The following is a 57,671-nucleotide window of genomic DNA, read 5'->3' as shown; positions in this document are numbered from 1 at the left end:
CAATGTAAAATTTATTGTTTTGCTGCAATAAATCACCAATCCGATTCAAGGCAACAGCTAGGGTAAAAGTTTTTATTTTAATGTCTTGCCGCTCTTTTTTAAAATCTTCAGAAAGATGCAAGTAAGCCATTGTAAAAGCTTGTTGTATTTCTATGAGTTCTGCTATCAATCCCTTTGGTTTGTAGGAGCTTAGCTGAATACACCCGTTTACAATAACCGTATTATATTTTCGCAAGGTTTGATTATAAGTGATTAAAGCGTCTAGCTTGTGCATCATGCTTTGCCATGCCATCTCGTCATTTCCTTGCTCAAATAGTTTTTGATAAATTGCTTTTGCATATAATTGTCCGTGAAAAGCTTGTTCATTTAATTTTTTATAAAAATTAATCAGGGAAGAGCGGTGTGATTCCAGAAACGGATTAAGCTGCAGTAGATACGTTTTTTCATAGAAATTGATAATTTCCCCATGTCGTTTTTCCAGGTTATGGATCATTAAATCAATCGATTTAAATGCCAGTTTTAATGCATTGCCATGGCGATAATCCGCTCCCATTTGCCCAGTACCGGCAATCAATACAGTGGGGAAATTCATATCTTGAAAAACAAATTTGTTTAACTCATCAGGCTCGACTTTGAATAAGCATAAGCGTGGTTTTTTTAGATATTTTTGGGGCGGCGGTAGTTCCTCATAAAAAATATCCTTATCTCCTATGCAGAAAAGAACAGTTTGTAGCCATTTTTGTGCTTTTTCTCTGAATAAATCATTTGGGCACTCCACATACATTGCAAATTTATTTTTACCAAAAGTATGGACGCGTAGTTGCGGGTAAATAAATTCTCTCCAGCCTTCCTGCTGCAAGCGTTGCATAGCCAGCACGTATTTTTTCGGTGCAATTGCCATGGGATCAAATTCCTTGATTCGCAAAGCATCTTCTTCACTCATTCTTACATAGGCAAGGAAATGTTGTTTGATGGTTACATCGGTAATGATAGTGATTTGGAAAGGGGAGGGGTGCACCAGACTATTAATTTTATGGGCCAGAATTCTTTTATAGCCTGTACAATCAAAGACATGGCTACAAGGTAAAAATTCTTGGGTTTTTTCCTCGTTTACAACACAAATTCCTTTGTTATTTCCGGTTGCAAAATCCACAAATTCTTTATTTTCGAAACGAATATTAAGCTTGAGTGCATAAGCATATAATGCCCGTTCCACATCTTTCAAATGAACATTTTTTTCAGCATTAGGTAAAACTTCCAAATTTAAACGTTCTTTTATGAGGGTTAAAATTCTACGATCAATGAGCCCTGGCCGTGTATAAATTCCGGCGCGGGGATCAAAGACAAGCACTGAAATTCCTTGCCGGGCTAATAATATGGACGTGTATAAGCCACTTATTCCAGCTCCAATAACCACTGTATCCATGTTGACTGCATCAGGTAGCGTGAAGGTAACTTAAATTCTTGATCATCTGCACTGGATTATCTATGGCTCATTCCGCTTAATTTCAGGATGAAGCTATAAACCCTGATGAATGCGTTGCATCATCAGGGTTTATACAGCGCAATTTTAAATTGCATTAGTCAGGTTGTTTGTAACGAGGCAATGACAGCGCCTAAAAAGCGCGTAGCTTCACCACCCGTTACAGCACGGTGATCAAAGCTTAACGACAGCGGCAGCAGGCGGTGGGCTGCAATTTTTCCATCCACGCATACAGCGCCCTCATATAACCGTCCCACGGCAAGGATAGCTACCATCGGCGGTACAATGATGGGGCTTGCAAAACGTCCGGCAAATTTGCCGAAATTTGACAAGGTGATGGTTGCACCTTTTAATTTATCTGCGGGTACACTGCGTTCACGTACGGATGTTTTGAAATCATTAATGATTTGACGTAATTCTTCTGCAGAATGTTTACCGGCGTCATGAATAACGGGTACAAAAAGCCCATCTTCTGTATCCATAGCCAAGCCCAAATGCACTTCTTTAAAACAACGGCGCGCACCCTGTTCTTTGTCAAACCAGGCATTTAAAGCAGGCTCTTGTTCGCTTGCATCGACAATAGCCTTAATCAAGCGCGCCGTAATGTCGGTTTGCGTTTTCCAGCACTCGATGTCAGCTTCATCAAAAATACTGACCGGCACCACTTCCTGATGGGATTGCACCATGCTATTGAGCATGGCACGCCGTACGCCGCGCAATGGTTCATAGCCATCCTTGGGTTTGGATTTTTGCTCGGCAGCGCGTTGTACATCTTCCCTGGTGATCACCCCATGTTCACCCGTTGCCGTTAAAGTGCTTAAATCAATGCCAAGTTTCTTGGCCAGCATGCGTACAGCTGGCGTGGTTTTGATGCGTTGCCTGGCAGTCTGGGAAGTGCCTATGGTGAAGTGATCTTCACTGATTTCATGGCTCTCTTCAAGATTACCGACGACAGTACCTTTATCTTTAACGACATGATCTTCCGCAGAAGCGAAAGCGACTAACGGTTCACCTGTTTTAATGACATCACCCGGTTTACCAAAAAATTTGACAATGGTTCCATCCTGGGGGCAGGGCACATCAACCACCGCTTTAGCGGTTTCCATTGAAACCAAGGGTTGATCAGCTTTTACAGTATCGCCTTCTTTTACAAACCACTCATGAATTTCAGCATCCGGTAAACCTTCACCCAAATCAGGCAAGTTAAAAATTTTCATGATGACTCCATTATGCTTAAAACACTATCCTTGATGCGGTTGACGCTTGGAATATAGTGTTTTTCCAATTGAAAGTAGGGCATGACGACATCATACCCGGTAACCCGTTGCACCGGTACCAGTAAATCAGCCAGGCAATTTTCCATAATCTGCGCAGAAATTTCTGCACCTACGCCACCTGTTTTTGCCCCTTCATGCACAATAACGCAACGACCGGTTTTTTCTACGGAAAGTAAAATGGTTTCAATATCCAAAGGTTTGAGAGAAGCCACATCAATCACTTCACAAGAGATCCCTTCTTCGCCCAATTGCTTGGCGGCTTGCAATGTTTCATGCATGCTGGCACCCCAACTGATGAGAGTGACATCTTCCCCTTCCTGTAAAGTAAAACATTTACCCAAGGGTAAAGCTTGCCCATCATCAGCTACGGGTTGTTTTACCAGGCGGTAAATACGTTTAGGCTCAAGAAAAATGACGGGATCAGGATTGCGGATTGCTGCAAGCAGCAAACCATAAGCGCGCTTGGGCGAGGAAGGGATGACTACTTGCAAGCCAGGAATATGGGCAAACAAAGCTTCTGTGCTTTCTGAGTGATGTTCAGGCGCACGAATTCCGCCGCCAAAAGGTGCACGGAATACAATAGGACAATGCAAGCGGCCGCGCGTGCGGTTGCGCATCCGCGCCGCATGAGAAATAATTTGATTCATGGCAGGATAAATAAAACCCATGAATTGAAATTCAGCTACGGGTTTTAAGCCTTGCACAGACATGCCAACTGCCAAACCCGCAATCATGGATTCTGCCAGAGGGGAGTCAAACACGCGTTTCTCGCCAAAGCGTTCTTGCAAACCAACGGTTGCTCTAAAAACACCACCGTTTTTGCCAACATCTTCACCAAATACCACAACATTTTCATCATGTGCCAGTTCATAGGCTAAAGCCTGAGTGACAGCTTCGACCAAGGTAATATCAGCCATGAGCGAATTCCTCCATTGCAATTGCTCTTTGCTCAATCAAATAATCAGGCAATTCGGCATAATGATAATCAAAAATACTGGTTATAGGTTGAGGGGGGCGATGCAAATACTCTTCAACCGCCTGTTGCACATCTTGAGCGCATTGGTTTAATAATTCTTCTTCCTGCTTTTCATCCCATAAATTTTGCGCCAGCAAAAATTGTTTAAAGCGGCGTATTGGCTCATTCAACTCAGCTTCTTTGACCTGGGTCTGTGGTTGATAGCGGGTTGCATCATCAGCTGTGGTGTGATCGCAAAGGCGATACGTGATGGCTTCAATTAAGGTTGGTCCCCCGCCGCGGCGTGCTTGTTCAATGGCATCGCCCACGGCAGTGCGCACGGCGAGCACATCGTTGCCATCCACTTGTTTTCCTGCAAATCCTCCGGCAATAGCTTTTTGGGCAATGGTCTGCGTATGAGTTTGTTTTTCAATAGGAACAGAAATGGCCCAACGATTGTTATTGACTACAAATACCACCGGTAAGTTCCATACCCCGGCTACGTTAATGGCTTCGTAAAAATCCCCTTCAGAAGTCCCGCCCTCGCCAATGCAAACGACAGCAACCCGAGGCTGCTTACGGTATTTAAATGCGAAAGCGATTCCACAGGCATGCAAGCATTGTGATGCGATGGGGACACAGATAGGCAAGTCTTCAGAATTGCACGAAAATTGGCTGCCGCGCTCGTCTCCTCCCCAATAGGCTAAAATTTCGGACATTTTTACGCCACGCTGAAATTGCGCGGCATAATCACGATAATAAGGAACTAATACATCTTCTGGTTGCATGGCGTTGCCAATAGCTGTGGAAATGGCTTCTTGCCCATTGATCGGGGCATAAGTACCCATCTTGCCGGTACGTTGCAAAGCAATGGCTTTCCTATCAAAAGTACGCGTTAAAACCATATGACGATAGAGAGCAAGCAAGGTTGATTTATCTTGCGCAAAAGAGGGCAGGGTGCCGCAAATTTCTCCTTTGGCATCGAGAATTTGCGTATAGGGTATTTCAAAGCGGGCAACAATTGTTGTCAAGGCTTATCTCCTTTAAGCTACACGTCGCCATAGAATACTCATATTTCCAGGCAAAAACCAGCGCTGCTCTAATGCAGCAATGGGCAGCTATTTTCTGTTTTAAAAGATATGTTAGCATCTGCAGGCGCTCTGACGACAAATGAATTTAGGGAAAAATATGCAACAGGAACATAAAAGTGATCTCCATTGTCATTTGAATGGAAGTTTTAGCGATGAATTCTTAGAGAAAACAGCGGTTAAAAACGGATGTTTGCAAGTATTTGCGGAGTTAATGGAAGTGAAGGAAAAATATTTTCAACTTACCAAGCAACAGCCGCAAGAGGGTTTTTCTCTCGACTCCATTAATTTAATTTGGAAACAATTTGCCCTGGTTCACAAAATTGTGCGGGATTTGGAAGACATAAAAAACGGCGTCGTCGATGTGGTTTCGCATTCAGTTAAGTATCTGGAAATTCGCACGACTCCTAAGGAAATGGGCAATGGAACCATTGAGCAGTACATTGAATCATTTGAACAAGGGTTAATTGAGGCGAACCAAGTCCATAAAAATAAAAAAGCCGTGGGTTTATTAAGTTTGGATAGAACGATACACACGGTGGAAGATGCCAGGCGCTACATTCATTATATAAAGAAAAGCCCGCATGGCGTCCTGGTCGGCCTCGATATTTCCGGTAACCCAATTGCCAAGCGTACGTTAAGCGGTAAAGACTTGGAAAAAGTGATTCAATTGGCTTTTGCCAATCAACTTCCCATTGCAATCCATATGGGGGAGTGTGATAGCGGTATTGAACGTCAGGATACAGACATTGTTTTGGCTGCCATTGAGCAATTTGCCATAAGCGAAGCGCGCTTTAAACAAGGTAATCCCTTGCATGGCAAAGTGCGCTTAGGTCACTGCATTTTTCTTTCAAAAGAACAGAAAGAGAAAATCAGGGAATTGCAAGCACCAATAGAGGTTTGCCCAACGTGCCACAGCAAATTAAATTGGCATCTTGAAAAATCAGTGCATCCGGTAACCGAGATTTATAATGACATCAGCGCTCCCATTATTCCTGGCACGGATGATGCCGGTATCTTTGGTTCTTCAGGAAAAAAAGAATTTGCAAAATGCAAATCACTTTTTTTTAACAAACATCAACTGGAAGACGATGACATCAAAAATCATCAGGCGAAGTTTCGCTTTTCCAATCCATGATAATTTAATAGATAAGCTAAATATTAAGGCTATGTATTTTATGGCATTATTGCCGCTTTACATATTAGAAATTACATGAAATCAATAACAAAAGATGAGATAAATCCTGATGCCTCGATGGGCCTTCCACTAGCGCCTTTACCTTTTTACAGGATTATAAGAAAGGAAAAGCATTCTGAGTTTCATATAACTTCTCGGGGAGAAATTTTCGCATCAGGATATAACTTATTTGGACAATTGGGAGCAGGTAGTCAAGGTAGGATAAATGGACTGCAAGAAATCAAAACAACTGCTGCAATATGCAATGTTGCCCTAGGCGCTCACCACACGATTATTTTATCCTGCAAGGGTAAATTATACGCTGCAGGAAGCAATCATTTTCATCAGCTTGGGATAGCTGGAATTGATAAAACTGGTATTTTTAAGGAAATAAAATTTTTAGCAGGCAAAAATCCAGGCGTCAAATTGATTGCAGCAGGAGTTTTCCACAATCTTGCTTTAACCATTCATAATGAATTATATGTTTGGGGCAACAATAGTCGTGGCCAATTAGGATTGGGGAATGAACAAACAATTACCACTCCTAAAAAAATATCAGCAGAAAATTTTGCTGGCGAAGAAATTGTTTCCATGGCTGCCGGACTTTCCTTTAGCGTCATACTCACCAACGCAGGTAACGTTTATACCTGTGGTGATAATAGTTCCGGGCAATTAGGACGCCCAGGAGAACCGGGTAAATTTATGCCGGTTGCGGGTTTAGACAATATCAAAGCGATTGTGACCGGTGACTATCATGTATTGGCTTTAACTCGTCATGGAGAACTTTTTGGCTGGGGATACAATGGTTTGCATCAGATTGATAATAGTGCAACGAAAGAATTCCTCTCACCTAAACTCATATGTAATTCGGTGGCTGCTATCTTTTGTGTGGCGGATCTATCCTTGATTTTAACTGAGAATTCACCACAAGCCTGCTTCATTAAATTGGAAAACAATCCATTTTCCATTGAATGCCGTGGAAAAATTGCAGACTTTACGAGCCAACAACTTCATGACTTAAAAGAAACTATGATTCAGCAATATGTTTATGATAAACAACAGAAATTAAACCAATTAGCAGGTGTTGAACAAAGTTCTTCATACACGGATATCAAGTTTTTCTTTGGCTATCGAAAAAAAGGCAAAATTTCCTTGGATGAAGAAAAATCTTCTACCTACAGCCAATTGATCCCTAAGGGCTTCTAATTCACAGGGTAGCGCAGGTGTTTAATACTGTCGCCCTGATTTATTTGGAGTTCTTTCCATTTATTGCAAATTTGTGCCAGTCAATGGCACTTACGCGAATCAAAGTAAGTTTATCTATTTGTTGCAGTGCTCAGGGAAATTCCAAGGGGCAGGAGGTGCATAAAACTCAGCCCTAAAAAGGTTGGAAATTTGAAAATAGCTCATTATCTTTTTCTGCCGCATTATCCAAACTCCTTTCAGGAAGAGGCAGCTTCTCGCAAGCGGTTTTAAGGGCCTTTATTTGTTCCTCTAGACGCTTTAATTTTTTGATTTGTACTGGAGCTGCTTTTATCTGCTTTTCAGCAGTGCCCATTGCCTGCGAAAGATGGTCGAATTGTTTTTTTTGGGTTACCAATTTTTCCTGCAGTGATTTTATCGAGTGTTCAAAGGAAATTTTGGTTGACTCATAGACTTCCTCAGCAACACATTTTGCCTGTGCGGCAGTAATAAATTTTTGCGGAATAAAGAAAAGTACAAGCGACTTTAGAAAACCTGGATTTTTATCGGCTATAAATTTTTCAAAAGAAGTGGGTACAGCAGGAGACACCAGGTTCTTTAGTTCGCTCTTTACTAATGATATTTCTTTCTCAATTGCCGTGAACGATTGTTGTTTTTTATTTTTTTTAAGTTCTAGCTGACGTTTATTGTTTTCATTTTCAGGAATAGCGTTGTTAATTTTCTCTATTTCTTCGGGGATAATTGCCAGTGCTTCCCCTGCGGCTGCCATAAGCTGACTGATGTCGTCATCATTTTCCGCTTTATGATGCGAAACTTTTTCTGCCTGACTCATTAACGGATTTAGCGTTTCTGGAAAATGACTTTTCCCCTCCAGCTCTAATATGGCATTTACTGCGCTTTTGATTTCATTTCTGATTAATTTTATTTCTTGTTGTTTTTGAGCATATCTTAATTGTATGTCATGCAATGAAAACATTATCATCTCACAAAATAATCCTATTATTTAATTTTAGATCATTTTGTTTCTTTATTTTGCTCTCAAATAAATACGATGTAGTTGCACAGCGGTTACTGCATGATTGCCATAGCGTTTGCCTATTTTCGTTTTATTTAAACAGGACGAATGCATGCATTAAAGACATTGGGCTTTAGATGGCCTAGCGATGTTGTTTCAACAGTTTCTTGAGTTCCGGCCAGGAGCGGGTGTTGAGTACATTTTCCTTTTCTAACCAGCCTCGCCGTGCTTGATCAATTCCAAGCTGCATAAAATTAAGTTCCCGCGTACTGTGCGCATCACTGGAAATAGCTAGTTTCACTCCTTTTTCTTTTGCTTTTTTACAATATTCATCATGAATATCCAAACGAAAAGGCTGTGCATTTAACTCGATAAAACAATGGTTATCAAGGGCTGCCTGTAATATGCGATCCATATCTATGGCATAAGGCGGGCGTGAGCGGATTAGCCTTCCCGTTGCATGCCCCAAAATATTAAAATAAGGATTTTCCATAGCTCGTAAAATGCGCTCAGTTTGTTTTTTTTCATCAATTCTGAATTTAGAATGAATGGAACAGACAATGATATCCAATTCTTTTAAAATATCATTGGATAAGTCCAGGGTGCCATCTTCCAGAATATCCACCTCAATGGATTTTAAAACCAAAAAACCATTTAATTTTGCGTTTAATTTATCAATTTGCTTTATTTGTTCTAGCAAACGTTTTTCATCCATGCCATTGGTAATGGCTAATCGTTTGGAGTGATCAGTGATAGCCAGGTATTCATATCCCTGCGCTAAAGCGGCATTTACCATGGTTTCCAAGGTATTCCGACCGTCTGTTTCAGTGGTATGGGAATGTAAATCGCCTTTAATATCCTGTAATTCAATTAATTCAGGCAAGCGGTTTTGTTGCGCCGCTTTAATCTCGCCCCTGTCTTCACGTAACTCTGGTTCAATGAATGCCAACCCGAGCCTGGCATACAGTTCATGTTCGGATGATAGGGGGATAAATTCCTCATTCCGATATAATCCCGCCTCCTTAATTTCCTCATTTTTTTCACAGGCAATTTTTTGTAATTGCTTTAGATGTTTTTCAGTGCCGGTATGCCAGAGAAGGGAAGCAGCAAAGCATGAGTGATGGATAAAATAAATATCAACCGGGACGCCATTCCACAAGCTTGCCCGCACATGGTTTTCGTCCATGGAAAATACAGAATTAAGCATGGGTAATTCATGACAGAGTGTGCTTGCCAGAGCTTCGTTTTCTGTTTGTACCAAAACAATTAAATGCTCAATTAATTCACGTTTTCGGCGAAATTCTCCGCTGCATTCTACGCGTTGTATGCCATCCGCCTGTTGCAGTTTGTTAATGAGTTCTTTAACAATTGGCAGTGCATGATATAAGCGAATGAACTTACCCTTAGGTTTGCATGCCAAAATGGCTTCTTTAATTTGTTCTGTGAAAGCCGGTGTAAATTCAGTAATGACATGAGACTTGAGAGCTTCCAATAATGTTTTTCTAGTATGAATGCCATATTTTTCGGTGAGCAGCTTTATTTTGTTCGTGCCTAGTCCCTGGATGTTTGCTAATTCATTGATTTTCCTTTGGGGAGTTTGCATCCAAGCAGGAAGTTTATTGGTTTTTACAATTTCTTCGATGGCTGCAGCAATACTTTTGCCAATAGAAGGAAGGGTGGTTAAATCAAAATTTTCCTCAAGTAACAAATAAATATTCCTATCTAGATTCTCAATTACACGCGCCGCACGGGAAAAGGCACGAGCGCGGTAGGGATTGTCACCATAAGCTCGCAATTTTTCTGCTTGCTCATAAAGCAAAGCGGCGATGGCATGGTTATTTTTTTCCATAAGCGAGTCAATAAAATTAACTTCTTTTTTAGCATAGACCAATTTTTTCTTGCTGTTTTTGTGAAGAATGCGGACAAAATTGCAGCAGCCGGTTGCTGTTAACTTAAAAATTTTATGCTCATATTTAAGCCACTGAATTATTTTGTATTTTTTTAAAAAAAAGAAAAATTGAATAAAAAAGCAGCTAAATACTTGCAAGGTATAAAATTTAAATGATCAAAAAGATCATATAAAGATCACAAAAGACTTTAAATAGTCAATCGATCAATTATAATGCAGGTTAAAAAATTATAATTGTGAGTCTTTATTATGCATATGCCGCCTGCAAAAAAACAACGCAGAGAGGCGCCTCAAATCCAAGTATCTCCACAAGAGATATGGGCTTCGCCACAAGTACCAGATTTTATTTTTGATTCCGAATCCGTTCCTGCATCAAACGCAACTCCTGGTTCTGAGCATGAGCCTCGTGGCCATAAAAGAGGGCGCGCTGAAAGAGATTTGTTTGTTGACACGGATTTAGAGATGGAACATGCAACTTATCCTGCAGCATGTTCTACACCACCTCAGTTAGTTGCCAATACTACACCTCACCCTCCACAACGGATGGATGAGACTTTGGCAATAGAAGCTGAAAAAAAGAGGGCTAAACACTCCGCCAGACTTATCTTTCGAAGAAGGAAAGGGAATTTTTTCACTGAACAAGAAATTGAAGCTTTTACAAAGCAACTTACCAGTCCTTTATTTGCAAAAGAGTGGGAAGCTTCCTATCGCAAGCTAATTTCTAATCACACTGGAAGCTTTGCAGACGTGCCCCAAAAAGTTAATAAAAATAGTGCCCTTCGTCAAAAGGGTTATCGTTCAGGAAGAGATGGAAAAAACAGGGGGGTAAAGGAGAAGACTGCAGCACAGTTAGAAACATTAAAAAAGACAAAAGGTGAGGACTGGGTTTTAGGATATATTGACGGTTGGAACAGCATAAAATTGGCAAAGAAAGATGCTGACTACAGGCGAGGGAAGAAAGCTGGTAGAGGTGCTGGCTTGGTCCACACTAAATTTGATAGAGAAAAGTTGCTGGAAAAGCATAAGGAGTACTGGTTAAAAGGCTATCTTGAAGGTTATAAAGAAACGAGTAGCAAGACGACTTCTAAAGAGGCCCACTACAACCGGGGCAAAAGAGCAGGGGCTTTGGCAGCCAATTATGAATGGGCGTTTTCGGAAAAAAATTTGGTTGATAAATATGGCCGGGATTTTTTTGATGGTTTTCGTGCCAGCTATGCGGCAAAGTTGCCCTTATCTAGTGAAAGCAGGGAATATAACCGAGGCTTTAAATCAGGTTATATTGCAAGCCGTCTGGGGTGTGGAATTTCTGAAAAGCGATTGGCCAAACGAGATGCTAAGTATGGCGAAGGATACAAAGAGGGATATAAATTGGGTGAGCAAAATTTTGCCGGACAGCAATCTGTTAATTTGGCAAAATATAATGGCGTACGCGCCGCATTAGCAGGATTTAAACGCCCGAATGAAGCTCATTTTAAAGCCCAAAAGAAAGATGCCGATTATCAAAAGCATTATTTAGAAAGTTATGATGAGGCAATAAAACGTTTTGGGGTTGTCGATCATAAAACTCTTACTTATTACCGGGTGGAAGATTGTGTAGTCGTTTCGTTTTATAGTTCTCAATTAGAGCAAGACAGTGAGGAAAAAAAACTTGCCTGCAAAAAGGCAGAATTTCTCCATAAAAATTTAAAAAAACTTTATGAAAAAACCATTCTCAAGGAAGAAGCTGATGAGTTGCAAATGCGGGTGCGAGGGGCTTTGCTTGTCATCGACAATTATCAAGTGCTTGAAGAGGAATTAGGATTTATCTCTTTGGAACAGTTAGCAGATTTACCCGCAGAAGATATGGCATATTACAGACAAATAATAAAAGAGCCCATTGCTGCCTTGATGGAGGATAATGTCGAAGCCGCGAATAATGACAGCGCTATCTTTTTGGAAATAGAGGAGAGTAGCGTTGCTTCCTTAAACTTGGAAGATGGAATAATTGATATTTTTGAAACGGATGAATTTTTTGAGAATGACGATCAGCCAGAAGCCCTCGAAACTACAAATTTTGCGCCTGAAGAGTCGGACGAAGAAAACATTTCGAATGAAGATGATTTATTTGCTGCTGCAAATGTCTCCAGCATGGGGTTTTTTTCTCAAAAACAACAGCCAAAAGATGTGGGGTTTAGTAGCAATTTAGGTCACGTCTCTAATCAGTACTAAATTAAAAAGCAGACATTTCGGCAGGAGCTAATTTGTAGTTGATGGAAGAGGCGCTCACATTCGTGAGTGCCTCTCTAAACGTTAGATTTATTCAGCCACGTCTCGTTTTTTCTGCCCGGTATAAAGCTGACGAGGTCTGCCAATTTTAGATTTATTTGCAGCCATTTCCATCCAATGAGACATCCAGCCCACGGTACGGGCTAATGCAAAAATTACCGTGAACATATTGGTGGGGATGCCGATGGCACTTAAGGTAATGCCTGAATAAAAATCCACATTGGGGTAGAGTTTTTTCTCGATAAAATAATCGTCTTCAAGAGCGATGCGTTCCAATTCCATAGCCAGCTTGAATAATGGTTCATTATGCGCGTCTACTGCTTCCAACACTTTATGGCAGGTTTCACGCATTACCTTAGCGCGCGGATCATAACTCTTGTACACGCGATGTCCAAAGCCCATCAAGCGGAATGGATCATCTTTGTCTTTGGCGCGCTTAATGTATTCATTAATGCGTTTTACATCACCAATTTCCTTTAGCATGTTAAGGCAAGCTTCATTGGCTCCGCCATGCGCAGGCCCCCACAATGCCCCAATGCCAGCAGAGATACAGGCAAATGGGTTGGCACCGGTAGAGCCGGCCAAGCGCACGGTAGACGTGGACGCATTTTGTTCATGGTCAGCATGTAAAGTGAAAATGGTGTCCATCGCTTTAACCAGGACAGGATTGGGGATAATTTCCTCGCTGGGGACACCGAACATCATATGTAAAAAATTCTCTGCATAAGACATCTTGTTCTGCGGGTACATATAAGGCTGGCCAATTGAGTATTTGTAACTCATGGCGGCCATCGTAGGAACTTTTGCGATTAAACGTACAGCGGCGATATAGCGATCGTTTTGATTATTCAAATCCATTGATTCATGGTAAAAAGCAGACAAAGCGCCAACCATGCCTACCATGATTGCCATGGGGTGGGCATCGCGGCGGAAGCCGTTTAAAAATTGATACATTTGCTGATGCACCATGGTGTGATTATTCACCAGATTATTAAATTTTGTTTTTTCTTCAGCGCCAGGAAGCTCACCATTTAACAATAAATAACAAACATCCAGAAAATCTTTTTTCTCGGCTAATTGTTCAATCGGATAACCACGGTATAAAAGAACACCCTTGTCACCATCGATGTAGGTAATTTTTGATTCACAAGATGCCGTGGACATAAAGCCCTGGTCATAAGTAAAAACACCGTGGGAGCCAAGCGTGTTAATGTCAATCACATCGTTGCCTAATGTAGGGCTGTAAATGGGCAACTCGATTGGTTCTTGCCCTGGTAACGTTAATTGGGCAGTTTTTTTTGTCATATGGACTCCTGTTGGTTAAGAGCTTGTTAACAAGTGTAGCCACTGTACGCAAAAAGTAGTTAACAAGTGCTATAGGCTCAATGTGTTCTACGGCAAGTTCGGAGCGTTCAGCATGAGCATGCATGCTTTGAAATCACCTTGGCAAGAATACATTTTTATAATAGCGTATACGGTCTCTTGCGTTTGTGCGCAGAACTATATAAAAATGACAAGCCTCAGTCAAATTTAAGGTTTCAAAAAAACTACAACCTTTACATTTCTTGCCGGATAGATAGGGATTTTATGATTAAAGCTGCTGAATTACCGTTAAACAAGCGCGGCGCTGTTTACCATTTGGATTTGTTGCCGGAAGAAATTGGCGACTTGATCATTACTGTAGGCGACCCTGCTCGGGTAGAAGAAATCAGCCGCCATTTTGACCGCGTGGAGGTGAAGCGCGCTCATCGAGAATTTGTCACGCATACGGGCACCATCGGCCCGCAGCGGTTGAGTGTTATTTCTACAGGAATCGGCATTCCTAACATCGACATTGTCATGAATGAGCTCGATGCGCTTGTCAATGTGGATTTAACAAATCGCATGCCATGCGCGGAAGCAAAATCATTAACCATCATCCGCTTGGGTACTACTGGGGGCTTGCAAGAAACCTGCAAGCCTGGTGATGTAATTTTAAGCCGGTTTGCCATCGGCTTTGATACGTTGCTTAATTATTATCAGGGCGAATTGAGCGAACATTCCAAAATTGAAAAAGCGTTGAAGCTTCATATGGAGGGAGAAAGCGGGCCTTTTTATTTGGTTGAAGCAGACACGTCTTTGCTACACCATTTTAAGAATATGGGAAGTGTAGGCATTACAGCGACCTGCGGCGGATTTTATGGGCCACAAGGGCGAAGGCTGCGTATTCCCTTATTTTACCCGGCTTTTTTAGATAAGCTCGCAGCATTTGCTTATTCTAATTATCAAGTACTTAATTTTGAGATGGAAACGGCTGGAATTTTAGGTTTGGGACGTTTGCTGGGACATCATTGTTTATCCATCAGTGTAATTATTGCCAATCGTGTGACCGGTGTATTTGCGAGTGACATTAAAGCAACCGTAGAAGAATTTATTGAAAAGGCTTTGAGCCATTTCGAAGGTCTATCTCGCAATGAAGTTTTAGGCGTCCGGCAAGAGGTACTATAAATTTAACCATTGGTAGAGGAGCCTTTGAGGGAGTTGTTTGCCAACTGCGGCTGAGCTAATTCAGCCACTTTAGGCGCAAGGTCTTGTTTAAAGTCATTGAGCTTAAGCTTGGGCGTACTGAAGAAGGTACCAGTAAATCCACGTTGGCTGCCTACCTCGATTACAATGGCAGGAAGAACAAGGATGGCCGCTAAAATTCCAAGAATGCCTCTTAGGATTGGATTCAGTGCAAACCAACCGCTATGCTTTTCTTTAAATGATCGGGCGGTTAGTTTACATTGGTTCACGAATTCAACAACCGATATAGTGCGTTTTTTAAAAAAATCATCAGCTGCCGTAGATAGCTGCTTCGTAAAATTCTCTACGATTTGCGCACCATGTTGGTTCCCATCCTGAATTAAAAGATTTTTATACTCATTTAACTGCAAAAACAACTCATTGAATTCTTTTTCAATGTCTCTGGGCCTTCGATTTTGCTGTTGAACCAGGGATGGTTTTTTCACAACCAGAAGTTTTCCTTGAAAGCCACTGCCAGCTTCTGGATGCAGGGATTTTTTAATTTGGCCCGAAGCATTTTGGGGATTTGTGTAAATTTTTTCATATTTTATCTGCTTTAGCTGCGGGTTTTTTTTAACCGAAACATAGTATTCAGGCTCTCTTTCCGGTAGCAATTGCATGGTGGAGGCATAAAATTCTTCTATCTTGCAAGTGTGCTGTTTTCCCCAGTGAATAAAGTAAAGTTCTTGCTTATCAAGATTAATTCCATTAATCACCGCTGCATGTTCATATTCTCCGCCAAATTGACCCGGTTTACTGGTGTACCGATTCACGTCAAAAAACGCAATGACAAGATTGCCGCTGCTTAAGTTTGCAGCGATGCGTTGCTTGAATAAATTAATATTATTTTTAAAATTAATTACTTCGGCATCATATCCCAAATAATGGCCACAAATTTTCTGCAGTTGCTTGATTTCCAGTAATTCGCCTTGTACTGAGCCCACAGTTTTTGCAAGCTTTCGTACAGAATGGTTGTATTTTTTTATCCCAAATACAGGCACAGGCGTATAGCCGAATAAATCGCCATAATATTTGTCCACTGTGGCAATGGCTGTGGGCTTGCACGTGTGGCCATGCTGTTCGATAGGATTTACTGGAATAAATAGCTTTGTCATGACAATAAAAAGGACATCTTGATCATTTGTTTATTATATTGCAGAAATATTAAGAAATAATTAAGAAGACTGTTAACTAGGAGAAAGAAGACTTTGGGAGTAGCCGGTGAGGGTCATCTTTAGGCAATTCACTGTCCTCTCGTATACTATCGTGATATTCTATTCCGCTATATCAATTAAATTGATTGTATGAGGATAAGTCTTAATTATGGTTTCCGCCAAAGAAGTCACACCGGTCAATATTGAAGATGAATTAAAGCAATCTTATCTTGATTATGCAATGAGTGTTATTGTTGGGCGTGCTCTGCCTGATGTGCGTGATGGGTTAAAGCCGGTACATCGGCGTGTGCTCTTTGCCATGAGCGAATTGGGGAATGATTGGAATAAGCCTTACAAAAAATCCGCAAGGGTAGTAGGGGATGTGATCGGTAAATACCACCCGCATGGCGACACAGCAGTCTACGACACCATCGTGCGTATGGCGCAGCCTTTTTCCATGCGCTACATGTTAGTGGATGGTCAGGGTAACTTCGGCTCGGTGGATGGTGATGCACCAGCAGCCATGCGATATACCGAAGTCAGGATGTCTAAGCTGGCTCATGCTCTTTTGGCTGATCTTGATAAAGAAACCGTTGATTTTAGTCCCAACTATGACGAAACTGAATTTGCGCCGGTAGTATTGCCGGCCCGTATCCCTAATTTATTGGTAAATGGTTCATCCGGGATTGCGGTAGGAATGGCGACCAATATCCCCCCCCATAACCTCACTGAAATTTTGGATGCGTGTGTGGCCTTGGTGGATAGACCTGAAACCGACATCGATGAATTAATGACAATCGTCCCAGGGCCGGATTTCCCAACGGCTGCCATCATCAATGGCCGGGCAGGCATTGTGCAAGCTTATCGTACAGGGCGGGGCCGCATCTTAATCCGCGCTCGTACCGAAATTGAAACGGATGCGCAGACGGGACGGCAAGCCATCATCATCACGGAATTGCCTTATCAAGTGAATAAGGCACGGCTGGTTGAGCGTATTGCCGAACTGGTACGGGAAAAACGATTGGAAGGCATTTCAGGTCTGCGTGATGAGTCTGATAAGCAAGGCATGCGGGTAGTGATTGAGCTCAAGCGCGGCGAAATTGCAGAAGTCATGATCAACAATTTATATGCGCATACTCAAATGCAGAATGTGTATGGCATTAACATGGTGGCACTGGTTGATGGACAACCTAAGACGCTTAATCTTAAACAAATCCTTGAGTATTTTATCAAACATCGCCGTGAAGTAGTCACGCGCCGTTCATTATTTGAATTAAAGAAAGCACGCAACCGGGCGCATTTATTGGAAGGATTGGGGATTGCTTTAGCGAATATTGACGAGATGATTGATTTAATTAAAAAATCACCCACCCCGCAAGATGCCAAAGAAGCCTTGTTGGGCAGAGCATGGCAGCCTGGCATGGTAACCGCGATGCTTGAAAAAACAGGAACCTTTGGTTCGCGTCCTGACGATTTACCGGCGCATTTTGGCCTTACGCAAGAGGGATATTACCTATCACCACAACAAGCACAAGCTATTTTGGAACTTAGGTTACATCGCCTGACTGCTCTTGAACAAGACAAAATTCTAAAGGAATTTGAAGAATTATTAGAAGTCATTAGAGAATTGCTGGAAATCCTTTCTTCGCCGGAACGCTTGATGCAGGTCATTCGCGATGAATTACTCGAAATGAAAGCTCAATTTGGTGATGCAAGGCGTACGGAAATTATTGCTTCTCAGGAAGATATCACCATAGAAGATTTGATTACGGAAGAAGATGTAGTCGTGACTCTTTCTCACCAGGGATACGTCAAATATCAGCCTCTTTCCGCATATCAAGCGCAACGGCGCGGCGGCAAAGGCAAATCAGCTACCAACGTGAAAGAAGAAGATTTTGTTGAACGTTTAGTCATTGCCAATACGCATGACACCTTATTATGTTTTTCCAATCATGGGAAATTGTATTGGTTAAAAGCTTATGAACTACCTTTAGCCAGCCGTATTTCGCGTGGCAAACCTATTATTAACATTTTGCCTTTGGCTGAAAATGAAGCCATTAATGCCATTCTGCCAGTACGTGAATATAAAGAAGAATATTATGTATTCATGGCGACTAAAAATGGAACGGTGAAAAAAGTGCCGTTAAACGCATTTAGCCGTCCGCGTACCAATGGAATCATTGCAGTTGATTTGGATGAAGACGACCGTTTGATAGGCGTTGATATTACCGATGGTCATAAAGAAATCATGTTGTTTAGCGATGCAGGTAAGGTCATCCGTTTTGATGAAAATCTGGTACGGCCAATGGGGAGAACAGCACGCGGCGTTCGCGGTATCCGCATGGGAGAGGAGCAATCTTTAATTTCCCTGGTCGTAGTAAATCCTGAGGGTGGCACCATTCTAACGGCAACGGAATTCGGTTACGGTAAACGTACCGAAATAGCGGAATATCGGATAACCGGCCGCGGTGGACAAGGAGTTATTTCCATTCAAGTGAATGAGCGAAATGGCAAGGTCGTGCGTGCCTTACAAGTTGCTGAAAATGATGAAGCCATGTTAATCACCGATAAAGGTACTTTGGTACGATTTAAAGTGAATGAGCTTTCTATTATCGGTCGTAATACTCAGGGCGTTCGCTTAATTAATCTCTCCGCAGGTGAGCGCGTCGTAGGCATGCAGCGCATAGAAGAAATAGAAGAAATTGACGAGGCTCTAGATGAAGGACATGAAAACGAGAGCCTATAATTTTGGGGCAGGTCCTGCCACACTCCCGGAATCCATTCTTGCCGAGGCTCAGGCTGAGCTTTTAAATTGGCAAGATTTGGGTTTGTCCATTCTGGAGATTGGACACCGGACACCTGAATTTATCTCACTGCTGGAGCAGGCGGAAGCGGACTTGCGCTTGTTGCTGGCAATACCGAAACATTATCATGTTTTATTTTTAAGCGGGGCTGCCCGTACCCAATTTGCCATGATTCCTATGAATTTTTTGGCAAAAGGGGAGCGCGCGGGTTACCTGGTTTCCGGTATTTGGTCTGAATTGGCATTTAAAGAAGCGCAAAAACTGGCGGATGTTTACTGCCTTGCGAGCTCCAAAGACCAGGAATATAAAACGGTGCCGAATGCAGTGGATTACCCGGTAGATGCCAATACCCGCTATATATATTACACACCCAATGAAACCATCAATGGTGTGCGTTATCCGCAAGTGCCGCAAGTGTCGGTGCCGCTAATTGCGGATATGACTTCCTGCTTATTAAGCGAACCGATTAATGTAACTGATTTTGGCTTAATTTTTGCAGGGGCGCAGAAAAATATCTCCATTGCAGGATTAACGGTAGTGATAGTGCGCCATGATTTATTGAATTTAATAAGTCATGCGTCCATTCCCACCATGTTGGATTATCGCACACATGCACAGTATAAATCCTTATATGCTACCCCGCCTGTGTTTAATTGTTATATTGCAGCAAAAATGTTTGCGTGGGTTAAAAAGCAAGGTGGGGTTAGTACGCTTTATCAACAAAATTGCCAAAAAGCTGCAAAACTATACACTTACATCGATCACTCTGAATTTTATAATTGTCCAGTGGCCAAGGAAGCCCGTTCGCTGATGAATGTTTGCTTTTCATTGCCCACACAGGAATTGGAAGAAAAATTCATTATGCGTGCGGCCGAGCAAGGTTTGCTTGCACTGCGGGGACATCGGGCGGTCGGCGGCTTACGCGCTAGTTTGTATAATGCAATGCCGATGGATGGGGTGGAGGCGCTGATTGGTTTTATGCAAGATTTCGCAGAGGAATATCATTCATGAATGGGTATCATTTTATTAGTCATCCGGTCTCATCCCTGAAAGGTGATATCACGATTCCGGGGGATAAATCCATTTCCCATCGCGCCATCATGTTGGGCGCTATTGCCAAAGGCATTACTACCATAAGTGGTTTTCTGGAAAGTGGAGATTGCCTGGCAACGCTCCGCGCGTTTCAAGCGATGGGCGTGAGGATAGAAGGCCCAGTATCCCAACGCGTGGTGATCCATGGTGTAGGAAAGTATGGCTTGCGCAAACCGGCAGCCGTGATCGATTGCGGAAATTCAGGGACGACGATGCGGCTTTTAGCAGGAATACTCGCCGCACAGCCATTTGACAGCGAATTAACCGGCGATGAAAGTTTACTAAAACGCCCGATGGAGCGAATTGCCCGCCCATTGATTAAAATGGGGGCTGTCATCAATACTACGAGTGGTCGCCCGCCCATCTCAATTCAGGGGGGACAAACCCTGCAAGGTATCAACTATGAAATGCCTGAGGCAAGTGCGCAAGTTAAATCATGCCTACTATTAGCAGGAATGTATGCACAGGGCGAAACGCAAGTGATAGAACCTGGGTTAACCCGTGATCATACGGAGCGTATGCTGACGGCTTTTTCTTATCCTATTCAAAAACAAGATAATGCAATCATCATTAATTCAGCCAGTGAATGCCAGGGCACTGACGTCATGGTGCCTGGAGATATTTCATCGGCTGCTTTTTTCATTGTTGCTGCCACGCTTATTCCTGGGGCTGAATTATTCATCCGCAATGTGGGCATTAACCCGACCAGGACAGGTATTATGCAAATCTTACAATTAATGGGCGCTGACATCAGCCTCAGTAATAAACGTTTATGCGGTGAAGAATTGGTCGCAGATCTTTATGTAAGGCACGCGCCTTTGGAAGGAATTGATATTCCTGCCGCCATGGTTCCCATAGCAATTGATGAATTCCCAGTTATTTTCATAGCCGCGGCTTGTGCAAAAGGGCAGACTTTGTTGCACGGTGCCCGTGAGTTGCGGTGCAAGGAAAGCGATCGCATTGCTGCAATGGCCAATGGTTTGCAACAGCTAGGAATTGAAGCGCAACCTCTGGAGGATGGCATATTTATTAAAGGTGGTCATTTGCAAGGTGGCGAAGTCGACAGCTGCCATGATCATCGTATTGCCATGGCATTTGCCATTGCTGGCGCAATAGCCAATGCCCCGGTTAAGATTTTAAATTGTGCAAATGTAGCTACTTCTTTCCCAACTTTCGTATCGATTGCCAATAAAACAAACATGCAAATAGAAGAAACGACTATATAGGGGATTTATATGTCAGTGAGCCATGTGCCTGTTATTACACTGGATGGCCCAAGCGGCACCGGAAAGGGCACAATCAGTTTGATGCTGGCCAAACATTTGGGTTGGCACTTTTTAGACAGCGGTGCACTTTACCGGGTACTTGCCTACGCTGCCATGAAAAAAAATATTGATTTAACGGATATTGCTGTTTTAGTCAAGTTGGCGCATGAGCTTGATTTTTGCTTTAAGGTGCATGAAAAAAACGATTGCCGTGTCGTTTTGGATGGTGCAGATGTGAGTCGAGACATCAGAACCGAACAATGTGGTCAAAGCGCTTCTCAAATTGCAGCAGCCCCTGAAATACGAGAGGCTTTGCTAGCCCGGCAGCGTTCTTTCGCACAACCTCCAGGTTTGGTTACTGATGGCCGGGACATGGGTACCGTGGTTTTTCCGCATGCTGATTTAAAATTTTATTTATACGCGACAGCGGAAGAAAGGGCACGCAGGCGATATTTACAGTTGAAAGAAAAGCAAAATGATGTTAGCCTCGCGCAGGTTGTAGATGAATTGGCTAAACGTGATGCAAGGGATACCGCACGCACGCATTCGCCATTAAAGCCAGCACCTGATGCTGTGCAGATAGATACAACCAGGTTAACAATTGTACAAGTATTTGATTGTGTATTACAATTGGTTAATGAGCGATTAACAGTCGCTAAAAAGTTGTAATTTGGAACACTTATTCTAAACTTTCTGTTCTTGCATAAAAGCAGGAAGGTTCAGGAGCAGTATTCTTTTGTTTTTGGGGGAAGTTGAGAGGATCTTCACTTCTATTTTTATACTAAAGAGTTTATTAACATGTCCGAAAGTTTTAAAGAGTTATTCGAGAAAAGTATTGCTGGCGCCCAATTTTATCCCGGTGCAATTATTTCTGCCAAAGTAATTAATATTGACGACGATTACGTCACATTAAATGCGGGATTAAAATCAGAAGGCATTGTTGCCATTGAAGAATTTCAAGATAAAAATGGCGATTTAGAAGTTAATGTCGGCGATACGGTCGAAGTAGCTTTAGACTCCGTAGAAGATGGCCACGGCGAAACTATCCTGTCCAGGGAAAAAGCCAAACGCCAGGAAGCTTGGCGTAAGCTATCTAAATCGTATGAGAACAATGAAACAGTAACTGGATTGATCTCAGGCAAAGTCAAAGGCGGTTTCACTGTTGAAATCGGTTCAATCCGTGCATTTTTGCCGGGTTCTTTGGTTGATGTAAGACCTGTACGCGATCCTTCCTACCTGGAAGGCAAAGAGCTTGAGTTTAAAGTGATTAAAATGGATCTCAAGCGCAATAACATCGTTGTTTCTCGCCGTGCTGTGGTGGAAGAAGAAAGCAGTGCCGATCGACAAGCCTTATTGGATTCATTGCATGAAGGACAAGTGCTGCAGGGAATCGTTAAAAATCTTACCGATTATGGTGCATTTATTGATTTGGGCGGCATAGACGGCTTGCTGCACATCACTGACATTTCCTGGAAACGCGTCAAGCATCCAAGCGAAGTACTGACTGTAGGCCAAGACGTTAAAGTTAAAGTTTTAAGTTTTGACAGCGAACGCAACCGCGTATCCCTAGGCATGAAGCAATTGGGCAATGATCCTTGGGTTGACTTGGTCGAGCGTTACCCGATAGGCAGACGCATGCAAGGTAAAGTCACTAACATCACTGACTATGGCTGCTTCGTTGAAATCGAAGAAGGTGTGGAAGGTTTGGTGCATATGTCTGAAATGGATTGGACCAACAAAAATATTCATCCAAGCAAAGTCGTTTCTTTGGGTGATCTAGTAGAAGTCATGGTTCTTGAAATTGATGAAGATCGCCGTCGCATTTCATTAGGTATGAAGCAATGCGTGGGTAACCCATGGCAAAAATTTGCTCAAACCCATAACAAAGGCGAAAAAGTCCGCGGTAAGATCCGTTCTATTACTGATTTTGGCATATTCATCGGTCTGGAAGGTGAAATCGACGGTTTGGTTCACTTGTCTGATATTTCTTGGGACATCCCAGGAGAAGAAGCGGTGAAGCAATATAAGAAAGGTCAAGAACTGGAAGCTGTAATTCTGGCCATTGATGCAGAACGTGAGCGGATTTCCTTAGGCTTAAAGCAACTGGAAAGCGACAATTTCACCAGCTATGTTGAAGAACACAGCAAAGGCACTATTGTCAAAGGCAAAGTGACTTCGGTCGATGCCAAAGCAGTTGTAGTCGAATTGGCTGAAGACGTGTTTGGCACCATTCGCGCCAATGAGCTTTCAGATGATAAGGTAGATGATGCTTCTACTCTTGTAAAAGAAGGTGATGAGCTTGAAGCGAAAATTACCAATATTGATCGGAAAAATCGCTCAATTACGCTTTCTGTGAAAGCAAAAGATGCTCAGGATCAGGCAGAAGCCATCAAAAAATATTCACGCACTGGGGAAGCTACTACCACGTTGGGTGATTTATTAAAAGAAAAAATGGCTTCGAAAGAAGGTGAGTAACTGCTTCAATTTAAAAAAAGCGTAGATATCTACGCTTTTTTTTTATAATTTTTTTATTGCAGCGCCTATCTCTAAGCTTTGTTGAAGTTTAAAATATCGCAATTGGTTTCTTTGTTTGTTGTCAGTACTTGTGGAAACTAAACTGCAACTAAAATAAGGATGATTTGATGCGGATAGTGATCATAATTTTTTATTTATTACTGATTTTAGCCGGCGTGAGCTTTGCGGTTCTGAATGCTGCTTCAGTCCAGGTCAATTTTTATTTTAATACCTTAACCATGCCCATTTCAGTGCTCATTATCTTGGTGCTTGGGGTAGGTGTGATTTTTGGATATGGTTTGTTTCTATATAAATATTGGCGGCTCAAGATTGAGAACCATAAAATTAAAAGTCAATTAAAGCTCACGGAAAGGGAAATTAAAAATTTACGCGCCATACCTTTGCAAGATCAACACTAGTTTCGTAAATGTTGTCCTAATAGATTACGAATTGAAGATACAGGGTTTTAGACTTAAATCTCGCATGTTCTTTTGTAATGGATGTGCTGTTAAAGTTTCATGGGGGATCTTTGATGATTAATTTATGGCCACTATTATTACCTGCCGCTGCATGGTCAGGTTGGTGGGTTGCTAAACGCAATTACACTACCAGAGGAAGACGAACTGATAATCATTTATCTCATGAATACGTTGTGGGATTGAATTATTTATTAAATGAACAACCTGATAAAGCGGTGGATGTATTCATAAAATTGTTAGAAGTTGATAGCGATACAGTGGAAACTCATCTTGCATTGGGCAGTTTATTCCGCAGGCGCGGTGAAGTAGATCGTGCCATCCGCATTCACCAAAATTTAATCGCAAGACCCCAGTTAAGCATGTTACAGCGTAAAGAAGCGCTCATGGCTCTTGGCCAAGATTATATGAGTGCGGGTGTGTTTGATCGAGCCGAGCGTATTTTTACTGAAGTCGTTGATCTGGGTGGAAATCGTGAAGTTAGCAGCTTGCACGGTTTACTGGCAATTTATCAGCAAGAAAAAGCTTGGGAAAAAGCTTTGGAAATCACCCGCAAGATTGAGGATTCAACGGGTACCAGCATGCATGCGCAGGCGGCGCATTATTATTGTGAAATGGCCAATCAAGCCATCAAGGAAAAAACGTACGATAAAGCTTATTATGCAATTAAACAAGCGCTTGCCATCGATAAACAATCTGTGCGTGCCAGCCTCATGCAAGCTGATTTGGAAATCAAAAATAACCGTTATAGACAAGCCATTCGTGCATTAAAACGGGTTCCGGAACAAGATCCTGAATTTCTTACGGAAATTATTGAGCCCTTGGTGCATGCTCATAAAGAATTGGATGTTATGGAAGAATGCATTGATTACTTCGAGCAAACTTTATCTGAACATCCCCGTGCTTCCGTAATTTTTGTAATTGGCGAATATTTACGGCAGGAGAAAAATATAGATTTTGCCATCGATTTTGTCTCTTCACAATTAAGCCGACATCCCTCCATTCGTGGATTAAACCGCCTGATTTGCTGGCATTTGGAATCTGCAAATGGCAAAGTACGCGAAAAATTGCAAATGCTATACGATATCACCAGTAAATTTTTAGATAATAAACCGGTTTATCGTTGCGGCCAGTGTGGTTTCTCAGGCAAGCTGTTGCACTGGCATTGTCCCAGTTGCAAGCAATGGGGTAGAATGAAACCTATTCATGGTTTGGAAGGTGATTAGTACTTCCACGTCCGAAAAGTAATCAATTGTGGTAGAAAATGTCGGTAAAACTCATCATTGCTCTTGATTTTGATAATCTGCACGAGGCCTTTAAACTTGTTGACCAATTAAACCCCAATGAATGTGCTCTTAAAGTAGGCAATGAAATGTTTACTTTATTTGGACCTGAGTTGATTAAGGCTTTGGTTGCCAAGAAATTTAAAGTCTTTCTTGATTTAAAATTTCACGATATTCCAAACACAGTGGCGCATGCGTGCAAGGCTGCAGCTGAATTAGGCGTTTGGATGACAAATGTTCACGCTGCAGGCGGTTTGGCTATGTTGCAGGCAGCGCGGGAGGCTTTGCATGCATATGATAGTCGGCCATTACTCATAGCAGTTACCTTGCTGACCAGCATGAGCGAAAATGAGGCCGCGCAGACCGGTTTGACTGCACCTCTTCAGGAGCATGTGCAAAAGCTTGCATTGCTGGCTCAAAAAGCAGGTCTGGATGGGGTAGTTTCTTCGGCCCTTGAAGTTCCGACAATCAAAAAAAATTGCGGCCATAAATTTTTAACGGTCACACCAGGGATCCGCTTACCATCCCATGCAAAAGATGATCAAACTCGAATTGTCACACCGGAAAATGCTTGGCAATTGGGCAGTGATTATTTAGTAATAGGCCGCCCCGTTACGCGTGCACCGAACCCTCGGAAGGTAATCGATGAGCTGCTGCTAACTTGTACGTATAGTCATGGATAAGCCTCTGCATCCCTATTATCTGCAAGCCATGGGCATTGAAGTTTGGGAATCGCGCCAACAACTCCCTATGACTTCATCTTGCTCGCTGTCTTCGCTTGCAAAAGAAGTTTCTGCGTGCAAACGTTGTGTATTACATCAAACACGTACTCAAACAGTTTTTGCCCGCGGCAATCCACAAGCTCAATTAATGATTGTCGGAGAGGCACCTGGTTTCTTTGAGGATAAACAGGGGCTGCCCTTTGTAGGTAAAGCCGGTATTTTATTAAACAAGATGCTAAACAGCATTGGTTTAACAGAAAATGATGTTTATATTGCCAACGTGCTTAAATGCCGCCCGCCGGATAACCGCGATCCGAAAATTGAAGAAATTGCCGCCTGTTCTAGTCATTTAACGCAACAAATCCAATTGGTAAACCCTAAACTTATCATGGCTGTAGGACGTTTTGCCGGTCAATTCTTACTAAATGAAGCCCGGCCCCTAAATAAGATGCGCAACACGCTTCATTCATATGAAGGCAAACCGTTTATTGTCAGTTACCACCCTGCATATTTGTTGCGAAGACCAATAGACAAAGGAAAAGCTTACCAGGATTTATTGCGGATCAAACAATTATTAGAGCAATAATGCTATAAACCTTCATTAAGGAAGAAAATTGTTTTGTAAGGACATACATGGAGTTAGCGCAACCATCTAATCGCAAGCCAATAATTTATGGTGGCTTTACCTGGATAGAATTGCTGATGGCACTTGTCATTATGGCAACAGGATTTTTGCTTGCCTTACCTTCCCTGCAGGCAAGTTATGAGAGAAACCATATGGAAACAAGGCTTGGGGAAATTGAAACCATCCTGCGCTTTGCCCGAAGTCAATCTTTAATACAAAATCAACCTCTGGCTTTAACTCCTCTGCCTGCTGCAAATGATTGGGCAAAAGGCATGATTTTATTCACTGACAATGCCAAGCATACTTACCAACCTGATAGCAAAATTTTTCATGAATGGCGCTGGCGTGCTTCTGATCTACAAATAACCTGGCATGGTTTTTATGCAAAACATTACCTGATTTTTGCAGATAACCTTTGTGAAAGCGCAATGAATGGCTATTTTTTAATAAAAAATAAAACACAGCAGTACAAGTTAATTGTTAACCGTTTGGGCCGTGTCCGTAGAACGTTAATTTCCTAATACTCTATACTTTAAAGATGAGATGCAAGAGTCTTACGTTATGATAGAACTTGGCCAAGCGGGTTTAAGTAATATTCCGCAAAAAGCATTTACTTTGGTTGAGTTTCTTACTGTTTTGGCCATGGCTGCCATTTTCATAGCGCTCGCCGTTCCTGGTTACTATGGTCTAATTCAAAACAATAAAGTAGTTAGTGTAGCCAATAAATTATCAGCAAGTCTTGGCTTGGCCCGCATGGAAGCAGTCAAAAGGGGTGTGCGGGTGTCGGTATGTCCTGCTGCCAATGCGGCATTTAGTGCTTGCGGTAGCAATGCTCAATGGTCACAGGGATGGATTGTTTTCATAGATGCAGATAATAATAATGCCATTGAATCCAGTAATGATTTAGTAAAAGTTGCCGAAGCCTTGCCAGGTGGCACGCAAATTTCTACATCTGCCCGCATCATCAGTTTTGATAGTACTGGATTTTTAACCACGGGATCCACGTCGTTAACGCTTAGGGCAAGCGGATGCACAGGGAATAATGCACGTGTTATCAGTATCGCGACGAGTGGGCGTTTAAGTGTTGCTACTGCTGCTTGTAATTAGTTATCATCTAGGCAAACTTTGTTTCACGAATAACGCATGTTAATCACGCCTTTCGGATTTCCATCCTCAGCTGTTGAACCGCCTGCAAAACTTTTACCTTGGCTTACGCACCGGCAATCCTTAACGGAAAAATTAAAAGCCATAACTTCAGGGGTCCGCCTGCAAGTTTTAATGCAGCAATGGGGTTGGCGTGGTTGGTGGGATAATTACATACTGCATTTAAATAGCGGCCGGGTTTTACACCGCGAGATTGTAATGAAAGTTGGGGAGGAAGCTTGCTGGTACGGTCGCACCATCCTCCCCGAAAAGACTTATCAACATAACGCGGCCTTATTCAAGCGTTTGCAAAATGAATCATTAGGGCAATTGATTTTTGGGGCAAATAACATTGAGCGGATTTCTTTAGTTTATTATCCAATCACCCCCAAAGTCATTGAGTATCATTGGCTGGACGCAGCCTTGCATCACGGCGCGCCGGCTTTGTGGGGAAGGCTTGCGGAATTTATAGTATGCGATCATTTTCCTTTTTATCTGCTGGAAATTTTATTGCCAGGCTTAAATCAATATCTTGAGTAAAAACATGCGCTTAGGTAGTTATTTCAGATTAATGCGTTTTCATAAACCCGTGGGTATTTTATTGCTTTGGTTTCCGACAGCATGGGCTTTATGGATTGCCAATAACAATAATCCACCCGTACAACTCATTGCCTATTTCCTGTTAGGTACGGTGTTTATGAGGGCGGCAGGATGTGTGGTTAATGACATCGCCGATAGGAATATCGACAAGCACGTGAAACGGACTAAAGAAAGACCTTTGACTTGCGGTGAAGTTAATCTAGCAGAAGCTTTAATTTTGTTATTAATTCTGCTTTTTGCAGCTTTGCTTATTGTCATGCAGTTGCCGGCTGCCTGCTTTTATTATGCTTTGTTTGCTGTGGTCATCACGGTGTTATACCCATTTTGCAAGCGTTTTTTACAAGCGCCGCAATTGGTCTTAGGGCTTGCCTTTTCCATGGGGATCCCCATGGCTTTCTCTGCTTCGCATGCCTTGTTCGATTACCGGTTCGTCCTTCTTTTAGCAATTAATTTTGCCTGGATAATAGCGTATGACACCATGTATGCCATGGTTGACAGAGCGGATGATTTGCGTATTGGGGTTAAATCCACGGCAATTTTTTTTGCAGATTATGATCGCATGGCCATCTTATTTTTACAGATTTCATTTCATTCCTCATGGCTTGTTCTGGCTTATTTCATGCATCTTTCTTCATTGTTTTATGCAGGGTGGGGATTGGCTGCACTGGTTTTACTTTACCAGCAGCAACTGGTAAACAGCCGTATTGAAAAAGCCTGTTTCAAAGCATTTTCTTGTAACAATTGGTATGGTCTCATCATGTGGCTAGGAATAATCGCCCATTGACGAGCAGTAATCAAATACGCTGACAACTATATTAATGTACTTCCAGAGGGATTGCTGCTCATATTTAAAGGGTACAGGCTAACTGTTTCTTTCTATGCTAATCTCGAAAATTAATTCTATTATTAAAAAGTATATTTTAATTAGAAAATAATAATTAATCAAAAGGTTATATGATAATCATCATACCATTCGCGTAAACTATATCCAAAAAGATCATTTGTTGCTGTGTTTTTTTCTGTCATCTGCTGTAGAATTGCCCACTCAAGCAATTATTTCACCAATAATCCTATGTATAATCCTAATAAGAAACGAAGAATTGATGCAGGGTATCAAGGCAGTTTTTCTACACCACCACTAGATTCATATTTTTCGGCTGGGTTTTTATCTGTTTTAGCATCTGAATGGCAGAAACCTGCTGCTGAATTAAATGCTGCAGAGATATTGGGACCTTTATACCAGGCGCCTTTTTACCCTGCTGCTACATCATCAGTGCAGCAACCGCTGATAACAGGTGGGGCGTTGGATTATTCACCGTCCACCCCATTCTCGGAAGCTTCTGCAGCAGCTTCCTTGCCGGAACCTGCATTCATTTTGAATGGGGGCATAAACGTCTTTGACAATGAAGAATACGATATTGCAATTGCCGATGAGATAAAAAATGCCACCACAAAGGCAAACCATAATTGGCTAAACAGAGTGTGGAGAGCCAACAGTATTGCTGAGAGAGCTTTGAAAAATATCTCGCAAATTAATCAAGAAAAACATACTCAATCACTAAGAGTAGAAGGGGAGAATGATGGAACGCTTCATGCCATAAAAGAACTTCCCAAACTTCCCAGAGCCCAATTAATGGGCAAAGGCCAAGGGTATGCTGATGCCTATGAACAAGCCTATTCATTAGCGCAAGCTGCAAAAAATCAAAATTTCATGCAAATCGATTCCGATGAAGCAAGAAAAGCCGGAATACATTATGCGGTAAAAAAGATCCCCCCACTTCCCAGAGCTATGCTAATGCAAAAAGGCCAGGAATATGCAGATGCATATCAGGCGGGCTATGATCAAGTACAGGCTCAAAGAGGTAAAAAACGCGCACGTGCCGATAGGCTAAAGAATTCAACGCCAGTTAACTATGAAGTACTTTTGCAAGAACAAGGAAAAGCATACGCAGATGCCTATGCGGGTTATTTAGGGATACGTCCCATCAGCGAAAAACCTCCGTTGTTGGCAAAACGAACGCTGCAAGAAATTGACCCACTATCAAAGAATTTACAGGGTTCTGCTCCAGGTAGATCAGACAGTACGACATCTGATTTTGTAAAGCAAAGTCCCCAGCCTGACTTTAGACCTGGTTCTGTGTCCCCATACAGTTTTTTTGTAAGGTTGCCCGCCCAGTTTGAAAGTAGCCTGATATCGCTGGATGATGATGCAGCAGGGTTAAATTCTAATATTTGCCTAGAATAATGAGGTGTTGTTGTCTGGCTTTACCTTGTAATCCTATACAAGGTAAAGCTTGAATTTGAAGCGAAGTACAGGGAGTGTTTGCAAGTTGGGTCATATCTTTGCGGCAACAACAACCATTTATTCAGTTAAAATTTTGAAAATACAAAAAATACAATCACTTAACTGCATGAGATCAAAAAAAAGCCACCAAGCTCATATTTTGCTGTATTATTTTGTTGCAAATGGAGTATAATCGCTCACTCAATTAATTATTTAGCCAATTCGTATGTATAATAACTCTAAAAGACGAAGAACCAATTCAGGATATGAAGGGCAATTTGACCCGCAATCAATAACACCATTGAGTAATTACTTTCCACAAGGAATCTCTTCCCTGGTTCTGGCGGAATGGGAGAAGCCTGTACCCAAACCGGATGCAAAAGAAATATTAGGGCCATTTTACCAGGAACCTGTTCAGAATTTTTATTACACTCCGTTTTTAGCACAGCCTGCACCGATGCCCTCTCAGCAACGGATATTTACTTGTTCAACACCTGCCTTGTCCATGCCGCAAGCCGCACCAGTAAGTTTGCCAATACTTGCAACCACTACTGTTACCAATGAAAGCATAGAAATTTCCGATGATGAAGCAGAGGTAATTGAAATTTCCGATGATGAGGTAGAAAATGCATCTGCAAAGAGGAGTGGCAAGGTTGGGAAAAAAAGAAAAGCTTGGCTACCTCCCAGTTTATGTGATGAAATTCTTAAGAATATGGAACGGGATCAACAGGACAGGAATCCACCACTTGCAGTGCAAAGTGCAGGGGGAGGAAGTGATGTAACAGAACATTCTTTCGAATCTGCCAGAATAGAACCTGTGCAGAGGAAAAAAAGAAATGATAGCGATGAGGGGCGCAAGCGTAAAAGAGGTCATGATGCCGGACGCTATGCCGCATTAAATCCACCATACAAGCCGATGCGTAACCGTGAGCAACTCTTGCAAAGAGGAGGTCAGGTGTACGCTGATGCTTATGAAAAAGCCTATCGGTTTTATTCATCTGCGGAGCAACGTTTGTTGCATGAAGCAAGGACACTGGGAAAAAAGGTTGCAGAGAAAGAAATAGAGCCGCTTTCAAATGAGGAAATGCAGGAGAAAGGTTGGGGAACATCGCAGGTCGATGCGTATAAGCTTAGTTCGTTAAAGACTAGAAAAGGGCCGATTAAATTTATTAATTGGCAGCCTAGAGCAAGTGTTTCGGCTCTTAGAGAGGAGCATGTTCCAGCTCAAGCCAGCAGTTCTTCCAATTCCGGATTGATGAATGAGGATAAAGCTCGGCAAGTGCCTATGGGTTTGCAAAATAAAGAACAATTTGCCTTAAGTAGCTCAGCCAATGCATCGAGCAGCAGCGCATCGGATTTTGTAGAGCCAAGTGCTCAGCCTATCTTTAGCCCTGTTCCTCTGTCCCCATACAGTTTTTTTGCAACTCCGACTCAATCTCCAAGCAGACCGCAATCCCAGGCAAACCCAACAGCGGGGATGTAGTTTAACTTTCGTGTAGAGTAATTACCCTTTATTCTGCCTTGTGGGCTTAAATCAACAAGGCAGAATATTGGCTAAAATCCGCATGAAGAATGCAGAACACTCTATTTGTCCAGTGAATGTGGGCGGCCATTATTTAGGCAGGAATTATTTAGTGCGAGATAACGGCAATAATCGGGCTGCTAGCTGCTTGTAGGTGCAGCAAGCAATTCATCCAGTAGCCGGCTTGCCCCTAGACGAAACCACGTTTTATTTACAGGCAAACCGATCATGAATTCTGCCAAAGCTGCATACTGCAGCGCTTGTTCTTTGGTTTTTACCCCACCGGAAAGCTTGATGCCGCATGGTTTTCCACTTTCCTTAATTGCAGAAAGAATGGTAAATGCTGCCGACAAAGTAGCGCCTTGTGCGGTTTTTCCAGTAGACGTTTTTAAAAAATCGCAACCTTGGGCGAGGATATCTAAACAAGCTTCATAAATCAGGGCCATGGACGGAAAAGCTCCGGTTTCCAGAATGACCTTGAAAATGACTTGATGGCGCTTACACAATTCATAATTTTCTTTGACGGCTTGTAGCGCAAGCTTTTGATTACCATGCAAATAATTTTGGTAAGGGAAGACATAATCAATTTCATCGGCATGAAGCTTAATGCTTTGTATAATGGTCTTTAACACATCTTCTTGCACTTCATCGCCTGCAGGGAAATTAGCTACTGTTGCACGTGTAATTCCCGTTGTCGCGGGGATATGGTGCAAGTGTTGCGGTAAAACACAAATTGCAGCAACCTCATGTGTTACTGCAATTTGCGCCAGATTTTCTATGGCGTGCGGTTGTGCTTTTTCTTCGAGCAGAGTGAGATCAAGCACAGAAATGATCTCGCGCGCCGATATGGAGCGCATCGGATTTTTAAGTATTTTCTCTAAATACTGGGTTAATTCTTGTTCCAGCTTCATGCCAAATCTTTAATTAAACGCTTGAGCAATATATTTAATTTTTCCGCAGCTTGCGAAGCCATTAAGACTACTGCTTCATGGCTGTGGCTGGTATTGGCAAGGCCTGTGGCGTAATTGGTGATGGTAGCAATGACAGCTACTTTCATCCCGCAGTGATTCGCCACCAATACTTCCGGGACTGTTGACATGCCCACTGCATCTGCTCCTAAAATACGAAAAGCACGTATTTCCGCAGCAGTTTCATAATTGGGTCCTAATACCGAAAGATATATGCCTTGATGTAACGAAATATTTTCTTTATGCGCCAACCGCAACAGCTTTTCCCGAAAATCAGCATCGTAAGCATTGTCCAACGGGTAAAAGCGGGGGCCAAATTCATCCTCATTGGGGCCTACCAAAGGGTTACTGGGTTGCAAATTGATGTGATCGGTAATTAACATTAATTCGCCAGGTCCCACGTCTTCACGCAGGGAGCCAGAGGCATTGGTGGCGAGAAAATAAGTACATCCCAGCAATTTTAATGTGCGCACATAAGTTTTTACAGCCTCATAACCTGTGCCTTCATAGGTATGGGCTCTTCCTTGCAGGCAAACGACCCCTATACCTCCTAGATAACCCAATACCAAATTTCCTCCATGTCCTTGTACGGTTACCTTAGGAAAGCCTGGAAGTTGTTCATAACTTATATAAACCGGGTTTTCTAATTGTTCAACTAAGCTGCCAAGGCCTGAACCCAGTACGATGCCAATAGTTGGCTTGAATTCGGGGGCAAGCTTTCTAATTTGTTCTGCCGCTAAATGGGCGTGAGTTACATTTTTGCTCGTCATAATTTTTTCCGATCAGGAGGATTTAAGCTAAATGCCAAAGGTAATAATTCATTTACGGTCAGAGCTTTCAAGACCGTTTGTTGATCACATAAATAAACACGGGTTTCAGGTTCGCAGAATTCATAAATTCGCTGGCGGCAAGCTCCGCACGGTGGACATAATTTATTATTCTTAGCCAGAATGACCATATTCTTGATTTTTCTCTGCCCGGCCGCAATCATTTGACATATGGCAGATGTCTCAGCGCATACCGTGAGCCCATAAGAACCGTTTTCCACATTTACCCCGGTGAAAATACTGCCGTCTTCGCTTTGCAAACTGCTGCCCACTGCAAATTTAGAGTATGGCGCATAGGCATGTTGCAATGCATGTGATGCAGCTTTGATCATGGCTTTAATGATGTCATTCATAAGGATTCCTTGTGAGGGAGGAAACTATACTAACATTGTCTTTTACAAACAAGTACGAGGGCTGATTAAAGAAGCCTCTTCATCTAAAACTTCCGCATGGGAAGATTCTGGCGTCAGATTAAGCGGGCAAGTGATTTCCTCCTCAGAAATGACAGGAAGGCGAGCTGTATGTTGTACTTCTTTTAATAACAAGTTTTCGCATAAGGTTGTGTAACTTTGGTTGATTCCCTCATCAGGCTTAAAGTCCAAGAAAGAATATTGCCCCCAAAAATAGAGTGCCGGTAAAGTAAGTAAATTGCCTAAAAAGACCGAGATAAGGAGCGTTAAAAAAGTAATTTGTGGAAACAAAAATCCTATAGTAGCAATCAGGGTGGTGATGACGCTGCTACAAGTCGTTAACACAGCATAACGCAAATAAGTTGCTTGTTTTTCGCTTGAATAACTGGAATTTTTTTCATGAACCGGATTTTGATATTTATGATATTCAGTGATAAGCCACATCACATTGCTGGCAGTGTAAAGCCAAGATGCCAATATCAGGATGGTGGGGAAAGCTATACAAATTACCGTGGCTACAGCACCGAGAAAAGCTGCGCCTTGGTATTGTTCTTTAAATTGAGCAAAACCATACCAAGAATCCTGTTTTTTGGGATGGTCGGGATAAAAAAGGGCTGCTAAAAACCAGGCTATATAACCAATTAAATAAGCCGTCAATGAAATTAAATTAAGAACCAAACTCAAGATGACGAAGGGTGCGGTTTTAAATCTGGATGTCATGAAACCCAATTTGGAAATAAGAAGGCCGCTTAGAAAAAAGAAACCGCTTAATTTATCCAGTAATGCTACCTGTTTCTCCAAATGATGCCCCCTGAAGGATTTTTTGCTTGATTTTAGTAAATTCAAATGCCAAATCAAGCAATTGATTAATTTGAAAATAATTTGAGCAATTCTTGGGGGAAAGGAATTATGTCAGGTGTTAAACAAATAACCGAATCCACGCACGGTTTTTACCCAGTCTTCCCCTTGCGGATTATGACCGAGTTTATTTCGCAAATTACTGATATGTACATCAATACTGCGGTCATAGGCGGTGTATTTTCGCCCTAAGGCATACTCCGTTAACTCTTCCTTGGAATAAGCTTGCCCTGGGGATTTTATAAGCATTTCCAAAATATTAAATTCAGCGTTGGTTAATTCCAGTAAATTACCGCCAATGGTAACCTGCCTTTTCGCACAATCCACCATGATATTTCCATGCTCAATAATAGGCCTGTTGGCCGGAGCTTTTTGGGTCCTTCGTAAAATAGCACGCAACCTTGCTATTAACTCACGCGGGTTACAAGGCTTTGACAAATAATCATCTGCGCCTATTTCAAGCCCAACGATACGGTCAATATCATCTCCGCGCGCGGTCAGCATTAATACCGGCGTTTCTATATGTTCGCGAATCGTCCGCAAGACTTCAAAACCATTCAGTTTAGGCAACATGACATCTAAAATAATGGCATCGTAAGGCTGATTCAGTGCTTTTTTAATGCCGGATTCACCATCATGCACACAGGTCGTGATGAATCCTTCCGGCTCAAGGTAGTGTGTTAATAGCGTAGTTAACTCTGTATCATCATCGACTATTAGGATTTTGCTGTTCATTGCGTTTTTCCTATCTCTTAGCCTATGGACAATTAAGATTCATTATTAGCAATAAAAGAGGATGCTGCGGTTTTTTCGCGACGATCATGACATTCCAACAGTTTGATTCGTCTGGCATCGGCATTGAGGATTTTAAATTCAAAGTCATCAATGGCGACAATTTCGCCTCGTTTGGGCAGATAACCAAAATTAGCCATGACGATACCGCCAATTGTGTCATAGGATTCATCGCTGAAATTTGTACCCAATTGCTCATTAAATTCCTCAATGGGCGTATGGGCTTTAATAATATAGTGTGCATCGCCATGGGATTTGATATAGGCTTCTTCATCGATGTCAAATTCATCTTCGATGTCGCCGATGATTTGTTCGATGATGTCTTCCAGTGTAACAAACCCGGCTACGGCACCATATTCATCCACGACAATGGCCATATGATTGCGGTTATTTTTAAATTCACCCAGCAATAAATCCAGCCGCTTGCTTTCCGGAACAAAGGTTACCTGCCGGGCAATATCTAAAACATCGAAAGTTTCACTTTGCCCATGAAAGCGCAGTAAATCTTTAGCATGCAAAATGCCGACTACATCATCCTTGCTATCTCCGGTTACCGGAAAGCGTGAATGTCCTGATTGCGTGACAATATCAATCACCTCGTTTAATTCAGCATCTTGCGGTACGCAAGTCATTTGCTTTTTAGGAAGCATAATGTCCCGGACTTTCATTTGGGAAAATAAAATAACGCCTTCTATCATCGCAAGCGTTTCGGCATCGATCAAAGAGCGAATTTGCGCATCGCGCAACAAGCTTATTAATTCTTCTTTGTTTTGAGGCTCAAGCTGTAAAAATTGTTTTAAGCGCATGAACCAACTCGTCTCATCATCCTTATTCAATTTTTATTTTCCTCTGCATGATAGGGATCTTCAAAACCAAGCTGGGCCAGTAATTTAGTTTCAATAGCCTGCATGAGACAAGCATCTTCTTCCTGTATATGATCATACCCAAGCAAATGCAATGTGCCATGAATTACAATATGTGCCCAATGTGCAATTAATGGTTTATTTAATGTTTGGCTTTCTTGTGCAAGAACAGCAGGACAAATAATGACGTCGCCAAGTAAAGGCAGCTCCAGTTCAATAGTTTGCGGCAGAGTGGCCGGGAAAGCAAGAACATTGGTTGGGGCATTTTTACTGCGGTAAGTGTGGTTAAGATGAGTCATTTCATCAATATCCACGAATCTTAACGTCAATTCCGCAGTCGTTTTTTCCGAGAGCGCCAACTCAACCCACTGCAATAATACGTGTTCGGGAACAGGAAGAGGAGTGGCGCACGCATCTTGAATATCAACATGGTAATTCATTTCTTAGTATCCTTGCTCCCTTCCTCGTAACTGTCGATAATTTTTGCAACCAAAGGATGCCTGACCACTTCGCGGCTGGAAAATTGATAGATACCTATTCCTTCAATTGCTTTCAGCAATTGAATGGCGTGTGGAAGGCCAGAATCAGTACCTTTTGGCAAATCCACTTGCGTGGTATCGCCGGTTACTACAGCTTTGGAACCGAAACCGATACGGGTTAAGAACATTTTCATTTGCATAATGGTTGTATTTTGTGCCTCATCCAGAATGATGAACGCTTCATTTAATGTGCGGCCGCGCATGAACGCAAGCGGCAGTACTTCGATTACATCGCTTTGTATTAATTTTTGTGCTTCCTTAAAGCCCAGCATTTCATAAAGCGCATCATAAATTGGGCGAAGATAAGGTAAAACTTTTTCAACCAAATCCCCAGGCAAAAATCCCAATTTTTCGCCAGCCTCAACGGCTGGCCGTACAAATACTAAACGTTGAACTTCGCCTTTTTCAAAGCTTTGAATAGCCTTCGCCACAGCCAAGTAAGTTTTGCCTGTGCCGGCAGGGCCTACGGCAAATGTCAGATCATAGTGATCAATGCCTCCCAGATACTCAGCTTGTTTGGCATTGCGTGGCAAAATACTTTTACGATTCAAGTAAATTTGGTTGGTCATTTTGGTGCTGTATTCCTCATGGTCCAATTGAGACATAATGATTGATGTGGTGATTGGATGTTTTGCCAATGCATGCAACCTGATCAAAGTTCTCTTCGCGGATTGTATATTTGCTTCCGAGTCGCCTCTCAATTCAATCGCATTGCCCTTAGGCTTGATGATGATTTTAAAAATCCGCTCAAGTGTTGTTATATTCTGATGCAATGAACCGCATAGGTTGGCGAGTTCCAATGCATTGAAGGCAGGTGTTTCCAGTAAATCCTTAAAAAGTGTACTACTCAATGTTTATTTAAAAGTTAATGAATCTACTTATAGGATAGTGCATGGATTTGCTGTTTCGCAAGTGAATTGCTGATTTAAGGAATAATCTGATATTTTTATTTTCATCAAGTATAATCGTTAATTATAAAGCTATACTCTTTTTTTCTAATGTGTACTAATTATGATTGACCTGCATTGCCACAGTTGTTTTTCCGATGGATTGTTAAGCCCTGCAGACTTGCTTGCGAAAGCAATTCACGCGAAGGTAAGGCTATTGGCTCTTACTGACCATGACAGCGTGGCAGGACTTAATTTATTAAATGAAGCTGCTTTTGCTAAGGATATTCAAATCGTCAATGGCATTGAGCTTAGTGTGCGTTGGAAGAAACATGACATCCATATCCTGGGGTTAAATATTAATCCGAAAGACACAGTCTTGACTGCATTAATTGCGAAGCAGCACGACAGCCGGCAAGTTCGTGCTCTGCAGATTTCTGAGTGTTTGTCGCATTTAGGGATACAAAATGCTTACCAGAAAGCCTGCGACATAGCAGGACATGGTGCAGTGGGCAGGCCGCATTTTGCGCAGGTTTTAGTAAATGAGGGAATTGTTAAAGACATCCAAACTGCCTTTAAGCGATTTTTAGGGCGCGGAAAGGGGGCTTATGTGCCCACGCCTTGGTGCAGCGTTGAAACGGCAGTAGCAGCGATCACCCATGCAGGCGGACAAGCAGTGATTGCCCATCCGCTGAAATATAAATTAACCCGCTCCAAGTTGCATGACTTGATCAGTGTTTTTAAAAGTGCAGGCGGTGAGGGGATGGAAGTAATATCCGGCGGGATGACTTCAGTGCAAATTAATGAGTTGGCTTCATTATGCGAGCGATTTAAATTATACGCTTCCACCGGGTCGGATTACCATGGAGATGCCATATCGAACACAAATCTTGGCCAACAGCAACAATTACCGTTAAACTGTACGCCTATCTGGCATAAATGGAATACAACTTTTTTGTAAACAGTAGAGATAATTTCCGATGTTTTAAGCTTCTGTTAAGCTTTTCACCGAATTCATTTCTAATGTTTCTTTAAGGTTAACAGGGGATATTATGAGTCAGTTTTTTGCAATACATCCTGATAATCCACAATCAAGGTTAATCCGCCAAGCAGTAGGGGTTATTGAAGAGGGGGGCTTGATTGTTTACCCCACAGATTCAGGCTATGCACTCGGCTGCGCATTGGGTAATAAATCAGCGCTCGATCGCATTCGGGATTTGCGGCAATTGGATAAGAACCACAACATGACTTTGGTTTGCCGGGATTTATCGCAGATTGGTACTTATGCGCGGGTAAGCAATCCCATTTTCCGATTGTTGAAAGCGTTCACCCCGGGCCCTTATACCTTTATTTTAAATGCAACTCGAGAAGTGCCGCGACGTATGTTGCATCCAAAACGTAAAACGTTGGGCCTGCGCATACCGGAAAATACGATTACCCTAGCGTTACTGGAAAGTTTGGATGCGCCTTTGATGAGCACTACATTGATATTGCCCGGCGCCAAAGCTCCATTAAGCGAGCCTGAGTCTATTCGGGATGTCTTGGGTAACCAAATTGATTTAATCATTGATGGGGGAAATTGCGACCAGCAACCGACTACGGTAGTCGATTTGACCGGTGATTTCCCGGCAATCCTTCGCGAAGGCAGGGGAGATCCGACCCCATTTAAATAATTGCTGCGAAGACGTGGTAAACTAGCCGCGCATGTTACTAAAAATCGTCATATTGCCTGCGGCGTGTATAAGTTTATTTTGCTTTTATTTCGAGGATTTTGATGTCAGCTTTATTCAGTGCCAATAAACGAGTTGTTTCCGGGATGCGGGCCAGCGGCCCCTTGCACTTGGGTCATTATCACGGTGTGCTGGAAAATTGGTTAAAACTACAGCACCAATACGATTGCTTCTTTTTTGTCGCCGATTGGCACGGATTGACCACTCATTATGATGAACCGGGGCGCATGGAGAAATACATCTGGGATATGATTGTGGACTGGCTAGCTTGCGGCATTAATCCAAGCTTGTCTCGCGTATTTATCCAGTCATGGGTCCCAGAACATGCCGAATTGCATTTACTGCTTTCCATGATAACGCCGCTAGGTTGGTTAGAGCGGGTTCCCAGCTATAAGGAACAACAGGAAAAATTACGTGATAAGGATTTATCCACCTATGGGTTTTTGGGGTATCCTTTGCTGCAAAGCGCGGATGTTTTGTTGTACAAGGCTAATTTTGTACCCGTAGGTGAAGATCAAGCGCCGCATGTGGAGCTTATTCGAGAAGTAGCAAGGCGCTTTAACTATATTTATGGTCGTGAGCCCAATTTTGAAGCTTTAGTCAATGATGCCATAAAAAAAATGGGTAAAAAGAATGGTAATCTTTATATTGAATTGCGTAAAAAATTCCAGCAAGAAGGTTGCCATGAATCATTAAATACGGCACAAGCTTTGCTTGCCAACCAACTGAATTTATCTTTGGGAGACAAGGAACGCTTATTGGGTTATCTGGATGGCTCAGGAAAAATTATTTTACCCGAACCGCAACTGCTGCTTACCGAGCATGCGAAAATGCCAGGTCTTGACGGCAACAAAATGTCAAAATCGTATAACAATACGATTACCTTGCGCGATACGCCCGAACAGGTTGAAAAGAAAATTCTTACCATGCCTACTGATCCAGCACGGGTGAAACGCACGGATCCAGGCGAGCCGGAACGCTGTCCTTTATGGCAATTTCATAAAGTTTATTCAAATGAAGAGGTAAAAGACTGGGCACAGACGGGGTGTCGTACGGCCGGCATTGGTTGCATCGATTGTAAACGCCCTGTGATCGATGCCATTAATCGGGAGCTTGCACCTATTCAGGCAGCAATCGGCGAATATGAATCTGATTTGGGTTCAGTAAAACGAATTATTGCTGAAGGCAGTGAGCAAGCTCGGGATGAAGCGAATAAAACCATGGAAGACATTCGGGAAGCGATGGGTTTGGATTACTGATGAGTGAATGCAGGGAAAGCTCTACTCATGTTGTTGCCATCGTGGAGGGTAAACCGCTCACTGAACTCCCCGGTGATTTGTTTATTCCTCCGGATGCTTTGGAAGTATTACTGGATTCTTTCAGTGGGCCTTTGGATCTCTTATTGTATCTAATCAGGCGGCAAAACATCGATATATTGAATATTCCCATCACGCTCATTACGCAACAGTACATGCAATACATACAGCTCATGAAGGAAAGACGCCTGGAATTGGCAGCGGATTATTTGGTAATGGCCGCCTTGTTGGCAGAAATAAAATCAAGGATGCTATTGCCGCCGGTTGTGGGTACACAAGATGAAGAAGCCGATGAAGATCCACGCATGACGTTAGTCAGGCGTTTGCAAGCTTATGAGCAGTTTAAAAAAGCAGCAGCTTATATTGATGCCTTGCCTCGTTATGAGCGCGATGTCTTTCAGGTGCATCTTGCTGCTGAAGTCGAAGCGATAACAGCTTACCCAAGCATTGAACTGGCTCAGTTGGCTGCAGTGATGACACAGCTTTTAGAGCAGCAATCGCATTTGTTACAACATCAAATAATTAAAGAGCCTTTATCAGTACGCGATCGCATGAATAAAATTTTAGCAGGTTTGCAGGATAGAGCTTTAGTAGAAATTTGCACTTTCCTAAGCCATGATGAAGGGCGTGCCGGTTTAGTGGTTACTTTACTGGCTACCTTGGAATTATCCAGGCAATCCTTGGTGATTATCATGCAAGCCGATGCATTTGCGCCTATTTATCTCAAGGCACCACACCATGGATAAAGCTGAACTAAAATTAATTATCGAAGCTTTATTGATGAGCAATGGCCCGCTTACACTGAATAAAATGTTAGAAGCTTTTGAAGAGGAAAATAAACCGAATGTTGAGCAAATCCAAGCGGCCATTCATGCGCTTAGTGAAGATTATAAACACAGGGCCATAGAATTAAAGCATCTGCCAGGGGGGTATTGCCTGCAAACCCGGATGCGTTTCAGTCCGTGGATAGCAAGATTGCTTGTGGAAAGGCCGGCTAAATATTCGCGTGCTTTATTGGAAACCTTAGCCATTATTGCTTATCGGCAGCCGGTTACGCGTGCGGATATCGAAGATGTGCGCGGGGTTGCAGTAAGTACTTCAATTTTAAAAACGCTATTGGAGAGGGAGTGGATTCGCATAGCAGGTCATCGCGACGTTCCTGGCAAGCCGGCTGTTTATGTAACAACCAAGGGATTTCTTGATTATTTTAATTTACAAAGTCTTAATGACTTACCAACTTTAGAGCAAATGATCCATCATGAGTAATGAACGATTACAAAAAATTTTAAGCCAGGCCGGTTTGGGTTCCAGACGTGAAATGGAACGCTGGATTGAACAAGGGTTGATTGAAGTTAATGGCGTACCAGCCAAACTGGGCGATGTGGCTTCGGCCGAAGATAAAATCAGCGTACGCGGCCGCTTGATTGCAAATCCCTTGAAATTGGCACAGAAAACACGCATATTGCTTTATCACAAGCCTGTTGGTGAAATTTCAAGCAGGCATGATCCGAAACATAGCAAAACCGTATTTGATAATTTGCCCGTGTTAAAGCAAGGACGTTGGGTGCAAGTGGGGCGCTTGGACATTAATACATCCGGTTTATTAATTTTTACGAATAACGGTGAATTGGCCAATCGCTTAATGCATCCTAAATACGAGCTGGAGCGGGAATATGCGGTCAGGGTCCGTGGAGAAGTCAGCGCCGAAGCGATTAGGAATTTACAAAAAGGCGTACAATTGGAGGATGGGTTTGCCAAATTCAAAAAAATTGAATTCCGCGGCGGAGAAGGTTCCAACACTTGGTATCATGTTGTATTAAGTGAAGGAAGGAATCGTGAAGTGAGGCGGCTATGGGAATCGCAAGGTGTTGAAGTGAGCCGTTTAATTCGCATACGCTATGGAAAATTGTACATGCCTCGTTCACTTGCACGGGGACAGTTTACCGAATTGTCCCCGCGTGAGGTGGATTCGTTTCTGGCAAGCTTATAAAGTTTGTCGCCGTAGTAAGCAGTTTGAGATTTAAAATGAGTAAAAGACGGAATCAAGTAACCAAAATCCCCGTACAGGCTGTTATTGAAAAATTAAGTCACGATGGGAGAGGCATTGCCCGCATTGAAGGTAAGACTACTTTTGTACAAGGTGCGCTTTCAGGAGAAACAGTTACTTTTGAATATTTGCGGCAAAAAAAAGATTTTGATGAAGGCAAATTACTCTCCATTATGGAGCGCTCCCAAGATCGCAGCGAACCTGCTTGCTCGCACTACGATTTATGTGGCGGCTGTTCTTTGCAGCACTTGCATGAAGAAAAGCAAATTGTTGAAAAACAAATGCAGCTTGCTGACTTGTTGAGTCGTATGGGGCATGTTGAGCCTAAGTATTGGCTGCTACCATTAACTGCGCAAGCATGGAATTATCGTAATAAAGCCCGCTTGAGTGTGCGCTTCGTAGAAAAAAAACAAGCCACGCTGGTGGGGTTTCGTGAAAGAAACAATCCGCGCTTCATTACAGAAATTCATCATTGTCCGGTTTTAAATGCCAAGGTGGATGCCAATATCAGCGTTTTGCGCACATTATTGGCTGCCTTTTCTGATCCGCACTCCATTGCTCAAGTGGAGGTGGCTGCCGGGGACGAAGATGTTGCTTTAATTTTCCGCAACCTATCCCCTTTAAGCATAGATGATGAAGTAAAATTGCAACAATTTGCCAAGGACACAGGATTTAAGATTTTCTTGCAGCCTGGAGGACCAGAGAGCGTATTTTTGTTTTATCCAAAAGAAGCGGGGGAATTTTTAACGTATGCGTTACCTGAGCAAGGTATTCGTTTTAAGTTTCACCCCACTGATTTTACCCAAGTGAATAGTTCGTTAAACCAAATAATGGTTAAACAGGCATTAACCTTATTGGATTTATGCTGCGATGACAAAGTGTTGGACCTTTTTTGTGGTTTAGGAAATTTTTCCCTGCCTATGGCTAAACTATGCCATCGAGTTGTGGGTGTGGAGGGAAGCCAGACTATGGTGCAGCGGGCTTCTATGAATGCAAAGTGCAACGCGATTGATAATACTGAGTTTTTTTGTGCCAATCTGGAAGACGAAGAAGCACTGGCTTTGCTGCGGCCCTACCAGTTTAATAAAGTATTGTTAGACCCACCGCGCACGGGTGCCCTAACCATTGTGCAAAATATCAATAAAATTGCGCCTCAGCGTATAGTTTACATATCCTGTAATCCAGCAACTTTGGCTCGTGATGCAGGTATTTTGGTTAAGCAACAAGGATATCAAATGACAGCAGCCGGAGTGATGGATATGTTCCCGCATACTGCTCATGTGGAGTCGATTGCATTATTTGAAAAAGGATAATGGCGTATGGTACGTGTGAAAGAAAATACCCTTTTGTTAGCTGATGGCAGCATTGATGTGGAGCAATGGCTGCATCATTTAGGCAGCAAAGGATATTTTCAAGATCTGGAACGATTGCGTACCGCATGTACATTGAGCCAGCTGGCAGGCCAAGATCACCCGACGGAGACGGGGGAGCCTTGTTTTCAGCAAGGGTTGGCGATGGCAGATGTATTGGCTGATTTGGAAGTCGACCACGAAACGTTAATAGCCGCTATCATTTATGAAACGGTTCATTACGCCGAACTGTCGATGGATGTGGTAGAAGAGCAACTTGGCAGCAACATCGCAAAATTGGTGAAAGGCATTGAAAAAATGAATGCCATTTCCAATCTTCGTGTGCTGGGTAAGTATCCGCAGAGCAAACATCAAATCGATAACATACGAAAAATGCTGTTGGCCATGGTAGACGATGTCCGCGTCGTTTTGATTAAACTTGCCGAGCGTCTCTGTGTCTTGCGATCTCTTGCCCCCATGTCGGAAGCCATACGAATACAAATGGCGACTGAGGCTATGGAAATTTATGCCCCGCTGGCCAATCGTTTGGGGATTGGTGCAATTAAATGGGAAATGGAGGATTTGGCATTTCGCCACCTCCATCCCGAAGACTATAAGGCCATTGCCAAAGGTCTCAAATCCAAGCGCTTGGAACGCGACCATTTTGTTAATGAAATTATTGAAGAATTAAATCAACACATAAAAAATTTAGGTTTTCAGCATTTTGCCGTATATGGCCGCTCCAAACACATTCACAGTATTTACCGCAAAATGCAACGGAAAAATGTATCGCTTGAAGAAATTTATGATGCAACAGCCGTGCGTATCTTAGTTGAAACAGAAGCTCAATGTTATGAAGTTTTGGGTTTGGTGCATGCAAAATGGCCACAGGTGGTTGCTGAATTTGATGATTATATTATTCATCCTAAGCCAAATGGTTATCAATCCCTGCATACTGCGGTAACGGGTAAAGAAGGGCGGGTGTTCGAAGTACAAATCCGTACCTTTAAAATGCATGAACAGGCTGAAATGGGAGTTGCTGCTCATTGGAAATATAAGGAAGGTGGTGTAGCACGTAAGGAAAGCCATGAACGTAAAATTGAATGGCTGCGCGACGTTTTGGCATGGCATCAGGAAATGGCAACGAACCAAGGTATTTCACCGGCCGTTGAAACCGAATTTCTTGAAGATAGGGTGTATGTGTTTACACCAGATGGCGATGTTTTGGATTTACCGCATGGTGTCACCCCGCTTGATTTTGCTTACCACGTGCACAGTGAGTTAGGGCACCGTTGCCGCGGGGCCAAGGTAAATGGGCATATTGTCCCTTTGACTTATAAATTGAAAACAGGAGACCGGGTTGAAATTTTAACGGGGAAAGAGGCACGCCCATCCAGAGATTGGATCAACCCACATTTAAATTATCTGAAAACTCCGCGCGCGAAAGCGAAAGTGTTGCACTGGTTTAAAATGCAGGATTATGATCGCAACCGCGATGAAGGGCGCGAAATTTTAGATCAGGAATTAAAAGCATTAGGGATCAAAACAGAGCGTTTACAAGACGTTGTAGTCTCCTTAAATTTTAAGAGCCTCGATGATTTATACGCAGCCCTAGGACGTGGCGATCTAAGGCTTGGGCAAATATTAAACCGCATTACTCCCGCTGAGCCGCAAGAGGTTGCCATCCAAAATATTGTAAAACCCCAGCTCAAACCCGAGGTATCCGGCAGTGATTTACGTATAGAAGGCGTGGGGAATTTATTAACTCATATGGCAAGATGCTGTCAACCGGTGCCAGGGGATGCGGTAATTGGCTACATTACTTTGGGCAGAGGCGTGTCTGTACATAGACAGGATTGCCCCAACATCATCCATGCGGGCGAAAGGCAACGGCAACGTTTTTTACAAGTGAACTGGGGAAGTACCACACGCGAGCATTATGTCGTTGATATCTTAATACGAGCGTTTGATCGAACCGGTTTACTGCGGGATATCACTTCTTTACTGGCGAATGAAAAAGCACATGTATATTCTTTGCAGACACAAATTAACAAACAAGAAAATACTTCATTTATTACGCTCACGGTAGAAATTGATGGTTTAAACAGTTTATCTCGATTATTAACCCGGCTTGAGCAAGTTCCAAATGTTTTGGAGGCACGCCGCCAAGTCTGAGTCATTTTTATTCTTAATTCAAACTCTTAGGTCATTTTGCTTCATAAAAAAATCATTTGATCAAAATATAATCATTTGTTAAGATGCCGATCTAAATTATTGTCTTAATGAATTGATTATGCACAGCAAACAAAAGATTGAAACCAGCCAAGAAACCCTTCCAGCGAAGCGCAACAAAAAAGTTCCAGAGAAATATAAGGAATATCAAGAAACCTTAAAAAAACAGAGAAGAACTGGAAAGAAAATAGCAGAACAGGAACAAACCAAGTCTATAGAACTAAAAGTAACCGCAGCTGTAAGAGGATTGGCTCAACAATCATTGTTTGCAGACAAAGCCAAGGAAACCCAACCTGAGGGTATTAAAAAGCAAAGAAAAAGGATTGCCATCTCGGCGGAACACAAAGTGATGAAGCAGCTTGATATAACCAACATGGATGCCAAAGACTACATCCATTCGCCCTACGATAAACCAGATTTGTTTAAAGTAAAGCGCGTGGACGTCATCGATAGCTTTGGACTTTTTGCGGTTGAAGATCTTTCCCCAGAAAAATGCATTGCGGAATACACCGGGAAGATTTTTACTCCAGAAGAATTCCAGCAATTTCTTGATAAAAACGAAAAAATGGACAGCAATTATGCCATGGAAATTGGAAAGAAAATTATCGATGCACAAGTTAGCGGGGGCTTTGGCCGTTATATCAATTGTTCTGAATGTCAACCAAACGTTGAATTTAGAAATTTTAAGGATGAGCGGGTGCTTATCTATACTAGTCAAGGCATTAAAAAAGGGGAGCAGCTTTTAGTTGCTTACAATGTATATAACGAACAGGCTGCCCAGCATCATAAATTTCTTAACCCGCAAGATGGCCATCTATCGACTGCTGAATTTCTGCAAAAGCATATAAAAAGTTATACGCTCAGTGTGTTCCCTTATCACTGCACGCCCCTTAAAAAACAACAAAATGTGTATGAAACCCGCATTGGACAATGCGTTTCCCAACAGAAACTGTTGTCTGCTCAATCCAATTTGGCAAAAGATGAAGTCAATTTCCCATACCTTGCTTTAAATCAAAACCATGAAATCATCGATGCCAGGGAAATAGATATGGTAAATCCCCTGATGTTGGCCAGTTTCCTGGGTCAGGTAGACAATGTAAATTGGTTGCTGGAGCACGGTGCCAATATGAATGCCCAGCAAAATCATTCAGGTTATTATCCGTTGTTTTTTACTTTAGAAGGCTATAAAACTGCAAAGCAAAAAGATAATTATCTTAAAATTTTAAATTTGTTAATTAGCAAAGAAGCGAATCTAGCCATTTACGATAAAAATGAAGAAACATTTTTCCATAGAGCAGTACAAAGCCTGGAAGCCAAGGATTTGGAATTTATTTTAAACGCTTGTGCCAAAAGAACAGGAGCTACGACTTGGTTTCAATATGTTGATAAAGACAACCATGATTTAGTGACTCGCGCACTGGCAAATCATGAAATCGAGAAAGTTTTAGTTTTGTTAAAATTCTACCCAGATTATTTTCAGGACAATTTCGAAGCAGACGATTGCGAACAATCGTTGATTCAAGAAAAATTTACAGAAATTTTAGGTTCTCTGCCGCTGGAAAAATACAGAAAGTTTTTCAAAGGACTCCAAAATCTGGAAATCGAGGTTGAGGATTATTTTTCCCAGTCAAAAATCTTGTTTAAAAAATAATCCCCAAGGCAACAGCTCGTCCTTCACTTAATAAAATATTAAAGGTACGGCTTGCTGCTCCAATATTCATGCATTCCAGGCCGATTTTTAATTTGGATAAATGTTGCAAAACTTCGACAGGCGGTTGAGCACCGCCTGTGTTGTGACCAATTACAATGACTTCGGGCTGGAGTACTAGTAAAGGCTCTAGAATGGCAACATTTAGTTCACGAATGGTTTGCGGCCGCCAATCAGCATTTATTGTTTCCCGACTTACCCAAAGGTTTTGTGTATAAACCACAGAATTAATTTTAATTTCTGTTTCCGAATAGCCTTGAATACTGTGCTTGTCTCTTTGTTCACGTGTAATTTGCATGGTTTTTAATCGTTCAATAATTTATACTGCTTCCGCGTTAACACTGTATACATTATATCACAGAGGTCAATCATCATGAGTCAATTCCCCCGAATTAAGCGCTTACCTCCTTATGTGTTTAATACCTTAACACAGCTTAAATCCGAGGCGCGGGCGCGGGGTGAAGACATTATTGATTTTGGCATGGGCAATCCTGACCAACCTACACCACAGCACATAGTAGATAAATTAATCGAAACTGCAAAACGGCCAGACACCCACCGTTATTCCATGTCCAAGGGTATTCCGCGTTTGCGCCGCGCAATGGCAGGTTGGTATCAAAGAAATTATGGCGTTGCCCTGGATAGTGAAAAGCAAGTGCTGACTACCATTGGTTCAAAAGAAGGGTTGGCCCATTTGGCATTGGCTATTTCCGGTCCGGGTGATACGGTGATAGTGCCCGATCCAGCTTATCCAATCCATACGTATGGATTTGTCATTGCCGGAGCTAACGTCAAGCAAATCCCTTTGCTTAATGAGGCGCAGTTTTTACAAGCGGTCGAGGAAACCATTGCGCAAACCTGGCCAAAGCCTAAAGTTTTGGTCATTAATTTCCCTTCCAACCCAAGCGCTCACTGCGTCGACTATGAGTTTTTTGAGCAAGTGGTGGCTTTGGCCAAACGGCACCATATTTGGGTAATTCATGATTTAGCCTACGCTGATATCGTTTTTGACGGGTATAAAGCACCTTCCATTTTGCAAGTTCCTGGCGCGTTTGATGTAGCCGTGGAAACTTACTCTTTATCCAAAACATATAATATGCCCGGATGGCGCGTAGGGTTTGTCTGCGGGAATGAAGAGTTGGTATCCGCTTTGGCTAGAATTAAGTCTTATTTGGATTATGGAACATTTACTCCAATTCAGGTTGCGGCCATTACTGCTCTTGAAGGAAGCGATGAGTGCGTGCATGAAATTAGGCGCATGTATGAGAATCGGCGCAATGTGTTATGCGATGGCTTGGAAGATATCGGCTGGCAAGTCGAGCGCCCCAGAGCCACCATGTTTGTCTGGGCAAAAATCCCGCCATTTTATCGGCATATGGGCTCGCTTGAATTCAGCAAGTATCTTTTGCAGGAAGCCTGCGTAGCAGTTTCTCCAGGAATTGGGTTTGGCCAAATGGGGGATGAATTCGTACGCTTTGGCCTCATTGAAAATACCCAACGGATACGGCAGGCACTGCGAAGCTTAAAGTTATTATTTAGACAGGATGGCTTTTTAAAGGCTGTTTAACATGGATGTCGTGATCAATGCAGAAATTCAAGATATCCCAAGAGAAAGCTTAGAACTTGTCTGTCGGGGAAATTTCTATCATCACGTGCTGACTTGCCTGGGCTATCCAGAAAGTTCTCCACCCATTGCTGATCTTTTAAGAAGACTTTATGGCCTTGCGGGAGAATGGCTTATGGTTTCTCCGGTGCATTGGCAAGCTAGCCACAATGACGCCATGATTCTGGCAAGCGGCCGTGAGATGCAGCTTTCCGAGGCAGAATCACAGCAATGGTTTGCAGTTTTAGGCGATTTTGTTGCGCCAGAAGGCATGACGGTTTATTACTGCGATCGATTTACGTGGCTGCTGCAAGCCCCAGGAAAGCCTTCGATACAGGCTAAGCCCGTGCAGCAGTTATTGCATCAATCGTTAATGCCGCAATTACGCAATCTGGATGCAAGTTTTTTTTGGCAACGTTTTATTACGGAAAGCCAAATGTTTTTCAGTGCTCATCCTTTGCACCAGAAAAACCCTGGACCAGCTGTAAATGGATTATGGATTTGGGGCGGGGGCATGCTCGATGCCCCCCAAACTCGTTTTATTCATTACAACAGTGAATTCACTTGCAATTTAGCCAAGCATTTATCAACGCAGGCAACCCCTTATCAATCTTCTCAACTGTTTGGAAAAAATGATTTGCTATTACTGGATGCCATTGATTCTAATCTACTTTTACAATTGCAATCGCAATTAAGAAAGGATACTGTCCATTGGTATTGGAATAATCTTGCATACACCACCCAAGCGAAATCCTGGTGGTCGCGTTTGTGGAGTTAATCATGCTTATTAAGCGCCGCGTATTGCCTTCTTATGCTTCATCTTTGGTTAACATCCATCCTGTTTTGCAACGGGTTTATGCTGCCCGCGGCATTATGAATGAGGAGCATTTGGATAAACGTTTAAACGCATTGTTGCCATTCCATACTTTAACAGACATCGATAAGGCTGCGACACGTTTAGAGCAAGCTTTGCGCCAGCAGCAGCGGATATTAATTATAGGAGATTTTGATGCTGATGGCGCAACTTCAAGTGCACTAGCAGTATCCGCACTACGTTCCATGGGGGCGCAACATGTCGACTTTTTGGTTCCCAATCGTTTTGAATTTGGCTATGGTTTAACAGCTGCCATTGTTGAGGTAGCTAAAAAATGGCACCCAGACTTAATTATCACAGTAGATAATGGTATTGCCAGCATCGATGGCGTCGCAGCAGCGAATGCAGCTGGTATAAATGTGCTCATCACCGATCATCATTTGCCGGCTGAGTCGCTTCCAGAAGCATGCGCTATTGTAAATCCTAATCAGGCCGGTGATCGATTCCCCAGCAAAACCATTGCAGGAGTTGGTGTAATTTTTTATGTAATGCTAGCACTTCGGCGTCAATTGAGTAATAGCAATTGGTTTGGCTCCATGGGATTGCCTGAGCCCAATATGGCGCAATTCTTAGATTTGGTCGCCTTAGGGACTGTAGCCGATGTGGTCGCGCTTGATCAAAATAACCGGATCATGGTAAATCAAGGGCTCATGCGCATCCGGCAGGGATTATGCCGTCCTGGTATGCAAGCGTTAATTGAAATTTCTGGAAGAAAGTGCCGGCAGTTGCGTGAAAATGACTTGGGTTTTGCCATTGCTCCCCGCTTGAATGCGGCTGGCAGATTGGATGACATGTCGTTGGGAATAGAATGCCTGTTATGTGAAGATTTTGAAAAAGCTCGCATGTTGGCTTTGCATCTTGACGAATTGAATGTCGAGCGTCGGAAAATTGAAGCTGAAATGAAAGATCAAGCCCTGGCTGCTTTGGATAAATTGTCAGGACAAGTAACGGGAAATGAAAGGCAACTCCCCGTTGCTTTATGTTTGTTTGACCCAACCTGGCACCAGGGCGTTATAGGTATCTTAGCCGGCCGCTTGAAAGAACGCTACCACAGGCCGGCTATTGCTTTTGCAGCCGTTAGTGAACAAGAAATGAAAGGCTCCGCGCGCTCTATCCCCGGCTTGAATATACGCGACGTATTAGCCGCTGTGGATAAAGATTACCCGGATCTTATTATTAAATTTGGCGGCCATGCCATGGCTGCGGGTTTAAGCATAAATCCAAATAATTTTTCCAAATTTGAGCAAGCAGTACTTAAAGAAGTCAGCAAGCATATTGATTTATCCCATTGCTATGGGGAAATATTAAGCGATGGCCCATTGGAGGTGCAGGATTTAAGCCTCAAACTGGCTTGCATGTTACAAGAAGCAGGGCCGTGGGGACAGCAATTTCCAGAACCTGTGTTTGATAATGTGTTTGAAATCTTGGAACAACGTTTAGTCGGGCAGCATCATTTAAAATTAACGCTGGTGCACGAACAAGGCAATGAGCCACTGGATGCCATTGCCTTCAATGTAGATTTAAATACCTGGCCAAATCATCGTGCGCGAAAAATCCATGCGGCTTATAAGCTGGATATTAACGAATACGGGGGACGCACGAAGTTGCAATTGGTCTTGTCTTGTCTGCAAGCAGTGGAAGCCCCAGCCTTTGCCTGATAGTGCTGCGTGATTGGCTTACGAACCATACTTGCAACGATGATGGCCACTCAGGAGCTCGTGCACGGATTTATTTTGGGTTCTAATCAAAAACCTGGTTTTAAGGATATGCCATGTTAGGGAAAATAAGCCCCGCTGCCATTTTTTTTCTGAGCACCACGCCCTGTTTTGCCGGTTTCTATGCAGGGGCGAGCATGGGGCCCGAAGGAGCTAGCTTTAAACAACGCTCCCATGTCACCAGGCTTGGCACCTTTGACGTAATCGACACAAATCATTTCGCTGGAACAGGTATGTTTGCTTCAGTGTTTGGTGGATACAGCTTAATTATTAATCATTTCTATGTGGCAGGGGAGGTGAATGCTAATCTTAGCTCGGTTCAATATGATTTAATCAATAAGGAATACATTCATCAAACTGTTTCTAAAACCTATTTTAAGGTTAAAAGTAGCGAAAGCGTCAGCATACTTCCTGGATACATGCTCGCATCCAATACCGTGCTGTATGGACGTTTAGGGTATGCCAATGGGCGGATAAAAATTGTGGAAGCGGATCCTACAATACATAGCCAGGCTAAAAACCGTAATGGGTTTAGATATGGACTGGGCCTTCGGCATGCATTGACGGCAAAACTGGCATTCATGCTTGATTACAGTCAAATTAATTACACAAGTCTTAAAAGCAGCGTATTTGAACCATTTGGCATGGTCGCAAAAACCACTAAAATTTCCCCGAATACGGCCCAAGTGGGATTTGGGTTAATTTATAATTTTGATGGCCCCCCCAATCCCTAGGGTACTGAGCTGCAAATTTTGTGACACTCCATAATTTACTTTTATTATTCAAACCCAAAGATGCTCCTGCCGCCGTATTGAGATGAAACGTCTTTTTCATGAGCAAGAATTTCATCCACGCTGGGGCCGCTAATAATGTGACGTTCTAGCGCGCGTGCTTGTTTATCCAGCCGCTTAATGGCATCTAATTTTTCGCTTTGACCAAGCTTTGCTGTTTCAAGCGCTGCCTTTAAGACGCGGATGGTTTCATCATAGACTTTGGTAGGCACCGGGAAAGGGTGGCGGTCTTTGCCGCCATGGGCTATTGAAAAGCGAGCAGGATCGGAAAATCTGTATGGGGCACCATGCATGATTTCAGCCACCATGGCTAGGGCGAGAACAGTCCTCGCACCTACTTTAGGCGTTAAAAGCAATTCTGAGAAATCTTGCGGGCCACGATCAATAGCAGCGGCGATGTTGCCATGCAAACGCCGCAAGGAAATATCCTCAGCTCTGACCTCATGATGCTTTGGCATAGCAAGGCAAGGGAAGGATAGCTGTTCTGTTGTTACGGTTATTGGCTTGGAGTGAGGTTGTCCACCTTGCGCTATTTCTGCAAGAATGCGTTCGGGAGAAAAGGTTTTCAACAGCTCAATTTGCGCGGTTCTTGACAGTTGGGCGCGTTGATCCGTAAGGTTGATAATATTGCCTTGATGATGTCCTTCGATGGCAGCATGTGGTGCATCAACGAAACTTTGCAGCCCCTCGGATAACCAATGATATCGCCGTGCTTGTTGGTTGGCAGCATTCATGCCTTGCTGGATGACGGTCCATTTTCCCTCATCGGTAACAATAAAGCCGTGCAAGTAAAGAGCAAATCCGTCCTGCACAGCCGCGCTATCAACTTTAGCCACAAGGCGACTGTATTGTGCAAGTTGCGCGCCGTCAAAGCCAGTTTTGCATCCTATTGCGACGAGTTCCTGCGGGGTTTGGCGCGAATATTTCCCTCTGCCCCCACACACGTGAATGCCAAGTTCTCGCGATAGCGGGGTCAAGCCGCGTTTAAGGGCGCCGATAACACTGGTGGTGATGCCCGATGAATGCCAGTCCATACCCATTACTGCACCGAAGGATTGAAACCAAAAAGGGTTGGCTAAACGCCGAAGAAATTCGTCGCGTCCGTAATGATAGATTATGGCTCGGCTTATGATCGTCCCCAATTTGGTCATGCGTTCGGCAAGCCATGAAGGCACTCGGCCATAATGCAAGGGTAAATTAGCCAAACCTGTTTTTTGAGCCATGATAATTTAAGACCATTGAGGTAAAGGAATTATAGTTGGCCGCGACTTTAATGACAAATTTTATACATAGTATGAAATTTATGCCTGGAGTGCCCGAAAATCAGACGGCTTCTTTGTGAAGCAGTCCGGCTTGTTGTGGGCTAGCTATTCTTATCATTCACTTGTGTTAAACTGGTTTTTTCTTCCCAAACAAACAACTTAATATTGGACATAACTCCAAGTACAAAAGCGAAAGGTAAACTTATACGTGCACTGGGCTTGGGTGCAGTGGTTATTTACGGAGTGGGGGATATCCTTGGCGCTGGCATTTATGCTTTGGTAGGAAAAGTTGCCGGGCATGCCGGGGCACTAACTTGGCTTTCTTTTGCTGTAGCGATGGCTATTGTCCTATTCACCGCCCTGAGTTATGGTGAACTCGTCAGTCGTTTTCCGAGAAGCGGCGGGGTTTCCGTTTATGTGCAGGAAGCTTTTGCGCATAAGTGGTTGTCCCTGTTGGTCGGGTTATTGTTGTTTACTGCAACCATTTTATCCATGTCCACCTTATCGCAGGCATTCGTGGGATATGTTCGGGCAATTGGCTTTTCAATCCCTGTTTGGCTTGGGATTTTTATTTTTTTAACTATTTTATTTCTTATTAATATCCGCGGCATTCAGCAATCTTCTATAGCGAATATGATCAGCACCTTCATTGAAATCAGTGGCTTACTTATTGTGTTAATTTGCGGGTTTTGGTATCTGACTTCCCAACCGGATAAGCGTGTAGTCGTTGACAGCTTCCCTTCAATAAAAGAATTGCTGCAGGGGGCTGCTTTAGCTTTCTTTGCATTCACAGGCTTTGAAGACTTGGCAAATATCGCAGAAGAAGTAAAGGATCCTAAGAAAAATTTGCCGCGTGCCATGCTTTATTCACTTGGAAGCGCGGGCATTTTATATTTGGGAGTAAGCTTCGTGGCTACTGCAATTGTTCCTGGCGCTGAGCTGAGCCAGTCCGATTCGCCCTTGGTGGATGTAGTCAGCAAATCCTATCCTGCCATGCCTGTTTTCATATTTTCAGTGATCGCTATTTTTGCGGTTACCAATACGACGTTATTAAATTACATCACGGCTTCACGGCTACTCTACGGGATGGCCGAAGCCCGTTTGTTGCCTGCATTTTTGCAAACGGTGCACCCGCGTTATCATACTCCGTACGTTGCCATTTTATTCATTTTTCCCATTGTATTCGGCTTGGGATTAACCGGCACACTGAAAGGATTAGCCGGTTCTACCAGTGCCATTGTCCTCACGGTTTTTTCTTTCAGCAGCGCGGCGTTAATAAAAACCAAGTTCAAGGAGAAAAAACAACAACACCGGACTCCTGTTTTCCGTGTACCTTTTTTTATTCCTTGTTTGGCAATTGCATTAAATGCAGCAGCAATCTGTTTTTTGCCCTGGGATAGTATTGTCATGGCGGCGATTTTATTAGCAGTTTGGCTTTTTTTGGTGGGTATGTTCCACTGGGTATATTCCAAATTCTAATGCTTAATCTACTTTTTGTTTTTATAGGCGTTTTTGCTGAATTGAAGAAAGCTTTAACTTTTAAGACGTTAACTTGCAACAATGAGCACTGCTAAAATAAAAGGAAAGTAAAAAGGCAGAGAGTCCTTATTGATAATCGGATAAGTAAAACATCAAAAGATATCTGTACATAAGAATAGAAAACCTTTGCTGTGGAGCTGTTTGCACGACTTGAATTTTGCTATTTTGCCCATATTACTTACACCAGAGTATATGATTGATGAGTACGGATAATTATGAACAAACCACTTGAGCCTGCTAACTTCCAAAGAAATCCCAGATTAAACGCCATCATGCAAATTATAAGCCGGGTTATTTTTACAGGCCGTTGGCTGCAGGCGCCTTTATACATAGGTTTATTGTTTATTTTGGCCGCTTATGTCTACCGTTTCCTGATGGAGCTTTGGCACCTCATGCAACATGTTAATTCTTCGGATAATACGCAGATCATGTTGGGAGTTTTAGATTTAATTGATGTGGTTATGATTGCCAACTTGCTTATTATGGTGATTTTGGGCGGTTATGAAACGTTCGTTTCCCGCTTAAATTTGGAAGCACACCCAGATCAACCTGAATGGTTGGATCATTTGGATGCAGGGGCCATGAAAATAAAATTAGCATTGGCTTTAATTGGAATCTCATCCATTCATCTTTTGCGCACGTTTATCGATCCGAGTAAACAAAGCACGGAAGCCGTTTTGTGGCAAGTAGTCATTCATCTAACCTTACTGGTTTCTGCGTTAACCATTGCCTTTACCAACAGGTTGCTGTTTAAACCGGAAAATCACTAGAGACGCTTTGGTGGAGGTGGGGGCTTGCTTAAGGTTCATCTCCACCGGTTAAATATTTATAACGCAATTCTAGGCAACGTCCCTAAAGTTTTTTAGACAAGATTTCATCTTAAATTGAGCACAAATTTTTCTATTTCACTTCGATCTACCCCCTCTCCCGCGATAGGAGCTTTGATAGTATGATGATGCCC

General features: G+C 42.7%; 52 protein-coding genes (1 of these 52 running past the window's edge). 34 read left to right on the top strand and 18 right to left on the bottom strand.

What is annotated here, in order from left to right; all coding sequences use genetic code 11:
• From ELY11_RS04060 to pdhA, 4 genes are all read right to left on the bottom strand, one after another.
• Positions 1-1,426 carry the 5' portion of an FAD-dependent oxidoreductase gene (locus ELY11_RS04060; protein WP_127032574.1) on the bottom strand. It extends 413 nt beyond the left edge of the window, so 1,426 of the gene's 1,839 nt are visible here — the first part of the coding sequence; the start codon lies at positions 1,424-1,426; the stop codon falls past the left edge of the window.
• Positions 1,427-1,584: 158 nt separating this feature from the next.
• Positions 1,585-2,700 (bottom strand): dihydrolipoamide acetyltransferase family protein, encoded by a 1,116-nt coding sequence (locus ELY11_RS04055; protein ID WP_127032573.1) that lies wholly within the window; start codon positions 2,698-2,700, stop codon positions 1,585-1,587.
• Positions 2,697-3,677, bottom strand: a complete 981-nt coding sequence (locus ELY11_RS04050) for an alpha-ketoacid dehydrogenase subunit beta (protein WP_126953495.1) — start codon at positions 3,675-3,677, stop codon at positions 2,697-2,699. The genes ELY11_RS04055 and ELY11_RS04050 overlap by 4 nt, the downstream gene beginning before the upstream one ends.
• The gene (gene pdhA, locus ELY11_RS04045) at positions 3,670-4,746 is read right to left on the bottom strand and encodes a pyruvate dehydrogenase (acetyl-transferring) E1 component subunit alpha (RefSeq protein ID WP_126953496.1); all 1,077 of its coding nucleotides are present in this window, start codon (positions 4,744-4,746) and stop codon (positions 3,670-3,672) included. Before pdhA ends, ELY11_RS04050 begins: the two co-directional genes overlap by 8 nt.
• A 157-nt stretch (positions 4,747-4,903) precedes the next feature.
• On the opposite strand from pdhA, the gene ELY11_RS04040 reads away from it, so the two are divergent.
• Together ELY11_RS04040 and ELY11_RS04035 are read left to right on the top strand one after the other, a co-directional pair.
• Positions 4,904-5,941 (top strand): amidohydrolase family protein, encoded by a 1,038-nt coding sequence (locus ELY11_RS04040; protein WP_158615169.1) that lies wholly within the window; start codon positions 4,904-4,906, stop codon positions 5,939-5,941.
• A gap of 75 nt (positions 5,942-6,016) precedes the next feature.
• Positions 6,017-7,186 carry an RCC1 domain-containing protein gene (locus ELY11_RS04035; RefSeq protein WP_127032571.1) on the top strand — a complete coding sequence of 390 codons (1,170 nt, stop codon included), beginning with the start codon at positions 6,017-6,019 and terminating at the stop codon, positions 7,184-7,186.
• A gap of 172 nt (positions 7,187-7,358) precedes the next feature.
• On the opposite strand, the gene ELY11_RS04030 is transcribed toward ELY11_RS04035, so the two are convergent.
• A complete protein-coding gene (locus ELY11_RS04030; RefSeq protein ID WP_127032570.1) occupies positions 7,359-8,159 on the bottom strand; it encodes a coiled-coil domain-containing protein in 801 nt (266 codons plus the stop codon).
• A gap of 181 nt (positions 8,160-8,340) precedes the next feature.
• Positions 8,341-10,047 carry a DNA polymerase/3'-5' exonuclease PolX gene (polX, locus tag ELY11_RS04025; RefSeq protein ID WP_127032569.1) on the bottom strand — a complete coding sequence of 569 codons (1,707 nt, stop codon included), beginning with the start codon at positions 10,045-10,047 and terminating at the stop codon, positions 8,341-8,343.
• Between the two features lie 309 nt (positions 10,048-10,356).
• Here polX and ELY11_RS04020 point away from each other — a divergent pair, with 309 nt between their 5' ends.
• Positions 10,357-12,315 (top strand): hypothetical protein, encoded by a 1,959-nt coding sequence (locus ELY11_RS04020; RefSeq protein ID WP_127032568.1) that lies wholly within the window; start codon positions 10,357-10,359, stop codon positions 12,313-12,315.
• 87 nt (positions 12,316-12,402) lie between these two features.
• Here ELY11_RS04020 and gltA read toward each other — a convergent pair whose 3' ends face one another.
• A complete protein-coding gene (gltA, locus tag ELY11_RS04015; protein ID WP_126953502.1) occupies positions 12,403-13,677 on the bottom strand; it encodes a citrate synthase in 1,275 nt (424 codons plus the stop codon).
• Positions 13,678-13,959: 282 nt separating this feature from the next.
• Here gltA and ELY11_RS04010 point away from each other — a divergent pair, with 282 nt between their 5' ends.
• Complete coding sequence (locus tag ELY11_RS04010; RefSeq protein WP_126953503.1) at positions 13,960-14,859, top strand: nucleoside phosphorylase; 900 nt, start codon at positions 13,960-13,962, stop codon at positions 14,857-14,859.
• A gap of 2 nt (positions 14,860-14,861) precedes the next feature.
• Here the strand turns inward: ELY11_RS04010 and ELY11_RS04005 are convergent, their stop codons facing one another.
• The gene (locus ELY11_RS04005) at positions 14,862-16,031 is read right to left on the bottom strand and encodes a hypothetical protein (RefSeq protein ID WP_126953504.1); all 1,170 of its coding nucleotides are present in this window, start codon (positions 16,029-16,031) and stop codon (positions 14,862-14,864) included.
• A gap of 205 nt (positions 16,032-16,236) precedes the next feature.
• On the opposite strand from ELY11_RS04005, the gene gyrA reads away from it, so the two are divergent.
• The 15 genes from gyrA to ELY11_RS03930 all read left to right on the top strand — a co-directional run bounded on the left by gyrA (position 16,237) and on the right by ELY11_RS03930 (position 32,361).
• Positions 16,237-18,816, top strand: a complete 2,580-nt coding sequence (gyrA, locus tag ELY11_RS04000; RefSeq protein ID WP_199741510.1) for a DNA gyrase subunit A — start codon at positions 16,237-16,239, stop codon at positions 18,814-18,816.
• Positions 18,797-19,885, top strand: coding sequence for a 3-phosphoserine/phosphohydroxythreonine transaminase (gene serC / locus ELY11_RS03995; protein WP_126953506.1), 1,089 nt, complete (start codon positions 18,797-18,799; stop codon positions 19,883-19,885). The genes gyrA and serC overlap by 20 nt, the downstream gene beginning before the upstream one ends.
• Positions 19,882-21,192 carry a 3-phosphoshikimate 1-carboxyvinyltransferase gene (gene aroA, locus ELY11_RS03990; RefSeq protein WP_126953507.1) on the top strand — a complete coding sequence of 437 codons (1,311 nt, stop codon included), beginning with the start codon at positions 19,882-19,884 and terminating at the stop codon, positions 21,190-21,192. Before serC ends, aroA begins: the two co-directional genes overlap by 4 nt.
• Before the next feature lie 9 nt (positions 21,193-21,201).
• Positions 21,202-21,900, top strand: coding sequence for a (d)CMP kinase (gene cmk / locus ELY11_RS03985; protein WP_199737729.1), 699 nt, complete (start codon positions 21,202-21,204; stop codon positions 21,898-21,900).
• A gap of 129 nt (positions 21,901-22,029) precedes the next feature.
• Positions 22,030-23,706 (top strand): 30S ribosomal protein S1, encoded by a 1,677-nt coding sequence (gene rpsA / locus ELY11_RS03980; protein WP_126953509.1) that lies wholly within the window; start codon positions 22,030-22,032, stop codon positions 23,704-23,706.
• 167 nt (positions 23,707-23,873) lie between these two features.
• Positions 23,874-24,164 (top strand): LapA family protein, encoded by a 291-nt coding sequence (locus ELY11_RS03975; protein WP_126953510.1) that lies wholly within the window; start codon positions 23,874-23,876, stop codon positions 24,162-24,164.
• A gap of 113 nt (positions 24,165-24,277) precedes the next feature.
• On the top strand, positions 24,278-25,447 hold the full coding sequence (gene lapB, locus ELY11_RS03970; protein ID WP_126953511.1) for a lipopolysaccharide assembly protein LapB: 1,170 nt from the start codon (positions 24,278-24,280) through the stop codon (positions 25,445-25,447).
• Positions 25,448-25,485: 38 nt separating this feature from the next.
• The gene (gene pyrF, locus ELY11_RS03965) at positions 25,486-26,187 is read left to right on the top strand and encodes an orotidine-5'-phosphate decarboxylase (protein ID WP_127032566.1); all 702 of its coding nucleotides are present in this window, start codon (positions 25,486-25,488) and stop codon (positions 26,185-26,187) included.
• A complete protein-coding gene (locus ELY11_RS03960; protein WP_126953513.1) occupies positions 26,180-26,812 on the top strand; it encodes a uracil-DNA glycosylase in 633 nt (210 codons plus the stop codon). The genes pyrF and ELY11_RS03960 overlap by 8 nt, the downstream gene beginning before the upstream one ends.
• 47 nt (positions 26,813-26,859) lie before the next feature.
• A complete protein-coding gene (locus ELY11_RS03955; RefSeq protein ID WP_126953514.1) occupies positions 26,860-27,372 on the top strand; it encodes a GspH/FimT family pseudopilin in 513 nt (170 codons plus the stop codon).
• A 22-nt stretch (positions 27,373-27,394) separates the two neighbouring features.
• On the top strand, positions 27,395-27,958 hold the full coding sequence (locus ELY11_RS03950; RefSeq protein WP_126953515.1) for a GspH/FimT family pseudopilin: 564 nt from the start codon (positions 27,395-27,397) through the stop codon (positions 27,956-27,958).
• 36 nt (positions 27,959-27,994) lie between these two features.
• Positions 27,995-28,534, top strand: coding sequence for a chorismate--pyruvate lyase family protein (locus tag ELY11_RS03945; protein ID WP_126953516.1), 540 nt, complete (start codon positions 27,995-27,997; stop codon positions 28,532-28,534).
• Between the two features lie 4 nt (positions 28,535-28,538).
• The gene (ubiA, locus tag ELY11_RS03940; RefSeq protein WP_126953517.1) at positions 28,539-29,378 is read left to right on the top strand and encodes a 4-hydroxybenzoate octaprenyltransferase; all 840 of its coding nucleotides are present in this window, start codon (positions 28,539-28,541) and stop codon (positions 29,376-29,378) included.
• A gap of 288 nt (positions 29,379-29,666) precedes the next feature.
• A complete protein-coding gene (locus ELY11_RS03935; protein WP_126953518.1) occupies positions 29,667-30,839 on the top strand; it encodes a hypothetical protein in 1,173 nt (390 codons plus the stop codon).
• A 265-nt stretch (positions 30,840-31,104) separates the two neighbouring features.
• Positions 31,105-32,361, top strand: coding sequence for a hypothetical protein (locus tag ELY11_RS03930; RefSeq protein WP_126953519.1), 1,257 nt, complete (start codon positions 31,105-31,107; stop codon positions 32,359-32,361).
• Between the two features lie 179 nt (positions 32,362-32,540).
• Here ELY11_RS03930 and deoC read toward each other — a convergent pair whose 3' ends face one another.
• The 8 genes from deoC to ELY11_RS03890 all read right to left on the bottom strand — a co-directional run bounded on the left by deoC (position 32,541) and on the right by ELY11_RS03890 (position 38,508).
• Positions 32,541-33,311: a deoxyribose-phosphate aldolase gene (gene deoC / locus ELY11_RS03925; RefSeq protein ID WP_233579628.1), complete on the bottom strand. Its 771-nt coding sequence runs from the start codon at positions 33,309-33,311 to the stop codon at positions 32,541-32,543.
• Positions 33,308-34,138: a purine-nucleoside phosphorylase gene (locus tag ELY11_RS03920; protein WP_126953520.1), complete on the bottom strand. Its 831-nt coding sequence runs from the start codon at positions 34,136-34,138 to the stop codon at positions 33,308-33,310. The genes deoC and ELY11_RS03920 overlap by 4 nt, the downstream gene beginning before the upstream one ends.
• A complete protein-coding gene (gene cdd, locus ELY11_RS03915; protein ID WP_126953521.1) occupies positions 34,135-34,548 on the bottom strand; it encodes a cytidine deaminase in 414 nt (137 codons plus the stop codon). The genes ELY11_RS03920 and cdd overlap by 4 nt, the downstream gene beginning before the upstream one ends.
• A gap of 42 nt (positions 34,549-34,590) precedes the next feature.
• A complete protein-coding gene (locus tag ELY11_RS03910) occupies positions 34,591-35,406 on the bottom strand; it encodes a hypothetical protein (protein ID WP_127032565.1) in 816 nt (271 codons plus the stop codon).
• A gap of 111 nt (positions 35,407-35,517) precedes the next feature.
• Entirely contained in the window at positions 35,518-36,198 is a 681-nt protein-coding gene (gene cpxR / locus ELY11_RS03905; RefSeq protein WP_126953523.1) for a two-component system response regulator CpxR, read from the bottom strand.
• Positions 36,199-36,230: 32 nt separating this feature from the next.
• Complete coding sequence (locus tag ELY11_RS03900) at positions 36,231-37,091, bottom strand: HlyC/CorC family transporter (RefSeq protein WP_199737742.1); 861 nt, start codon at positions 37,089-37,091, stop codon at positions 36,231-36,233.
• Positions 37,088-37,558 carry an rRNA maturation RNase YbeY gene (ybeY, locus tag ELY11_RS03895; protein WP_126953525.1) on the bottom strand — a complete coding sequence of 157 codons (471 nt, stop codon included), beginning with the start codon at positions 37,556-37,558 and terminating at the stop codon, positions 37,088-37,090. Before ybeY ends, ELY11_RS03900 begins: the two co-directional genes overlap by 4 nt.
• Positions 37,555-38,508, bottom strand: a complete 954-nt coding sequence (locus tag ELY11_RS03890; RefSeq protein ID WP_199737744.1) for a PhoH family protein — start codon at positions 38,506-38,508, stop codon at positions 37,555-37,557. Before ELY11_RS03890 ends, ybeY begins: the two co-directional genes overlap by 4 nt.
• 160 nt (positions 38,509-38,668) lie before the next feature.
• On the opposite strand from ELY11_RS03890, the gene ELY11_RS03885 reads away from it, so the two are divergent.
• The 9 genes from ELY11_RS03885 (at position 38,669) to ELY11_RS03845 (ending at position 48,869) form a co-directional block, all read left to right on the top strand.
• Positions 38,669-39,505: a PHP domain-containing protein gene (locus ELY11_RS03885; RefSeq protein ID WP_127032564.1), complete on the top strand. Its 837-nt coding sequence runs from the start codon at positions 38,669-38,671 to the stop codon at positions 39,503-39,505.
• A 91-nt stretch (positions 39,506-39,596) separates the two neighbouring features.
• On the top strand, positions 39,597-40,217 hold the full coding sequence (locus tag ELY11_RS03880) for an L-threonylcarbamoyladenylate synthase (protein ID WP_126953527.1): 621 nt from the start codon (positions 39,597-39,599) through the stop codon (positions 40,215-40,217).
• Positions 40,218-40,318: 101 nt separating this feature from the next.
• Entirely contained in the window at positions 40,319-41,533 is a 1,215-nt protein-coding gene (locus ELY11_RS03875; RefSeq protein ID WP_126953528.1) for a tryptophan--tRNA ligase, read from the top strand.
• Positions 41,533-42,336 (top strand): segregation and condensation protein A, encoded by an 804-nt coding sequence (locus ELY11_RS03870; protein WP_126953529.1) that lies wholly within the window; start codon positions 41,533-41,535, stop codon positions 42,334-42,336. Before ELY11_RS03875 ends, ELY11_RS03870 begins: the two co-directional genes overlap by 1 nt.
• The gene (gene scpB / locus ELY11_RS03865; RefSeq protein ID WP_126953530.1) at positions 42,329-42,856 is read left to right on the top strand and encodes an SMC-Scp complex subunit ScpB; all 528 of its coding nucleotides are present in this window, start codon (positions 42,329-42,331) and stop codon (positions 42,854-42,856) included. The genes ELY11_RS03870 and scpB overlap by 8 nt, the downstream gene beginning before the upstream one ends.
• On the top strand, positions 42,849-43,580 hold the full coding sequence (rluB, locus tag ELY11_RS03860; protein WP_126953531.1) for a 23S rRNA pseudouridine(2605) synthase RluB: 732 nt from the start codon (positions 42,849-42,851) through the stop codon (positions 43,578-43,580). The genes scpB and rluB overlap by 8 nt, the downstream gene beginning before the upstream one ends.
• A 35-nt stretch (positions 43,581-43,615) precedes the next feature.
• Positions 43,616-44,950: a 23S rRNA (uracil(1939)-C(5))-methyltransferase RlmD gene (rlmD, locus tag ELY11_RS03855; RefSeq protein WP_127032563.1), complete on the top strand. Its 1,335-nt coding sequence runs from the start codon at positions 43,616-43,618 to the stop codon at positions 44,948-44,950.
• 6 nt (positions 44,951-44,956) lie between these two features.
• Positions 44,957-47,161: a GTP diphosphokinase gene (gene relA / locus ELY11_RS03850; RefSeq protein WP_126953533.1), complete on the top strand. Its 2,205-nt coding sequence runs from the start codon at positions 44,957-44,959 to the stop codon at positions 47,159-47,161.
• Between the two features lie 118 nt (positions 47,162-47,279).
• The gene (locus ELY11_RS03845) at positions 47,280-48,869 is read left to right on the top strand and encodes an SET domain-containing protein-lysine N-methyltransferase (protein ID WP_126953534.1); all 1,590 of its coding nucleotides are present in this window, start codon (positions 47,280-47,282) and stop codon (positions 48,867-48,869) included.
• Here the strand turns inward: ELY11_RS03845 and ELY11_RS03840 are convergent.
• Entirely contained in the window at positions 48,859-49,224 is a 366-nt protein-coding gene (locus tag ELY11_RS03840) for an Mth938-like domain-containing protein (protein WP_126953535.1), read from the bottom strand. The two genes, ELY11_RS03845 and ELY11_RS03840, sit on opposite strands and share 11 nt — an antisense overlap.
• A 75-nt stretch (positions 49,225-49,299) precedes the next feature.
• Between ELY11_RS03840 and alaC the strand changes: the two genes are divergently transcribed.
• The 4 genes from alaC to ELY11_RS03820 all read left to right on the top strand — a co-directional run bounded on the left by alaC (position 49,300) and on the right by ELY11_RS03820 (position 53,852).
• Complete coding sequence (gene alaC, locus ELY11_RS03835) at positions 49,300-50,493, top strand: alanine transaminase (protein WP_126953536.1); 1,194 nt, start codon at positions 49,300-49,302, stop codon at positions 50,491-50,493.
• A gap of 1 nt (position 50,494) precedes the next feature.
• Positions 50,495-51,307 carry a hypothetical protein gene (locus tag ELY11_RS03830; RefSeq protein ID WP_127032562.1) on the top strand — a complete coding sequence of 271 codons (813 nt, stop codon included), beginning with the start codon at positions 50,495-50,497 and terminating at the stop codon, positions 51,305-51,307.
• A gap of 2 nt (positions 51,308-51,309) precedes the next feature.
• On the top strand, positions 51,310-53,061 hold the full coding sequence (gene recJ / locus ELY11_RS03825; RefSeq protein ID WP_126953538.1) for a single-stranded-DNA-specific exonuclease RecJ: 1,752 nt from the start codon (positions 51,310-51,312) through the stop codon (positions 53,059-53,061).
• 113 nt (positions 53,062-53,174) lie between these two features.
• A complete protein-coding gene (locus ELY11_RS03820; RefSeq protein ID WP_127032561.1) occupies positions 53,175-53,852 on the top strand; it encodes an outer membrane protein in 678 nt (225 codons plus the stop codon).
• A 44-nt stretch (positions 53,853-53,896) separates the two neighbouring features.
• Here ELY11_RS03820 and ELY11_RS03815 read toward each other — a convergent pair whose 3' ends face one another.
• The gene (locus tag ELY11_RS03815; protein WP_127032560.1) at positions 53,897-55,132 is read right to left on the bottom strand and encodes a DUF763 domain-containing protein; all 1,236 of its coding nucleotides are present in this window, start codon (positions 55,130-55,132) and stop codon (positions 53,897-53,899) included.
• A 204-nt stretch (positions 55,133-55,336) separates the two neighbouring features.
• Here ELY11_RS03815 and ELY11_RS03810 point away from each other — a divergent pair, with 204 nt between their 5' ends.
• Entirely contained in the window at positions 55,337-56,650 is a 1,314-nt protein-coding gene (locus ELY11_RS03810; protein WP_158615168.1) for an APC family permease, read from the top strand.
• Between the two features lie 332 nt (positions 56,651-56,982).
• On the top strand, positions 56,983-57,480 hold the full coding sequence (locus ELY11_RS03805) for a TIGR00645 family protein (protein WP_127032579.1): 498 nt from the start codon (positions 56,983-56,985) through the stop codon (positions 57,478-57,480).
• Positions 57,481-57,671: the final 191 nt, after the last annotated feature.

Source organism: Legionella septentrionalis, from assembly GCF_003989745.1.
Lineage (GTDB): Bacteria > Pseudomonadota > Gammaproteobacteria > Legionellales > Legionellaceae > Legionella_A > Legionella_A septentrionalis.
This window is presented reverse-complemented; position numbering and strand designations above follow the sequence as displayed.

Bases quoted from the DNA above. Each gene is read 5' to 3' on its own strand.
- ELY11_RS04055 (WP_127032573.1), bottom strand. From the start codon at position 2,700: ATGAAAATTTTTAACTTGCCTGATTTGGGTGAAGGTTTACCGGATGCT.
- ELY11_RS04050 (WP_126953495.1), bottom strand. From the start codon at position 3,677: ATGGCTGATATTACCTTGGTCGAAGCTGTCACTCAGGCTTTAGCCTAT.
- ELY11_RS04040 (WP_158615169.1), top strand. From the start codon at position 4,904: ATGCAACAGGAACATAAAAGTGATCTCCATTGTCATTTGAATGGAAGT.
- ELY11_RS04035 (WP_127032571.1), top strand. From the start codon at position 6,017: ATGAAATCAATAACAAAAGATGAGATAAATCCTGATGCCTCGATGGGC.
- ELY11_RS04030 (WP_127032570.1), bottom strand. From the start codon at position 8,159: ATGTTTTCATTGCATGACATACAATTAAGATATGCTCAAAAACAACAA.
- polX (WP_127032569.1), bottom strand. From the start codon at position 10,047: ATGGAAAAAAATAACCATGCCATCGCCGCTTTGCTTTATGAGCAAGCA.
- ELY11_RS04020 (WP_127032568.1), top strand. From the start codon at position 10,357: ATGCATATGCCGCCTGCAAAAAAACAACGCAGAGAGGCGCCTCAAATC.
- gltA (WP_126953502.1), bottom strand. From the start codon at position 13,677: ATGACAAAAAAAACTGCCCAATTAACGTTACCAGGGCAAGAACCAATC.
- ELY11_RS04010 (WP_126953503.1), top strand. From the start codon at position 13,960: ATGATTAAAGCTGCTGAATTACCGTTAAACAAGCGCGGCGCTGTTTAC.
- ELY11_RS04005 (WP_126953504.1), bottom strand. From the start codon at position 16,031: ATGACAAAGCTATTTATTCCAGTAAATCCTATCGAACAGCATGGCCAC.
- serC (WP_126953506.1), top strand. From the start codon at position 18,797: ATGAAAACGAGAGCCTATAATTTTGGGGCAGGTCCTGCCACACTCCCG.
- aroA (WP_126953507.1), top strand. From the start codon at position 19,882: ATGAATGGGTATCATTTTATTAGTCATCCGGTCTCATCCCTGAAAGGT.
- cmk (WP_199737729.1), top strand. From the start codon at position 21,202: ATGTCAGTGAGCCATGTGCCTGTTATTACACTGGATGGCCCAAGCGGC.
- rpsA (WP_126953509.1), top strand. From the start codon at position 22,030: ATGTCCGAAAGTTTTAAAGAGTTATTCGAGAAAAGTATTGCTGGCGCC.
- ELY11_RS03975 (WP_126953510.1), top strand. From the start codon at position 23,874: ATGCGGATAGTGATCATAATTTTTTATTTATTACTGATTTTAGCCGGC.
- lapB (WP_126953511.1), top strand. From the start codon at position 24,278: ATGATTAATTTATGGCCACTATTATTACCTGCCGCTGCATGGTCAGGT.
- pyrF (WP_127032566.1), top strand. From the start codon at position 25,486: ATGTCGGTAAAACTCATCATTGCTCTTGATTTTGATAATCTGCACGAG.
- ELY11_RS03960 (WP_126953513.1), top strand. From the start codon at position 26,180: ATGGATAAGCCTCTGCATCCCTATTATCTGCAAGCCATGGGCATTGAA.
- ELY11_RS03955 (WP_126953514.1), top strand. From the start codon at position 26,860: ATGGAGTTAGCGCAACCATCTAATCGCAAGCCAATAATTTATGGTGGC.
- ELY11_RS03950 (WP_126953515.1), top strand. From the start codon at position 27,395: ATGCAAGAGTCTTACGTTATGATAGAACTTGGCCAAGCGGGTTTAAGT.
- ELY11_RS03945 (WP_126953516.1), top strand. From the start codon at position 27,995: ATGTTAATCACGCCTTTCGGATTTCCATCCTCAGCTGTTGAACCGCCT.
- ubiA (WP_126953517.1), top strand. From the start codon at position 28,539: ATGCGCTTAGGTAGTTATTTCAGATTAATGCGTTTTCATAAACCCGTG.
- ELY11_RS03935 (WP_126953518.1), top strand. From the start codon at position 29,667: ATGTATAATCCTAATAAGAAACGAAGAATTGATGCAGGGTATCAAGGC.
- ELY11_RS03930 (WP_126953519.1), top strand. From the start codon at position 31,105: ATGTATAATAACTCTAAAAGACGAAGAACCAATTCAGGATATGAAGGG.
- deoC (WP_233579628.1), bottom strand. From the start codon at position 33,311: ATGAAGCTGGAACAAGAATTAACCCAGTATTTAGAGAAAATACTTAAA.
- ELY11_RS03920 (WP_126953520.1), bottom strand. From the start codon at position 34,138: ATGACGAGCAAAAATGTAACTCACGCCCATTTAGCGGCAGAACAAATT.
- cdd (WP_126953521.1), bottom strand. From the start codon at position 34,548: ATGAATGACATCATTAAAGCCATGATCAAAGCTGCATCACATGCATTG.
- cpxR (WP_126953523.1), bottom strand. From the start codon at position 36,198: ATGAACAGCAAAATCCTAATAGTCGATGATGATACAGAGTTAACTACG.
- ybeY (WP_126953525.1), bottom strand. From the start codon at position 37,558: ATGAATTACCATGTTGATATTCAAGATGCGTGCGCCACTCCTCTTCCT.
- ELY11_RS03885 (WP_127032564.1), top strand. From the start codon at position 38,669: ATGATTGACCTGCATTGCCACAGTTGTTTTTCCGATGGATTGTTAAGC.
- ELY11_RS03880 (WP_126953527.1), top strand. From the start codon at position 39,597: ATGAGTCAGTTTTTTGCAATACATCCTGATAATCCACAATCAAGGTTA.
- ELY11_RS03875 (WP_126953528.1), top strand. From the start codon at position 40,319: ATGTCAGCTTTATTCAGTGCCAATAAACGAGTTGTTTCCGGGATGCGG.
- ELY11_RS03870 (WP_126953529.1), top strand. From the start codon at position 41,533: ATGAGTGAATGCAGGGAAAGCTCTACTCATGTTGTTGCCATCGTGGAG.
- scpB (WP_126953530.1), top strand. From the start codon at position 42,329: ATGGATAAAGCTGAACTAAAATTAATTATCGAAGCTTTATTGATGAGC.
- rluB (WP_126953531.1), top strand. From the start codon at position 42,849: ATGAGTAATGAACGATTACAAAAAATTTTAAGCCAGGCCGGTTTGGGT.
- rlmD (WP_127032563.1), top strand. From the start codon at position 43,616: ATGAGTAAAAGACGGAATCAAGTAACCAAAATCCCCGTACAGGCTGTT.
- relA (WP_126953533.1), top strand. From the start codon at position 44,957: ATGGTACGTGTGAAAGAAAATACCCTTTTGTTAGCTGATGGCAGCATT.
- ELY11_RS03845 (WP_126953534.1), top strand. From the start codon at position 47,280: ATGCACAGCAAACAAAAGATTGAAACCAGCCAAGAAACCCTTCCAGCG.
- ELY11_RS03840 (WP_126953535.1), bottom strand. From the start codon at position 49,224: ATGCAAATTACACGTGAACAAAGAGACAAGCACAGTATTCAAGGCTAT.
- alaC (WP_126953536.1), top strand. From the start codon at position 49,300: ATGAGTCAATTCCCCCGAATTAAGCGCTTACCTCCTTATGTGTTTAAT.
- ELY11_RS03830 (WP_127032562.1), top strand. From the start codon at position 50,495: ATGGATGTCGTGATCAATGCAGAAATTCAAGATATCCCAAGAGAAAGC.
- recJ (WP_126953538.1), top strand. From the start codon at position 51,310: ATGCTTATTAAGCGCCGCGTATTGCCTTCTTATGCTTCATCTTTGGTT.
- ELY11_RS03820 (WP_127032561.1), top strand. From the start codon at position 53,175: ATGTTAGGGAAAATAAGCCCCGCTGCCATTTTTTTTCTGAGCACCACG.
- ELY11_RS03815 (WP_127032560.1), bottom strand. From the start codon at position 55,132: ATGGCTCAAAAAACAGGTTTGGCTAATTTACCCTTGCATTATGGCCGA.
- ELY11_RS03805 (WP_127032579.1), top strand. From the start codon at position 56,983: ATGCAAATTATAAGCCGGGTTATTTTTACAGGCCGTTGGCTGCAGGCG.